Origin of the sequence: Akkermansia sp. GGCC_0220, assembly GCF_017566105.1 — a bacterium.
Lineage (GTDB): Bacteria > Verrucomicrobiota > Verrucomicrobiia > Verrucomicrobiales > Akkermansiaceae > Akkermansia > Akkermansia massiliensis.
This window is the reverse complement of record NZ_JABFCI010000002.1, coordinates 1-57,671: the sequence shown is the minus strand read 5'-3', so window position 1 is coordinate 57,671 and position 57,671 is coordinate 1. Positions and strand designations below refer to the sequence as shown.

The 57,671-nt window shown below is 57.0% G+C and carries 46 protein-coding genes and 2 tRNA genes (1 of these 48 running past the window's edge); 25 read left to right on the top strand and 23 right to left on the bottom strand.

The features are described 5' to 3' along the window. Nucleotides 1–66 carry the end of a DUF417 family protein gene (locus HJW02_RS01830; protein ID WP_102722320.1) on the top strand. 555 nt of this gene lie to the left of the window's left edge, so 66 of the gene's 621 nt are visible here — the last part of the coding sequence; its start codon lies beyond the left edge, outside the window; its stop codon occupies nucleotides 64–66. A 245-nt stretch (nucleotides 67–311) separates the two neighbouring features. On the opposite strand, the gene HJW02_RS01825 is transcribed toward HJW02_RS01830, so the two are convergent. The 3 genes from HJW02_RS01825 to HJW02_RS01815 all read right to left on the bottom strand — a co-directional run bounded on the left by HJW02_RS01825 (nucleotide 312) and on the right by HJW02_RS01815 (nucleotide 3,193). After that, nucleotides 312–914, bottom strand: a complete 603-nt coding sequence (locus HJW02_RS01825; RefSeq protein ID WP_102722321.1) for a transglutaminase family protein — start codon at nucleotides 912–914, stop codon at nucleotides 312–314. A 10-nt stretch (nucleotides 915–924) separates the two neighbouring features. Next, nucleotides 925–1,062, bottom strand: coding sequence for a hypothetical protein (locus HJW02_RS01820; protein WP_022396055.1), 138 nt, complete (start codon nucleotides 1,060–1,062; stop codon nucleotides 925–927). 259 nt (nucleotides 1,063–1,321) lie between these two features. Continuing rightward, nucleotides 1,322–3,193 (bottom strand): M60 family metallopeptidase, encoded by a 1,872-nt coding sequence (locus HJW02_RS01815; RefSeq protein ID WP_180971031.1) that lies wholly within the window; start codon nucleotides 3,191–3,193, stop codon nucleotides 1,322–1,324. A gap of 174 nt (nucleotides 3,194–3,367) precedes the next feature. Between HJW02_RS01815 and htpG the strand changes: the two genes are divergently transcribed. The 8 genes from htpG (at nucleotide 3,368) to thiM (ending at nucleotide 11,836) form a co-directional block, all read left to right on the top strand. Then, entirely contained in the window at nucleotides 3,368–5,209 is a 1,842-nt protein-coding gene (gene htpG, locus HJW02_RS01810) for a molecular chaperone HtpG (protein WP_102722324.1), read from the top strand. Nucleotides 5,210–5,285: 76 nt separating this feature from the next. After that, nucleotides 5,286–6,128 (top strand): potassium channel family protein, encoded by an 843-nt coding sequence (locus HJW02_RS01805; RefSeq protein ID WP_102722325.1) that lies wholly within the window; start codon nucleotides 5,286–5,288, stop codon nucleotides 6,126–6,128. A 168-nt stretch (nucleotides 6,129–6,296) separates the two neighbouring features. Continuing rightward, nucleotides 6,297–7,403, top strand: a complete 1,107-nt coding sequence (gene alr, locus HJW02_RS01800; RefSeq protein WP_102722358.1) for an alanine racemase — start codon at nucleotides 6,297–6,299, stop codon at nucleotides 7,401–7,403. Nucleotides 7,404–7,506: 103 nt separating this feature from the next. Then, nucleotides 7,507–7,947, top strand: a complete 441-nt coding sequence (locus HJW02_RS01795; protein WP_102722359.1) for an RrF2 family transcriptional regulator — start codon at nucleotides 7,507–7,509, stop codon at nucleotides 7,945–7,947. Between the two features lie 136 nt (nucleotides 7,948–8,083). After that, nucleotides 8,084–9,370, top strand: a complete 1,287-nt coding sequence (locus HJW02_RS01790; RefSeq protein WP_102722326.1) for an O-acetylhomoserine aminocarboxypropyltransferase/cysteine synthase family protein — start codon at nucleotides 8,084–8,086, stop codon at nucleotides 9,368–9,370. 36 nt (nucleotides 9,371–9,406) lie between these two features. Continuing rightward, entirely contained in the window at nucleotides 9,407–10,336 is a 930-nt protein-coding gene (gene cysK / locus HJW02_RS01785) for a cysteine synthase A (RefSeq protein ID WP_022396048.1), read from the top strand. A 19-nt stretch (nucleotides 10,337–10,355) separates the two neighbouring features. Further along, nucleotides 10,356–10,970 (top strand): thiamine phosphate synthase, encoded by a 615-nt coding sequence (gene thiE / locus HJW02_RS01780; protein ID WP_102722327.1) that lies wholly within the window; start codon nucleotides 10,356–10,358, stop codon nucleotides 10,968–10,970. A gap of 50 nt (nucleotides 10,971–11,020) precedes the next feature. Further along, nucleotides 11,021–11,836: a hydroxyethylthiazole kinase gene (gene thiM, locus HJW02_RS01775; RefSeq protein ID WP_102722360.1), complete on the top strand. Its 816-nt coding sequence runs from the start codon at nucleotides 11,021–11,023 to the stop codon at nucleotides 11,834–11,836. 86 nt (nucleotides 11,837–11,922) lie between these two features. On the opposite strand, the gene HJW02_RS01770 is transcribed toward thiM, so the two are convergent. Both HJW02_RS01770 and HJW02_RS01765 read right to left on the bottom strand, forming a co-directional pair. After that, on the bottom strand, nucleotides 11,923–15,420 hold the full coding sequence (locus HJW02_RS01770) for a S6 family peptidase (protein ID WP_156340787.1): 3,498 nt from the start codon (nucleotides 15,418–15,420) through the stop codon (nucleotides 11,923–11,925). A 131-nt stretch (nucleotides 15,421–15,551) separates the two neighbouring features. Then, nucleotides 15,552–20,123, bottom strand: a complete 4,572-nt coding sequence (locus HJW02_RS01765; RefSeq protein WP_156340788.1) for a S6 family peptidase — start codon at nucleotides 20,121–20,123, stop codon at nucleotides 15,552–15,554. Nucleotides 20,124–20,506: 383 nt separating this feature from the next. On the opposite strand from HJW02_RS01765, the gene HJW02_RS01760 reads away from it, so the two are divergent. From HJW02_RS01760 to meaB, 5 genes are all read left to right on the top strand, one after another. Beyond that, entirely contained in the window at nucleotides 20,507–20,971 is a 465-nt protein-coding gene (locus HJW02_RS01760) for a type II toxin-antitoxin system antitoxin SocA domain-containing protein (RefSeq protein WP_102722329.1), read from the top strand. 140 nt (nucleotides 20,972–21,111) lie between these two features. Then, nucleotides 21,112–21,186, top strand: a tRNA-Gln gene (locus HJW02_RS01755). Between the two features lie 483 nt (nucleotides 21,187–21,669). Then, a complete protein-coding gene (locus HJW02_RS01750; protein ID WP_102722361.1) occupies nucleotides 21,670–23,151 on the top strand; it encodes a beta-N-acetylhexosaminidase in 1,482 nt (493 codons plus the stop codon). 34 nt (nucleotides 23,152–23,185) lie between these two features. Next, complete coding sequence (locus HJW02_RS01745) at nucleotides 23,186–24,700, top strand: beta-N-acetylhexosaminidase (RefSeq protein WP_102728776.1); 1,515 nt, start codon at nucleotides 23,186–23,188, stop codon at nucleotides 24,698–24,700. A 16-nt stretch (nucleotides 24,701–24,716) separates the two neighbouring features. Continuing rightward, a complete protein-coding gene (gene meaB, locus HJW02_RS01740) occupies nucleotides 24,717–25,736 on the top strand; it encodes a methylmalonyl Co-A mutase-associated GTPase MeaB (protein WP_022397960.1) in 1,020 nt (339 codons plus the stop codon). On the opposite strand, the gene HJW02_RS01735 is transcribed toward meaB, so the two are convergent. Further along, entirely contained in the window at nucleotides 25,711–26,187 is a 477-nt protein-coding gene (locus tag HJW02_RS01735) for an NUDIX domain-containing protein (RefSeq protein ID WP_102728775.1), read from the bottom strand. The two genes, meaB and HJW02_RS01735, sit on opposite strands and share 26 nt — an antisense overlap. Before the next feature lie 315 nt (nucleotides 26,188–26,502). After that, complete coding sequence (locus HJW02_RS01730) at nucleotides 26,503–26,676, bottom strand: hypothetical protein (protein ID WP_205597330.1); 174 nt, start codon at nucleotides 26,674–26,676, stop codon at nucleotides 26,503–26,505. A gap of 51 nt (nucleotides 26,677–26,727) precedes the next feature. Here HJW02_RS01730 and HJW02_RS01725 point away from each other — a divergent pair, with 51 nt between their 5' ends. From HJW02_RS01725 to HJW02_RS01705, 5 genes are all read left to right on the top strand, one after another. Next, nucleotides 26,728–28,524: an alkyl sulfatase dimerization domain-containing protein gene (locus HJW02_RS01725; RefSeq protein WP_205597329.1), complete on the top strand. Its 1,797-nt coding sequence runs from the start codon at nucleotides 26,728–26,730 to the stop codon at nucleotides 28,522–28,524. 788 nt (nucleotides 28,525–29,312) lie between these two features. Then, nucleotides 29,313–30,152 carry a DNA adenine methylase gene (locus tag HJW02_RS01720; protein ID WP_102722333.1) on the top strand — a complete coding sequence of 280 codons (840 nt, stop codon included), beginning with the start codon at nucleotides 29,313–29,315 and terminating at the stop codon, nucleotides 30,150–30,152. Next, a complete protein-coding gene (locus tag HJW02_RS01715; RefSeq protein ID WP_102722334.1) occupies nucleotides 30,145–31,431 on the top strand; it encodes a transcriptional regulator in 1,287 nt (428 codons plus the stop codon). Before HJW02_RS01720 ends, HJW02_RS01715 begins: the two co-directional genes overlap by 8 nt. Nucleotides 31,432–31,450: 19 nt before the next feature. Further along, nucleotides 31,451–31,705 carry a hypothetical protein gene (locus HJW02_RS01710; protein ID WP_102722335.1) on the top strand — a complete coding sequence of 85 codons (255 nt, stop codon included), beginning with the start codon at nucleotides 31,451–31,453 and terminating at the stop codon, nucleotides 31,703–31,705. A gap of 93 nt (nucleotides 31,706–31,798) precedes the next feature. Next, a complete protein-coding gene (locus HJW02_RS01705) occupies nucleotides 31,799–32,320 on the top strand; it encodes a hypothetical protein (RefSeq protein ID WP_102728774.1) in 522 nt (173 codons plus the stop codon). A 103-nt stretch (nucleotides 32,321–32,423) separates the two neighbouring features. Here HJW02_RS01705 and ruvC read toward each other — a convergent pair whose 3' ends face one another. From ruvC to HJW02_RS01680, 5 genes are all read right to left on the bottom strand, one after another. Further along, a complete protein-coding gene (ruvC, locus tag HJW02_RS01700; protein WP_102722337.1) occupies nucleotides 32,424–32,927 on the bottom strand; it encodes a crossover junction endodeoxyribonuclease RuvC in 504 nt (167 codons plus the stop codon). A gap of 44 nt (nucleotides 32,928–32,971) precedes the next feature. Continuing rightward, a complete protein-coding gene (locus tag HJW02_RS01695; protein ID WP_240454389.1) occupies nucleotides 32,972–34,129 on the bottom strand; it encodes a DEAD/DEAH box helicase in 1,158 nt (385 codons plus the stop codon). A gap of 106 nt (nucleotides 34,130–34,235) precedes the next feature. Then, nucleotides 34,236–34,865 carry an MBL fold metallo-hydrolase gene (locus tag HJW02_RS01690; protein ID WP_022397968.1) on the bottom strand — a complete coding sequence of 210 codons (630 nt, stop codon included), beginning with the start codon at nucleotides 34,863–34,865 and terminating at the stop codon, nucleotides 34,236–34,238. Between the two features lie 91 nt (nucleotides 34,866–34,956). Beyond that, entirely contained in the window at nucleotides 34,957–35,958 is a 1,002-nt protein-coding gene (gene pyrC / locus HJW02_RS01685; protein WP_102730377.1) for a dihydroorotase, read from the bottom strand. 275 nt (nucleotides 35,959–36,233) lie between these two features. Beyond that, a tRNA-Asp gene (locus HJW02_RS01680) sits at nucleotides 36,234–36,311 on the bottom strand. A gap of 235 nt (nucleotides 36,312–36,546) precedes the next feature. On the opposite strand from HJW02_RS01680, the gene HJW02_RS01675 reads away from it, so the two are divergent. From HJW02_RS01675 to HJW02_RS01665, 3 genes are read left to right on the top strand one after another with little or no spacing between them, the layout of a single operon-like run. Continuing rightward, nucleotides 36,547–37,017: a MarR family transcriptional regulator gene (locus HJW02_RS01675; RefSeq protein WP_022397970.1), complete on the top strand. Its 471-nt coding sequence runs from the start codon at nucleotides 36,547–36,549 to the stop codon at nucleotides 37,015–37,017. A 6-nt stretch (nucleotides 37,018–37,023) separates the two neighbouring features. Next, complete coding sequence (locus tag HJW02_RS01670; RefSeq protein ID WP_022397971.1) at nucleotides 37,024–38,157, top strand: efflux RND transporter periplasmic adaptor subunit; 1,134 nt, start codon at nucleotides 37,024–37,026, stop codon at nucleotides 38,155–38,157. Nucleotides 38,158–38,164: 7 nt separating this feature from the next. Beyond that, nucleotides 38,165–41,272, top strand: a complete 3,108-nt coding sequence (locus HJW02_RS01665) for an efflux RND transporter permease subunit (RefSeq protein ID WP_102722339.1) — start codon at nucleotides 38,165–38,167, stop codon at nucleotides 41,270–41,272. A 107-nt stretch (nucleotides 41,273–41,379) separates the two neighbouring features. Here the strand turns inward: HJW02_RS01665 and HJW02_RS01660 are convergent, their stop codons facing one another. Together HJW02_RS01660 and HJW02_RS01655 are read right to left on the bottom strand one after the other, a co-directional pair. Then, nucleotides 41,380–41,850: a dihydrofolate reductase gene (locus tag HJW02_RS01660; protein WP_102733242.1), complete on the bottom strand. Its 471-nt coding sequence runs from the start codon at nucleotides 41,848–41,850 to the stop codon at nucleotides 41,380–41,382. Between the two features lie 21 nt (nucleotides 41,851–41,871). After that, nucleotides 41,872–42,687, bottom strand: a complete 816-nt coding sequence (locus HJW02_RS01655; RefSeq protein ID WP_102733241.1) for a thymidylate synthase — start codon at nucleotides 42,685–42,687, stop codon at nucleotides 41,872–41,874. Nucleotides 42,688–42,831: 144 nt separating this feature from the next. Between HJW02_RS01655 and cls the strand changes: the two genes are divergently transcribed. Beyond that, nucleotides 42,832–44,286 carry a cardiolipin synthase gene (gene cls / locus HJW02_RS01650; protein ID WP_102736489.1) on the top strand — a complete coding sequence of 485 codons (1,455 nt, stop codon included), beginning with the start codon at nucleotides 42,832–42,834 and terminating at the stop codon, nucleotides 44,284–44,286. Nucleotides 44,287–44,392: 106 nt separating this feature from the next. Continuing rightward, a complete protein-coding gene (locus HJW02_RS01645) occupies nucleotides 44,393–45,916 on the top strand; it encodes a pyruvate carboxylase subunit B (RefSeq protein ID WP_102733239.1) in 1,524 nt (507 codons plus the stop codon). 110 nt (nucleotides 45,917–46,026) lie between these two features. On the opposite strand, the gene HJW02_RS01640 is transcribed toward HJW02_RS01645, so the two are convergent. The 6 genes from HJW02_RS01640 to HJW02_RS01615 form a co-directional block, all read right to left on the bottom strand. After that, nucleotides 46,027–46,731: a hypothetical protein gene (locus HJW02_RS01640; RefSeq protein ID WP_102722344.1), complete on the bottom strand. Its 705-nt coding sequence runs from the start codon at nucleotides 46,729–46,731 to the stop codon at nucleotides 46,027–46,029. A gap of 149 nt (nucleotides 46,732–46,880) precedes the next feature. Next, the gene (locus HJW02_RS01635) at nucleotides 46,881–48,161 is read right to left on the bottom strand and encodes an MFS transporter (protein ID WP_102722345.1); all 1,281 of its coding nucleotides are present in this window, start codon (nucleotides 48,159–48,161) and stop codon (nucleotides 46,881–46,883) included. 20 nt (nucleotides 48,162–48,181) lie between these two features. Beyond that, nucleotides 48,182–48,826 carry a bifunctional 4-hydroxy-2-oxoglutarate aldolase/2-dehydro-3-deoxy-phosphogluconate aldolase gene (gene eda, locus HJW02_RS01630; RefSeq protein WP_102722346.1) on the bottom strand — a complete coding sequence of 215 codons (645 nt, stop codon included), beginning with the start codon at nucleotides 48,824–48,826 and terminating at the stop codon, nucleotides 48,182–48,184. Nucleotides 48,827–48,829: 3 nt separating this feature from the next. After that, nucleotides 48,830–50,227, bottom strand: a complete 1,398-nt coding sequence (uxaC, locus tag HJW02_RS01625) for a glucuronate isomerase (RefSeq protein ID WP_102722347.1) — start codon at nucleotides 50,225–50,227, stop codon at nucleotides 48,830–48,832. A gap of 18 nt (nucleotides 50,228–50,245) precedes the next feature. Next, a complete protein-coding gene (gene uxuA / locus HJW02_RS01620) occupies nucleotides 50,246–52,246 on the bottom strand; it encodes a mannonate dehydratase (protein WP_102722348.1) in 2,001 nt (666 codons plus the stop codon). Between the two features lie 19 nt (nucleotides 52,247–52,265). Next, on the bottom strand, nucleotides 52,266–53,360 hold the full coding sequence (locus HJW02_RS01615) for a sugar kinase (protein WP_102722349.1): 1,095 nt from the start codon (nucleotides 53,358–53,360) through the stop codon (nucleotides 52,266–52,268). Between the two features lie 337 nt (nucleotides 53,361–53,697). Between HJW02_RS01615 and HJW02_RS01610 the strand changes: the two genes are divergently transcribed. After that, nucleotides 53,698–54,261, top strand: coding sequence for a hypothetical protein (locus HJW02_RS01610; protein WP_102722350.1), 564 nt, complete (start codon nucleotides 53,698–53,700; stop codon nucleotides 54,259–54,261). Between the two features lie 42 nt (nucleotides 54,262–54,303). On the opposite strand, the gene HJW02_RS01605 is transcribed toward HJW02_RS01610, so the two are convergent. From HJW02_RS01605 to HJW02_RS01595, 3 genes are all read right to left on the bottom strand, one after another. Then, nucleotides 54,304–55,680, bottom strand: a complete 1,377-nt coding sequence (locus HJW02_RS01605; protein WP_180971123.1) for an MATE family efflux transporter — start codon at nucleotides 55,678–55,680, stop codon at nucleotides 54,304–54,306. Between the two features lie 141 nt (nucleotides 55,681–55,821). Next, nucleotides 55,822–56,898 (bottom strand): P-loop NTPase, encoded by a 1,077-nt coding sequence (locus tag HJW02_RS01600; RefSeq protein WP_102722351.1) that lies wholly within the window; start codon nucleotides 56,896–56,898, stop codon nucleotides 55,822–55,824. A 246-nt stretch (nucleotides 56,899–57,144) separates the two neighbouring features. Then, the gene (locus HJW02_RS01595; protein ID WP_102722352.1) at nucleotides 57,145–57,435 is read right to left on the bottom strand and encodes an RNA-binding protein; all 291 of its coding nucleotides are present in this window, start codon (nucleotides 57,433–57,435) and stop codon (nucleotides 57,145–57,147) included. Nucleotides 57,436–57,671: the final 236 nt, after the last annotated feature.

Sequence of the window (57,671 nt, the reverse complement as noted above, 5' to 3'; positions counted from 1 at the left end):
TTCAAGCGCATCCTGAAGGCGCGCCTCGGTTGCCCAAGGAGCGGGGAATCCTGCTGCAAGAACTGATTCTTTCTGTCACCGCCTCTGCCGAACGGCAGAGGCTTTTTTATGCGTTAATGTTCCATATGCAGCCGTCTGGAGCGGCTTAACCTCTTGCGTCAATTGAAAGAAAATCAAGCGTCAGCGAAGGAATAATAAAAAAGGGCGCAGTCCCTGGCCGCATTCCGTTCAGAAACCGCAGAGGCCTGCGGCGCCCCGGGAACCGTTCCTCCTGCATTCGGAGCGGGAGCACGGAACAGCCGCCTGTTCCGCTAAATTTCTCCCGGCAGGGAATGGAGGTACATGTACAGGGCGTCCGTGCTGTTTTCCAGCACGTCCATGGTGAGCTGCAAGGGTTCCGCGTAAATTTCAGGATAATCCGCTTCCCCTATTTCCGGCCTCACGCGGAACGCGAGCCGTTCCTTCTCCAAATCCATCTCCGCCCGGATGCCCTCTTTATTGCCCCTGGCGTCAAGTCTGATCCACCTGCCCGGATCTTGCAGAAAAACCGCATTCAGGGCATGGATGCAGTACCCGCTTCCCGGCGTATCTTCCAGCGTCAGCCGCTGGTAGCATATCCCCGCCGGGATGCCGCAGGCTCTGAGCAGGACCGCAAGCAGATTCGCCTTAGCCCAGCAGATGCCCGTTTTCTCCCGCAGCACGTCTGACGCCGAAACCGTCACTCTTTTATCCTGCGCATCCCATGAATGGCTTATTTCATCCTTCACGAAGCGGTAGGCGCCTGCTATCCATTCCAGCTCTCCTTTACCTGCGGCGCGGAGCCGGGCGGCCCTGTCCAGCACCAGCTCATGCTTCCAGTCAATATAAGGACTGGTTTTCAAATATTCACTGAGGTCGTTGACGATGGCGGCCATGCTTGCTTCTTCACCTCTTACTGGAAAACCGGAAGGAAGTACAGGCGGAAAAGGCCACGCAGGTTCCGGGGGCAAGATGGAGCTTCACGATGAAGAAATCAGCCACGGTGTCCTGGGCATGCAGCAGGCCTGATAAGAGCGAAAGCATTCCGGTTTTCGTACCTGAACTTATCCCAAGCGCGGCAAAGGGAAATTTCTGCGTTTGCCGTTCATGGTTTTGCAAGGGGCGGGAGCCCTTGTTCCCGGGACGCGGCCATAAAAATACACCGGAGAAGACGTATGGGGCGATTATTCACCTGGCCGCTTTCCTGTGGCCGGAGGGCCGTCATGGAGCGAGAACACTCCCATGAAAAAGCGCCGCCGTTCCGGAGAACGGCGGCGCCCGAACACGCTAACCTCTTAAGCTTTTATTTGGCGGGACGCTTGCCGTACGCCAGCGTACGCTTGCCATCCCAGGAAACGGCTTCAATCCGGGTGGAGCCCTCCGGATAGGGAACCGTGGTGGAGGAGTTGTCCTTGGAATCCGTCCCCACCATGGTGATGCGGACCATTTCCTTATCCTTGTAGGTTTCAAAGACGGCGGCGTTTTTCCACACGTCATGGGAGATGATGCGCCGGTTGCCCTGTTCCGTGATGCCCTGGTTGCAGGCGCCCCGGACGGGCAGGCGGTTCTTGTACGCCTCCACGCTGTTGACGGAAAGGTAGTAAATGACGGGGCTTTCCGGCTTCTTGTACTTTCTGGCGTACGCAATCAGGTTTTTGCAATCGGACTCCGTGATGGTCATGCGGGCGCAGGTGTAGTCGTCCAGCTCCTGGTCAATGGGCTTGAGCATGCCGGTCTTCTGGAAAAAGTCCGTCAGGTCCTGTTTGGAGACGTCGCAGGCGTTCTTCATGAACGCGAGCTGAAGCTCGCCGTCCCTCTTCCCCTTGGTGTCCATCTTGATGGCCTTGTAGAAGATGTCCGGATAGAAGTCGGGATTGCCCTTCCCGGCCACCTTGAAATACAGCTCCAACTGCCACAGGGGAGCCAGCTTGACAAAGTGGTCGTGCACCATCGGGCGGTTGTCCCCGCCGGAACGCTTGTCCGGGCCAGCCTGGATGAGCCAGTTTTCCCCCTTCAGGATGCCGTTGTTCAGGTAGGCGTTAAAGCGGCCGCCGATCATGTTGCCGTCCCCGCCGTTGATGCGTTCATGCTCCAGGCGCATGCTGGAGGGATTCAGCATGTAATTCACGTAGGCGGAGTAAATGTTGTTGGTCACTTCCCCGGTGGATACCCATTTCATGGCGGGGCGCACCTGGTTGACATGGCCGAATTCATGGGCGATGCCCCAGGCGCTGCCGGGAATCTTGTCCGGATTGCCCACTTCCCCCATCGTGCCGTTGTGGAAGGCGGCGCCCGTGCCGTCCGCGTGCATGAAGCCATTCCAGATCACGCGGCCGAACATCCGGTTTTTAGGCAGCATCTTGTACTTGTACAGGCCCATGATCTGCTGCTCCATGCCGATGATCTTGTCATACAGGGCGATCAGTTCCTCCCCCTTGTCCGGGCAGAATTTCTTGAGTTCCTCCACCGGATACACCAGGTGCACGCGGCTGCCAACGATGTCCACCACCTCCGTGGGGGAATTTTCCAGCATCTTCTTCCAGTCGCTGTTCTTGCTCACGCCACCCACGAACACGCCGTTCACCTTGCCGGACGGGATGGAGAGCCGTACCTTGGGAGCTTTCTTGTAGTTGGGCGTGAAGTATTCAATGTAGCCCAGCCCCTTGTTTTTCGCCTTGATGATGTTGATTCCCGCCTTGAGGGGGTAGGAGCTGCGGCCTCCGTCACGCCCGAAGTTGTGGATGACCAGGTTCAGTTTTTCCCCTTTGGGGTCTTCCATGACCAGCAGCACGTCCTCCCCTTCCTCAAAAAAGATGCCGGTGGGGTTTTCAAACTTGCTGTACTGGCTGGTGCGCAGGCGGTCCGCCAGGTCCTTGACCGGTTCGTACGGTTCCGCCGTGATGGCGCGCGCCTTGCGGTCATATTTTTTCTCCGCCATCTGGCGGGCGAGCCCGCGCACGAAGGGATCCTTGATTTTGGCGATGCGGTCACGCGTGACATTGGGTTTCAGCGCCAGCATAAAGTCATTGGTGAAGACGTTGGAATCCAGCGCCTTCAGGCCCGCTTCCGTAATCGGAACGGACCCGGTCTCCTGGGCGGAAAGCACGCCGCCGCCCAGCATGCCGCAGAGAGCGAGCAAAATGGCTCCCTTTTTCAAGAATGGTAAGAGGATCATGTTTATAAAACTATACTGATCAGTTTCCTGAATTGTTTCAAGGAAAAATCCTCCGGCAGGAACATGGACGGAAAAAGGCCGTTTTTGTGACATGGGGCGTTCCTGCCACCGCTTAAAAACTGTCCATCCCCTTGACGAGGTCCCTATAATGGCACCCGTAACACATTTTTCCATATGAATACAGAAACGCATCAATTCCAGGCGGAAGTCCGGCAGCTGCTGGACATTGTCATCAACGCCCTTTACAGCGACCGGGAAATCTTTGTGCGGGAGCTCGTTTCCAACGCCTCCGACGCCCTGGAGAAGCTGCGCTTGAAACAACTGACGGATTCCAACATCTACCAGCCGGAAAAGCCTCTGGAAATCAGCATCACCACGGACAAGGAGAACAAGACCATCACCATCGCGGACACCGGCATAGGGATGACGGAAGCGGACCTGGTGGAAAACCTGGGGACCATCGCCCATTCCGGCACCAAGAAGTTCATGGAGGCCCTCAAGCAGAAGCAGGAAGGCGGCGCGGACCTGATCGGCCAGTTCGGCGTGGGCTTTTACAGCTCCTTCATGGTGGCGGACCAGGTGGAGGTCTTTACCCATTCCTGGGAGCCGGAGGCGGCCTCCCTGCGCTGGACTTCCAACGGACGGGAGGGCTACAGCATTGAAACCCTTGACGAACCGCTGGACCGCGGCACCCGCATCGTCATCCACCTGAAGGATGAGTATGAGGAGTTTTCCCAGGAATACCGCGTGAAGGAGCTCCTGCGCCGTTATTCCAACTTCGTGGGCTTCCCCATCAACTTCAACGGAGAGCACATCAACACCGTCCAGGCCATCTGGTCCAAGTCCAAATCAGACGTGAAGCCGGAGGAATACGACGAGTTTTACCAGTTTATCTCCCACACGGATGAAAAGCCCCTGTCCTACATGCATTTCAGCGCGGACGCCCCCATCATGCTGAATGCCCTGCTTTTCATCCCCAAGCGTAATCCGGAAATGTTCGGCTTCGGCCGCGTGGACGCCAACGTCTCCCTGTACTGCAAGCGCGTGCTGATTGACGCCAAGCCGGAAGGCCTGCTTCCGGAATGGCTGCGCTTCCTGAACGGCGTGGTGGACAGCGAGGACCTGCCCCTGAACATTTCCCGCGAAATGCTCCAGGACAATTCCCTGGTGCGCAAGATCAGCGACATTATCACCAAGCGCTTCATCAAGCACCTGGACAAACTTGCCAGGGACGAAAAAGAAACCTATAAGGAATTCTACGGACAGTTTTCCCGCTACCTGAAGGAAGGGGTGGTCACCTCCTGGCCGAACAAGGAATCCCTGGGCAAGCTGCTCCGTTTTGAGTCCACCGCCACGGATGCGGGGGAAACAACCTCCTTTGAGGAATACATCACCCGCATGAAGGAAGGGCAGACGGCTATTTACGCGCTCACCGGCCCTTCCCGCTCCCACCTGGAAAACAGCCCGTACCTGGAAGCCTTCAAGGCCCGCGGATACGAAGTCGCCTTCTTCACGGACCACGGGGACGAGTTCGTACTGGACTCCCTGTCCAGCGTGGACGGCAAGCCCGTCACGATGATCGACCGCGCCGACGTGGAGCTTCCCGAGCTGGAAGAGGAACAGAAGGACGCCCTGCCCCAGGAGGAAGCCACCGCCCTGGAAGAATGGCTGAAAGAACTGTACCCGGACAAATTCTCCAAGGTCACCCTGGGCAAGCGCCTGGTCAGCGGAGCCGCCGTGGCCCTGCAAAGCGGCAATGACATGGGCCCGGAAATGAGGGCGTACATGAAAGCCATGGGGCAGGAAATCCCCGAAAGCCATCCCCAGCTGGAGCTGAACCCCTCCAACCCGCTGGTGAAGAAGCTCTCCGCCCTGAGGACGGAAAATCCGGAACTGGCCCAGATGGTGGCGGACCAGATCGCGAACACCGCCCTGCTCCGCGCCGGCATGCTGGACGATCCCGCCGTGCTGGCCCAGTCCTCCCAGGCCCTGATGGAGCAGCTCCTGCTTAAATAAAGCCTCCGGCGGAAACGGCCTCTTTTCACAAGCCGCTCCCTGCCCCGGGGGCGGCTTTTTCCTTTCATTCCCCGTCATGAACGCGTTCCACCACATGCCCCGGCACTTCCTGTTCCTGAAGCTGGCCTATCAAACGGGCATGTGCCTGCTGGCCCTGGTCGCCGTGACGCTGGCGGCCATTGACCTGACTTCCGAGGCGGCGGAATGGGAAGTGACGGCGGACCGGGTCATTTACTGGATTTTCGTGCTGGATTACGTGGTCCGCTTCTCCATCAGCAGGTCCAAATGGCTCTTCGTCAAGGACCATGTCTGGGACCTGCTGGCCATCATTCCCTTTGACGTGCTGTTCCGTCTGTTCAGGTTCGCCTCCCTCGGCGAGATTCTGAGGCTCGCCAGGTACCTGGACCTGTTCTCCTACGCCATGAGGTTCACCACGCGCATCAGGCGTTTTTTCAACACGAACGGATTCAAGTACATCTGCATTGCCGCCCTGGTCATCATCCTGCTGGGGGCCGTGGGCATCCATCTGGCGGAAGGCATGAGCCTTCCCAACGGCATCTGGTGGTCCTTTGTCACCGCCACTACCGTGGGCTACGGGGACACCTACCCGGTCACCACTCCCGGAAAGTTCCTGGCCGTTTTCCTGATGCTCACGGGCATCGGCTTCGTGGGAACGCTGACCAGCACCATCACCTCCTTCTTCCTGCATCCCCATGCGGGAGAACCCATGCCGTACCGGGAGGAGGAAATTGAAGCCATCAAGAAGAAGCTGGACGGCCTCTCCTCCATGACGGACGAGGACATAGACACCATGGCGGCCCTGCTGAAAACCCTGCGGGACGCCCCGCACGCATCTTCCCCTCCAGAGCTGGAAACACCTGCCTCCGGCCCCGGCACTTTACCGCAAAAGCCGGAATGACCCGAATGCCGGATGCGTCTCTGCCCCCCTCCTGCCGTCCTCCCTTCTTTTTGCACCAAGACTGACAAAAATCCGTCTGGCATTGCACGGGCAAAGGCGGACAATCCCTCCGTACCGGGGCAGCGTGCCGCCCCTCTCCTTTTTCCAACCTCTCCGCCTTTCTCCATCATGCCAGTTACCAGCCCCCCCCGCGCCTGGGCCGAAATCGACCTCGGGGCCATCCGCCATAACCTGAACGTCGTCAAGCAGGCGGCCAAGGGTGAATATTACATGCCCGTGGTAAAGGCGGCAGCCTACGGCCACGGGCTGGAACAGGTCTGCCGCACCCTGGATTCGGAAGGCATCGCCTTCTTCGGAGTCGCCAACGTGGGGGAAGCGCGGCGCATCAGCCAGGCGGGATGCCGCACCCGGCCCTATATCCTGGGTCCCACCTTTCCGGAGGAACGGGAGGAAATCGTGCTGAACGGCTGGCGTTCCTTCATCTCCACCATGGAGGAAGCCGTGCACTACAATTCCCTGGCGCGGCTGTACGGGAAGACGCTTCCCATCCATATCTCCGTGGATACGGGCATGGGCCGCGGCGGATTCCTGCCGGACCAGCTTGAAGAATTGCTCTCCCGCCTGGGTGAACTGGACAGCCTGTACATGGAAGGGCTGGGCGCGCACCTGCCCTGCGCGGACGAGGACCGGGAACTCACGCTGAAGCAGATCGCCCGCTTTGAGGGGATGGCCGCCCGCATCCGGGAAAAACTGCCCCTGAAGTACTGCCATCTGGCCAACAGCGCCGCTTCCCTGGATTATGAGATTCCCTCCAACAACATGTGCCGCCCCGGACTGGTGCTGTACGGCTTTTCCCCCATTCCCTCTCCCTGGGCCGCGCAGTTGAAGCCGGCCATGGCCCTTTTCTCCCGCCTGACGGTGGCGCGCACGCTGCCGGAGGGGCACGGCATTTCCTACGGAGGCACCTTTGTAACGGACCATCCCACCAGGGTGGCTACCGTGGGCATAGGCTATGCGGACGGCTATCTGCGCTCCCTGGCCCACAAGGGCGCCCGCGTGATGGTGGACGGAGTCTCCTGCCCGCTGCTGGGGCGCGTGACGATGGACCAGATCATGGTGGACGTCAGCCGGGTGCCGCACCCGGAACCGGGCATGACCGTGGAGATCATGGGGCCGAACATTCCCGTGACGGAACTGGCGGAAAAGGCCGGTACCATTTCCTGGGAAATTTTTACCGGAATAGGCCCCCGGGTGCCGCGCCACTACATCCACTGAACCCTCTGCCGGAGAAGCGGTCCGCCCGTGTTCCCTTATTCCGCGCGGTGCCTTCATTCCCGATTGACGGGCAGCCTGAAATATCGTTTATTGATCCGGTATGATGAAGGTTTCCACCAGAGGACGCTATGCACTGCGCCTGATGATTGATCTTGCCCAGCACAATGACGACGGCTACATCTCCCTGAAGGAGATTTCAGCCAGGCAGGACATCACCGTACGGTATCTGGAACAAATTATCGCCATCCTGCTGAAAGCGGGCTTCGTTCAGAGTTTCCGGGGGAAGTCCGGCGGCTACCGCCTGTCCCGGCATCCCCGGGAATACACCACGGAAGACATCCTGAAACTGACGGAAGGCTCCCTGCTGCCCCTTTCCTGCACGGCTTCCCAGAACAGCCCGTGCCCGCGGGCGTCAAGCTGCGCCACGCTGCCTTTCTGGCGGGGGCTGCAAAAGGTCATTGAGGATTACCTGGGCCGCGTCACGCTGGAGGACCTGTCCGAGCAGCAGAAGGAAATCGGCTGCGACTACGGAGCAGGCATTTAACCGGAGCACCCGGCCTGAACATTTTTTCGCCCCTTTTTTGTTTTGGCCTTATGTCCCACTTTTTTTACCCGGCACTTGACATCCCGTCCCGCTTTAACTATCTATTCCCTACTTTCCCGATAGGAATATAAAAAATATGAATAAGAACCATCGTTTTGAAACGCGCCAGATCCACGTGGGCCAGGAAAATCCGGACCCGGCCACGGATGCCCGCGCCGTGCCGATTTACGCCACCACTTCCTATGTCTTCAAGGACTCCGAACAGGCGGCCGCCCGTTTTGCCCTGGCGGAGCCGGGCAACATCTACAACCGCCTGATGAACCCCACGGCAGACGTTTTCGAAAAGCGCATCGCCGCCCTGGAAGGGGGAGCGGGCGCGCTGGCGGTAGCCACCGGAGCGGCGGCCATCGCCTATGCCGTCCAGAATATTGCGCGCGCCGGGGACCACATCGTTTCCGCCGCCAACGTGTACGGCGGCACTTACAACCTGTTTGCCCATACATTTGCCGAATCCGGCATTGAAACCACCTTCGTGGACGGCAGCAATCCGGACAATTTCGCCAAGGCCATCCGGGAAAATACGAAGGCCCTGTACGTGGAAAGCCTGGACAACCCGAACTGCAACGTTGCGGACATAGACGCGCTGGCGGAGGTGGCGCACGCCCGCGGAATTCCGCTCATTGTGGACAATACCTTCGCCTCCCCCTTTCTGTTCCGCCCTCTGGAGCACGGCGCGGACGTGGTGGTGCATTCCGCCACCAAATTCATCGGCGGCCACGGAACGGCGATGGGCGGCGTGATTGTGGACGGCGGCAAGTTCGACTGGACGCAGAATGATAAATTCCCCGGCATCAGCCAGCCCAACCCGAACTGCCACGGCGCCGTGCTGGCGGAAATCTGCGGCCCTCTGGCCTACATCATGAAGATCCGGACCACCCTGCTGCGGGATACGGGAGCCACCATCAGCCCGTTCAATTCCTTCCTGCTGCTCCAGGGGCTGGAAACCCTTTCCCTGCGGGTGGAGCGCCATGTGCAGAACGCCCTGCGCGTGGTGGATTACCTGGCGGCTCATCCCCAGGTGCAGAAGGTGAACCATCCCTCCCTGCTGGACCATCCGGACCACGAACTTTACCGGAAATATTATCCGAACGGCGGCGGCTCCATCTTCACCTTTGAAATCAAGGGTGGCGCGGAAAAAGCTCGCAAGTTCTGCGAAAGCCTGGAACTATTTTCCCTGCTCGCGAATGTGGCCGACGTCAAGTCCCTAGTGATTCATCCGGCCTCCACCACCCACTCCCAGATGACGGAGGAGGAACTGAAGGCGGCAGGCATCTCGCCCTCCACGGTGCGGCTTTCCATAGGCACGGAACATATCGACGACATTCTCGAAGACCTGGAACAGGGCTTCCGCGCCATTCTCTAACGATTTAACGGCTACAACGCTCTTTTCCTACAAGCCATGAGAATTTACAGAAACATTACAGAACTGATCGGCGGCACTCCTTTGCTGGAGCTGACCAATTACGAACGCAAAAACGGCCTGAACGCCGCCATCCTGGCCAAGCTGGAATACCTCAACCCCGCCGGCAGCGTGAAGGACCGCATCGCCCGGGCCATGATTGACGCCGCGGAAGCCTCCGGAGAGCTGAAGCCGGATTCCGTCATCATTGAACCCACCAGCGGGAACACGGGCATCGGCCTGGCGGCGGTGGCCGCCTCCCGCGGGTACAGGATCATCCTGACCATGCCTGAAACGATGAGCGTGGAACGCCGCAACCTGCTGAAGGCCTACGGCGCGGAACTGGTGCTGACGGACGGCGCGCTGGGCATGAAGGGAGCCATTGCCAAGGCGGAGGAACTGGCCGCAGGACTCCCCAACAGCTTCATTCCCGGCCAGTTCGTCAACCCGGCCAACCCGGAAGTCCATTTCCGGACCACCGGACCGGAAATCTGGAACGACACGGACGGCAAGGTGGACATCTTCGTAGCAGGCATCGGCACCGGAGGCACGATTACGGGCGTAGGCAAGTACCTCAAATCACGCAATCCGGAAATCCGGATCGTGGCCGTGGAGCCGTCCGCTTCCCCTGTGCTGACCCAGGGGACCGCCGGCCCCCACAAGATTCAGGGCATTGGCGCGGGTTTCGTGCCGGAAACGCTGGATACCTCCGTGTATGACGAAGTCATCACCGTCACCAATGAAGACGCCTTCGCCACCGGCAAGGAGCTGGCGCGCACGGACGGCGTGCTGACGGGCATTTCCTCCGGCGCAGCGCTCTGGGCCGCCACGCAGGTGGCACAGCGCCCGGAAAACGCAGGCAAGACCATCGTGGTCCTGCTGCCGGACACGGGGGACCGCTACCTCTCCACCCCCCTGTTCACGGACTAATCCTTCCCATCCTCCAGCCATGAAAGAATTCAGCCTCCATCTCTACCTGGTCACTGATGAAGCGGCCAAATGCCGCCACAGCCTTCTGGAAACCGTCCAGAGGGCGGTGGACGGCGGCGTCACCATCGTGCAGTACCGCTCCACCAATCCGGACGCGGGCACCTGCTACCGGGAAGCGCTGCCCATCCGGGACTTCCTGGCGTCCCGCGGCGTTCCCTTCATCGTCAACAACCGCATTGACCTGGCCCTGGCGCTGGACGCGGACGGCGTCCACATCGGCCAGCGTGACCTGCCGGTTCCTGCCGTCAGGGCCATGATCGGCCCGGACAGGATTCTGGGGCTTTCCGTCTCCAACGCGGACCAGCTCCGCGCCGTAGACGCCGCCCTGGTGGACTACCTTGGGATGGGGCCTGTCTTTCCCACCATCTCCAAGCTGAACGCCCCGCCCGTGCTGGGCGTGGACGGCTTCGCCGCCCTGGCCTCACAATCTCCCCTGCCCGTCGTCGCCATCGGCGGGCTGGACGCGGAGCGCGCCCGGCTGGTGCGCGCTACGGGAGCGGCCAGCGGCATTGCCGTCGTCTCCGCCATTTGCGGAGCGGAGGATCCGGAAGCCGCCGCACGGGCGCTGGCCTGACCGGCTGCATTCCGGAAACAAGCGGGCAGCAAAACATTTTTTCAAACGCCATGCCTTCACCAACTGACCTCGTCCATGCCGTCTCCGCCGATCTGGAAAAAATCCGGGAGACGGCTCCGTTGGTTCTCTCTCTGACCAACTCCGTCGTCCAGCCCCTGACGGCCAACCTGCTGCTGGCCGCAGGAGCCGTTCCCGCCATGCTCAACGATGCGGAGGAAGCCGTGGAAATGCTCCGCGGCGGAACAGGCGCCCTGCTGGTCAACCTGGGCACCGTGACGCGCGAACAGGGCGCCGTCATGCAGACGGCGGTGCAGGAAGCCAACCGGCTGGACATCCCCTGGGTTCTGGACCCGGTAGCCGTTGGAGCTCTCTCCCTGCGTACGCGGCTGGCGGAACAGTTGAAGGAACGGAAGCCCCGCATCATCCGCGGGAACGCCTCTGAAATCATGGCTCTGGCCGGGTACTCCTCCGTCACGAAGGGACCGGAAAGCACCAGCTCCAGCGCAGACGCCCTGCAGGCGGCCAGGGAACTGGCCCTGCATACGGGGGCGGCTGTCCTCGTCACGGGCCGCACGGACTATTCCACGGACGGCCGCCAGGTGATTTCCACGGAAAACGGACATGCCATGATGTCCCGCGTCACGGGCGTGGGCTGTTCCATGGGCGCGCTGGCCGCCGCCTGCGCCGCCGTCTCCTCCTCCCCCTTGCAAGCGGCCGTCTCCACGGCCGTATTGATGGGCATCGCGGGGGAAATGGCCTTTGAACAGAGTCCCGTTCCGGGTTCCTTTGCCGTCTCCCTGCTGGACAGCCTGTACTCCCTTTCTCCGGAAGAAGTAGCGCGGAGAGCGCGCATTCTTCCCTTTTAAACCGTTACTTCTCCTTCCCGTAACCGCGGAAAAGCAGCGCGCCGCACTCCCTCCGGAATGCGGCGCGTTGAATTTACAGGCCTTTTTTATTCGTTCCGCGGAACGGAACGGCGCAGGAACACCGCTCCCAGCGCAGCCATCAGCAGCATGCAGGAGGACGGTTCAGGAACAGGAGCAGGCGCCGTAGCCGTAAACGCCGATGCCATGGCTGAAGAAGCTTCCGGAGCCGCATTCGGCGTCCACACCATGCTCACTTCCTTGGAATCCTCGTTCTTCTGGAGGCTCCACTGGCCGTACGCCGCGTAATCTCCGGCGGAAGACGCATCCAGCGTGAAATTACCCGTCAGAGTCGCGTTCGCTCCCCCCTCAATGAAGTTCAGGATGTGGGAGGTTCCCCAGAAATCGGTGGAATAGTCGAGGCTCAAAGCCGCCAGCTTCAGCTTGGCCCCCGCGTCAATCTGGAAGACGCCGGACTGAAGCATCAGGCTGTTGTACGCCAGTTCATTCCCGGCGGAACCGCCCATGGACAAGGTCAGTTCAAAGACGGAGCCGGACTGGAGCGTCGTATTCCCGGACAGGGTGGCGGAACCGGACAGAATGCCGCCATTCTTCACCAGGATGTCATTCCCTAGGGCAACGGAAGAAATATCCGTGCCAAGGCCGCCCAGCGCCAGATGCGCGCCGGAATTGACCGTCGCCATCCCCGTCCCGAGAGCCTGGTTGGAGGCCGCTGCCAGCGTTCCCCCATTGACGGACATTCCGCCGGAATAGGTATTCTTTCCGGATAAAACCATGATCCCCTCTCCTGTCTTGGCAACGGAGCCCTTTGCTCCGGAGTAATTGACGATGTTGGCTGATACTTTTAAATCCACCTCCGCCGTGCCGCGCTCCACCGCAAAGACAGCAGGACTGCCTCCCCTCAGCTTGACATTAACCGTCCTGATTTCCGAGGCCCTGTCCGCCGCCCTTACCTGGAAAACGGTATCCGTCCAGACCTCCATGCTTCCCTTCGCCACGCCGTCCAGCGTCCCTCCTGCCAGGGTGACGGTCATGTTCCGGAAGGTCTGGTTCCTGGTATCATTCTGGAACAGGGTTCCTCCGTTAATTTCCACATGGCTGACGCAGGCCTCATTTCCCGAATTGCCGAAACAGTCCACCCCGCGCAGGGAAACCGTTGCGCCCCGGTTGATAACCAGCCCTCCGCGGATAATACCTTCCTCACCTCCTGAAATAAGCATCAGCGTTCCTTCATTGACCGTAGTTCCTCCGGTATAAGCCTGGCGTTTCTGCACGGCGAGCATTCCGGAACCGTTTTTCACGAGGCGGCCCGTCCCGGATATTTGCAAATTAACGGAGCTGGCGTGGAGCGAATTGAAAGCGAGGGTTCCATTGTTGACAATCGTTCCCGTACCCAGGGAACCGTCTTTTTCCCCGTCACCCACGGCGAGCGTCCCCGCATCAATGACGGTACCGCCGGAATAGGAATTGGCCCCGGTCAGCACCAGCGTTCCTTCTCCGGTTTTCACAAGAGAGCCGGTTCCTGAAATAACGCCGGATTCCGTCGCGGAACCGGAGTCTACTTCCGCCCTCATGACGGCCCCGGAACCGGATAGAGCCACGTTCCCGCTGTGACTGCCGCCGGAAAGAATGGCATATGTCCCTCCGTCCGCCACGTTCACGGAAGAGCCAACTTCCGCATGGCCTCCCGCCGTGAACCGCGCACCGCTCTCCACATTCACCGTTCCGGTGGCAAAGAGGGCCGTCTCCCAGTCGTTCTCATCCACATAGCCGCCCGCGTGCAGGGCATGCACCCCGGCTACCTTCACCTCACCTCCCTGCACCGTCCACGTCCCGGTATTGAAAATATGCCCGGACAGGTTCCAGACGGAACCTTCTCCCGTGCCGGGCGCGTACACCACATGAAGCTGGCCGTCCTTCAAGGCCCCTCCGTCCATGAAGCCTCCAAGATAGTCCTGCGCCCCGTGCCCCGTAAACGTGAATGTCACGGCGGTATTCGCACGGAAATTGCCGAAGCAGGCTCCGGAATCCAGATGCGTGATGGCATTCAGCGTCAAATTATGCCCGTACATGTCCACCACGCCCCCGCGGTGGCCGAAGATGAACTCCCCGGACACTTGGTTTTCCCCGGCAAGGCGCACCATTACTCCGCCCCCGTTCAGCTTCACGTTACGGGCCGCGTAGCCGTCCCTGTCCAGAATCAGATTTCCGCCGCCACCCACGTTGATATCCGCCGCATTGTTCCCGTGGCCGCTGACGATCAAATCGCCTTCCCCAATCTTCCTCCACTCGTCTCCGGAGGCTCCGGTCAGCAAGGTGGTGACCGGAGCTCCCTTGTTCACCACAAAGCCCGCCGTATTCAGGCGGCGGGAAGAATCGCCCCCGTCGCTCAGCACGTAATCGCGGTTGAAGGTGAGGGAGCCCGCTCCGGTATCCACGGACCCCTGGAGCACGATTGTGCCGCCGGAGCCGTCAAAAATCAGATTATTGCAGGCGTTCAACTGCTCATTTGTAGCTTGTGTACCTTTCGTGGAGGTGTCCCCGCGTAATCCGGCCGCCAATCCGGTGTAATCCGTAGTCACGCCTCCCTGCACAAAGGTCCCGTTGCCGTCCGCATCCGTCACGTTCCACAGTACGTCACCGCTCGCCGCAACGCTTATGGTACGGTTGAAGCTGTCCACGTAATCGCTGGCCCACTGGTTGCCGGAACGCATCTGGGTAAACTGTCCATACCCGCTTCCACTGGCAGACTGTGCCGCACCTACCCACTCCCACTTGCCGGAATTCTCATTGTACACATAGCACGGGCTTCCACTATCCCCTGACAATCCACCGGAAGGCAATGGATTGGACTCCGAAGGCTTCTTGAAATTGTACCAGAACCGGTAAGCCGGATAGGTCTTGGCATTTTCCGGGTCCGGCTCTCCTGTTCCCGGAGCGCTGGCCTGCCCCTCAAAAACAAGGGTTCCTCCGGTCAAATAGCCATAAGAGGCATCAATCTTTTCCTGTTTGCCGTTTCCTGTGGCGACAGCCTGAACTCCGGAACCAGCTCTCATGACCAGCCTCCCTTTCATGTTGTCCAGGTATTCCGGGTCAGTCAGGTAAGGTGCGTATTCCGCCTCCGTCACGATCTTGCTCAATCGCTGCACACGGTAGTCGTATGTCAAATCGGACTTATCACCCCATGCATCCTTTCTCGTAACGCTACGGTAGGAATCGTAAAAAGGAGTTCCTTGCTTGGCACCGAAACGAACCGTAAAGGAAACGAAATGGTTATAATAATCATGTGATACGGTGGCGATGAAGCCGGGACCGCCCACCAGCGCGGCCTCCCCGATATGGGCATCCGCCACGCCGTCAAAATTCATCATTTTGGGGATAGTCCCCACGTAATTGCCATTCTTGTCGTAGATGGCGACGTCTTTGGCATTCACATCAAAAATGCCCCGGTTTTCCGCGAAATCACGGTAGGTCTGAACATCAAACGAGTCAGACATCAACCCGCCATAGGCGGGAGTGAGGAGGCAGGCCGCCCCCAGCAGCCCGGAATAATGATGAACATTCATAAGAAATTGAAATTAAGTTATGATTAAACAAGGAACAGGCAAGTCTGCCGCACTTCCCATCTTCCAGTCCAGACCGTTTTCACGAACATCCGGCAGGGCTTCGGGAAGTGCGGCGGGGTTCTTCATCAGGCTCACCGCACACGGCGGCGGAAAATACACGTCCCCAGGCCTGCCAGCACCAGCAGCGCGGAGGAAGGTTCCGGAACCGGCGCAGGAGACGGAGCCGCGAGCAACGCCGCAGTTTCCGAATGGTCCAAAACGGCCTCGGCATTGGGAGTCCAGACCATGTTCACGGTTTTGGAATCCTCATCGCCCTGGAGGGACCAGGACCCATAGGAGCCATAATTTCCGGCTCCGGACAGGTCCAGCGTAAACGCCCCCTTCAAACTGGCGTTCGCGCCGCCTTCTATCAGGTTCAGGATATGGGAGGTCCCCCAGAAGTCGGAGGAATAATCCAGAGACACCGCCGCCAGCTTCAGCTTGGCTCCCGCGTCAATCTGGAAAACACCGGACTGGAGCATCAGGCTGTTGTACGCCAGTTCATTCCCGGCGGAACCGCCCATGGACAAGGTCAGTTCAAAGACGGAGCCGGACTGGAGCGTCGTATTCCCGGACAGGGTGGCGGAACCGGACAGAATGCCGCCATTCTTCACCAGGATGTCATTCCCTAGGGCAACGGAAGAAATATCCGTGCCAAGGCCGCCCAGCGCCAAACGCGCGCCGGAATTGACGGAGGCCGCTCCGGTTCCAAGAGCCTGGCTGGAGGCCGCCACCAGCGTCCCCCAGTTGACCGTAGTGCCACCGGAATAGGTATTCTTTCCGGAAAGCACCATGATCCCGGCGCCTTTCTTGATGAAGGACCCCTTAACTCCGGAAGAGTTCACGATGTTCGCGGATATTTTCAAATCCACGTCTGCGGTTCCACGGTCCACCATGAATACCGTAGGATTGGCATCCCTGAGCTGCACGTTGACGCGCTTGATTTCAGATGCCCTGTTTGCGGATTTCACATTAACGACGGCATTCGTCCAGATATCCATGCGACCGCCCGTTATGCCGTCCACAACGCCTCCGGTCAGGTTGAACACCGTATTCTGGAACGTCTGGTTCTTGTTGTCTCCAAAATACAGAGTTCCTCCATTGATGTTCACGTTCTTGACGGAGGCGTTCCCTCCGGAATAACCGAAGCTGTCACCGCCCTTCAATGTCACCTGCGCTCCCTCCCGGATGGCCAGGTTCCCGCGAATCATGCCGTTGGCGCCTCCGTAGCCCACCACAAGGACGCCCTTATTCACGGTGGTTCCTCCGGTATAGGAAAGCATCTTCTGGATGGTGAGCGTGCCGGAACCGTTCTTCACGAGCGAGCCTGTTCCGGACACATTCGTGTTCAGGGCAACCGAATCAGACCTGTTGAAGGCGAGCACGCCGTTGTTGACGACTGCACCGGCGCCCAGGGAACCGCTTGTACCGCCATTCCCTATGGTGAGCGTTCCCGCCGCAATGGTGGTGGTTCCGCTGTAGGAATTGTTCCCCGTCAGCGCCAGCTCACCACTCCCTTTCTGGATCAGGCTGCCCGTACCGGAAATGGCATTCGCCGCCGTCACGCTGTCCGTCCTGTTGAATGCCAGGGTTCCTTCATTGGCAACGGCTCCCGTTCCCAGGCTGCCGGAGGTTCCTCCGTTCCCTACCATCAGGGAGGCTCCGGAGAGGATGCGCGTTTCACCGGAATACGTATTGTCAGCCGCCAGAATAACTCCTCCGCCAGTGCCCATGCCCTGGGTATCCACCGTCAGGGAATAATTGCCGCCAAGCGAACTGGCTACGGTCAGCATCCCGTTTCCGCCGAACAAATATCCCTGCGTTCCGGCTGTCACGGCCCCGGACAAAACAGCCTGTCCGTCAGCCCCGATGCACACGGAATTCAGTCCCATGCCGCCCAGATTCAAATCCGCCGTACGGGTTCCCGACAGGAGCAGAACGCCTTCGGAAGCATTGGAAACATGCGCCAGGGCGGCATCCGCTTCCGACCCAAGGGCAAAGGATGTTCCGTACTTGACGAGCACATTCTTGTTCTGCACCCCGAGGGAGCGCACGTCCGCGTAGGTGAGGTTCACTCCCCCATTCAGTTCAATAACTCCGGAGAAAGCAGCTCCACCCTCCGAATCACTATTGTGCGCGTTGGCAAGCACTACGGTTCCGGTATTGGAACCGTTGCCGATAGACAGGGTGCCGGAGCCGCTGAGCTTCAAGTTCACCGTCAGCGTTCCGCCGCCTCCGCCCAGGGACCAGCCCCCATCCGCGGTCCAGCCGGAAAGCAGGCCGGTCGTTCCCCGTGTTCCCAAATTCACCTCTCCCAATGCGCCGACGGACAAGTTTCTGAAGCCGTTCAGGCCGGAAATCGCCGCCTGGTCTTCCAGCAGCACGAACGTTCCGGAAGACGCCTGGTCCAGCTTTCCGGCAATAGCGGAAAAACCAGCGCCTTCCACAGCCAGGGCTCCGGCGGCATCCAGCGACCAGACAGCCTGCCCGAGAGCCCCGGCGGAAGAGGCGCGCACCATCCCCCCTTCTACCCTGGCTGTCCCGGAAAAACTGTTATTTCCGTTCTTTAAAAGCAGGGTTCCTTCCCCGGTTTTCACCAGAGAACCGGCTCCGGAAATCACGCCGGACTCCGTCGCGGACCCGGAATCCACCTCCGCACGGAACATGGATGCGGTTCCGGACAACACAACGTTTCCGCTGTGATTTCCCCCGGCCAGCACGCCATACGTGCCTCCGTCATCCACCTGTACGGCAGACACCACCAGGGAATGGCCGCCGGTGGTAAACCGGGCGCCGCTGTTCACCTGCACTGTTCCGGTGGAAAAGGAGGCCATCTGCCAGTCGTTCTCATCCACATAGCCGCCCGCGTGCAGGGTGTGCACTCCGGCCACCTTCACCTCTCCTCCCTGCACCGTCCACGTTCCGGTATTGAGAATCTGGCCGGCCAGATTCCAGACGGACCCTTCCGCCGTGCCGGGTGCGTACACCACATTCATCAGTCCACGGGAAGCGGCCTCCCCGTCCCGCAAAGACCCCAGGAACGTCTGTTCCCCGGAGCCCGTGAATGTAAGCGTTACGGTGGAATTGCCAAGGTAATTGGCAAAAACGGCTCCGGAATCCAGGTGAGTGATGGCGTTCAGCGTCAAATTGTGCCCGTACATGTCCACCACGCCCCCGCGGTGGCCGAAGATGAACTCCCCGGATACTTGGTTTTCCCCCGCCAGGCGCACCATTACTCCGCCGCCGTTCAGCTTCACGTTGTGCGCCGCGTAGCCGTCCCGGTCCAGAATCAGCATCCCGCTTCCTCCCACGTTGATGTCCGCCGCATTGTTCCCGTGGCCGCTGACGATCAAATCACCTTCCCCGATCTTCCGCCACTCGTCCCCGGAGGTTCCGGTCAGCAGCGTCGTCACGGTTGCCCCCTTGTTCACAACGAAACCCGCCGTATTCAGACGGTAGGAGGCATTTCCTCCGTCGCTCAATACGTAATCCCGGTTGAACGTGAGGGAACCCGCCCCCGTATCCACCGAGCCCTGGAGAACAATGGTGCCGCCGGAGCCGTCAAAAATAAGATTGCTGCACACGCCTATCTGCGTGTCCGAGGCCCGCGTTCCCTGTGTGGAGGTATCTCCTCGCAGGCCGGAGGCCAGCCCGGTGTAATCCGTACTGATATCTCCCTGAACGAAGGTTCCGTTTCCGTCGCCATCCGTCACATTCCACAGAAGATCCCCACCCCCTTCCGACACGCTGACGGTGCGGTTGAAACTGTCCACGTAATCGCTGGCCCACTGGTTGCCAGAGCGCATCTGGCTGAACTCGCCGTAGCCGCTACCGCCCTGGGATTGACCGGCCCCCACCCATTCCCATCTGCCGGACTTCTCATTAAATACATAGCTGGGACTTCCGCTGTCCCCTGCCAATATGCCGGAAGGCAGGGGATTGGATTCCGAAGGTTTCTTGAAATTGTACCAGAAACGGTAGGCCGGATAGGTCTTGGCATTCTCAGGGTCCGGCTCTCCTGTTCCCGGAACGCTGGCCTGTCCCTCAAAAACCAGGGTTCCCCCGGTCAAATAGGAATAACCTCCGCTGACCGTGTCCTGTTTACCGTTCCCCGTGGCAATAGCCTGGGTTCCGGACCCGGCACGCAGAACCAGCCGTCCCTTCATGTTGTCCAGGTATTCCGGATCCGTCAGGTAGGGGGCGTATTCCGCTTCCGTCACGATCTTGCTCAACCGCTGCACGCGGTAGTCATACGTGTAATTCGTCTGGTCGCCCCAGGCATTCTTGATTACCACGCTCCGGTAGGCGTCATAAAACGGCGTTCCTTCCGTGGCTCCAAAACGCTTGGTAAACGTAATGGTCTGGTTATTGTAATCATGGGACACGGTGGCGATGAAACCCGGGCCGCCTACCAAAGCGGCTTCCCCGGCATGGGCGTCCGCCAATCCGTCAAAATTCATCATTTTGGGGATGGAGCCCACGTAATTGCCTTCCTTGTCGTAAATGGCGACGTCTTTGGCATTGATTCCAAAGATGCCCCGGTTTTCCGCAAAATCACGGTAAGTCTGAACGTCGAAGGAATCAGACATCAATCCCCCATAAACGGGAGAGAGGAGACAGGCCGCCCCCAACAAGCCGGAATGATAGAAATAATGTAAATTCATGGCAGAACGAGCTTTAGGTTAAAATAATTCAAATCATAAAAAGTACTGCTATTCAAAATGTTTTTTAAAGGACGCTCCAGGAATCTGGAACTTTATTTCATTCCCAATAATTTTAATTATTCTTCATTTTGTTAGAGTTTGAAAACACCATTTGTTTTCAACAAACGACTTTACATTCCCCCCACAACAAGAACTGGCGCGAATACCAAGCTTTGCATGACACAAATTATTTCTTCTTTTTCCTTGCTTCAAATAAATTTACCTGAAAGTTCGCCTTTTCCGGCACTCCGCCTCATCTCTTCTCCATACCGCGCAAGAATGAAACCTGTTTAGTATTGTGAAATATCCCCGGCCTTTTATAATGAAGGGCAACCCATTTCAGCATGGCAAACCATACTACCACGCAAAAGCTCTGCAACTGGTTCATTCAGCAGGCGAATGCAAAAAACCTTCCTCTCACGCCCGTCAAACTGAACCACCTGGTCATTCTGGCGGACTGGTGGCACCTGCACCATCACGGCGATTTCCTGATCAACGAACGGGCGGAAGCATGGACCTGCGGGCCGGTGCTCCCCTCCATTCATCACGAATACAAGGACCAGCCGCCCTGCTCCATCATTGAACACCCCAGCCGCCGCCAGCCCCCCCTGGAAGAGGAAACGGACATCATCCCTTTTCTGGAACACATCTGGAACGTCTATGGCAAATACACGGCCCAGCAGCTTGGCCGCATCAACACAGCGCCGGCCTCCCCCTGGCAGCAGGCGCAGGGCAGGCACGGAGAAGCGGAATACCAGCAAATTGCCCGGGAACACGTGAAAGCCTACTTCCAAACCCTGGCTGAATGACCCCGGGAGAAAAGCTGGACCGCCCTTTTTTCTCCGCATTCATTTTTTCTATTCAAAACACACATTTGAGTGAAAAAAAACTTGCAAAGAACAACCGGTTCCGCTTTAATTCGCCCGCACCGCAAAGGTGCCCGTTACATAGCCCTATAGTGTAATCGGTAACACAGCGGATTCTGGTTCCGTATTTTGGGGTTCGAGTCCTCATAGGGCTACCACCTTTAAGAAAAAGGCCGTCTCTCCGGAGGCGGTCTTTTTTACTTTTAACGTTCCTCTGGACCAGGAAAAAGTCCGGAACTTTCCAGCAACTGCGGAGCCCTTCAAAGCGTGGACGGCACCTTTCCAAATAATCCTTCTGTTGATCTGAGGACACGGACAGTAAGAACGCAAATGCACATTTTCTCCATCCTCAACCGTAAGGGAATATTCCCGGACCTGGAAAAACGGTCAAATAGCCGCTAACAGCGCCAGACGGACCATGGGAAAAAGACAAAAGGCCTTCCCTCTTTCCGGCCCTTCCTCTTTCCCTGAAAGGAACTTGTGTCCGGACCGCCGGGATGCCAGCCCCGGTAATTCCTGAGAAACATTTTGTCAAAGGGTCCACCATATCCTTTCAGCGGGCATGAAGCATATTCCGCCGCGTGCTCATGAAGGAGCAAATTTTTGAAAGATTCTCTCCCGGCACGGCTTATACTGAAAACATGACAAGGCTTTTTCCACTCCTGGCCGGATTGCTGCTGTTCCCGGTATTTCAAACTGAAGCAGCAGAAAAATACAGCATTATTCCGGAGCCGGAGAAAACGGAGCTGAAGCGGAACGCCACCAGGACCTTGAAGCTCCTCTCCGACAAAACCTCTCCTGCCCTGGGCAAGGACGCCTACCGCCTCGCCGTCACCCCGCAGGGCGTCCACCTTGCCTCCGGCGGCAGGGAGGGCAGGATGTACGGCCTGGTCACCCTCCAGCAGCTCCAGGACCAGCTGGCGGCACAGCCGGAGGGCATCCCCTGCGGCGTCATCACGGACAAGCCGCGCTACCCGTGGCGCGGCATGATGGTGGACCCCGCCCGCCACTTCATCCCCATCAAGGACCTGAAGAAATTCGTGGACCTGATGGCCTACTACAAATTCAACAAGCTCCATGTGCACCTGACGGACAACCAGGGCTGGCGCCTGCCCGTGCCGGGCTATCCCAGACTGAAAAGCGTCGCCTCCAAGCGGGAGGAAAGCTTCGGAGACGGCATTCCCCATGAAGGAATGTACACCAGACAGGAGCTGAAAGACCTGGTGGCCTACTGTGCGGCGCGCGGCATTGAAGTCATCCCGGAGATAGACGTGCCGGGCCACAACCAGGCGTTGGCCGCCGCCTACCCCGAATTCTTCTGCTTCCCCAAACCGGACATGAAGGTACGGACAGTGGCCGGCAACAGCAAGGAACTGGTATGTCCCCAGAAGCCGGAGGTCTGGAAATTCTACGCCGCCGTCTTCAAGGAACTCAAGGACATCTTCCCGTCCAATACCGTTCACCTGGGCGGCGACGAAGCCCCCACGGAACTCTGGAAAAAATGCCCCCTGTGCCGGGAAGCCCGGACCAAGGCAGGCATGAAAGACGAACAGGAACAAATGAGGGCTTTCTTCGCCAAAATGACAGCCCTGCTCGACAAAAACGGGCAAACGCCGCAATTCTGGTATGAAGGGAACGCCGACATCTACCACCCGGGCGAAACAGTTTACGCGTGGCGGCAGGACCAGGCGCGCCAAGCCATTGAGAAAACAAAAAAGGCCGGGCTGAACCTGATTATGGCATCCAATGAATATTGTTATCTGGATTTCCCTCAATTCCCGGGACAATACAACTGGGGATGGATGCAAACCACGACCTTGCAGAAATGTTATGAACTGGATCCGGCCTTCGGCAAATCCACCGCGGAAGCAGGCCACATCCGGGGCGTGCACGCTCCCGTGTGGGCGGAACACCTTCCGGACCTGAACCACCTGCTTTACCGCGTCTATCCCCGCGCCATGGCCCTGGCGGAAGCGGGATGGTCTCCCATGGAGGTGCGTTCCTGGGAAAACTTCCAGAGGAAAGTGGCCGACCACCGCCCCTTTGTCCTCAAGCGCTTTAATTACGACTTGAAACGCACGAAGGACAATGAGCCACCCTTCCGGTGGGAAAACAAAAAGTAATTCCGCCGTTTTTCCTTATCACTCCTGATTCTCCATGATAGAATCTCTTCTGAAAAAGCCCTCCGTCATGTTTAAACTGATCTACCTCCTGGCCTGCACAGCCTTCTCTGCATCCATGGCGTGTGCCGCACCAGCAGAAAAATACAGTATTATTCCGGAGCCGGAGAAAACGGAGCTGAAGCGGAACGCCACCAGGACCTTGAAGCTTCTTTCCGACAAAACCTCTCCTGCCCTGGGCAAGGACGCCTATCAGCTCACCGTCACCCCGCAGGGAGTGCACCTCTCTTCCGGCGGGAAAGAGGGCCGTATCTACGGACTGGTCACTCTCCAGCAGCTCCAGGACCAGCTGGCGGCGCATCCGGAAGGCATTCCCTGCGGAGTCATCAAGGACAAGCCGCGCTACCCGTGGCGCGGCATGATGGTGGACCCTGCGCGCCACTTCATCCCCATCAAGGACCTGAAGAAATTCGTGGACCTGATGGCCTACTATAAATTCAACAAGCTCCAGCTCCACCTGACGGACGACCAGGGCTGGCGCCTGCCTGTGCCGGGCTATCCCAAACTGAAAAGCATCTCTTCCAAACGGGCGGAAAGCTTCGGCAACGGCACTCCCCACGAAGGAATGTACACCAGGCAGGAACTGAAAGACCTGGTGGCGTACTGCGCCGCGCGCGGCATTGAGGTCATCCCGGAAATAGACATGCCGGGCCACAACCAGGCGTTGGCCGCCGCCTATCCGGAATTCTTCTGCTTTCCAGACCACAACACGAAAGTCAGCACGACCGGCGGTGTGGGCTTGTACCTGGTATGCCCCCACAAGCCGGAAATATGGAAATTCTATGCCGCCGTCTTTGACGAGCTCAGGGACATCTTTCCGTCCACCATGGTTCACCTGGGCGGCGACGAAGCCCCGCTGGAAAAAACCTGGGAAAAATGCCCTCTCAGCGTCAAATACCGCCAGCAGAAGGGAATGAAGGACGTCCACGAGGAACTGAAGGAATTTGAAGCGAAAATGGCCTCCATGCTCGCCGCGCGCGGCAAAAAGCCCATCTTCTGGTATGAAAAGCCGTGGGCCCAGGCCAGCGTTTACCGCAAGGGAGACACCGTCTTCACCTGGCGCATGGGCTTGACGCCCTCCACCATCACGGAAACGAAAAAGCAGGGCCTTCCCCTCATCATCGCCGCCGGGGAACACTGCTATCTGGACTACCCCCAGATTCCCGGCCAGGACAACCGGGGCTGGATGCCCACCACTACGCTGGAGCAAAGCTACAAGCTGAACCCCGCCTACGGCAGGCCGGAGCAGGAAACAGACCATATCATCGGCGTTCAGGCTACCATGTGGGCGGAACAGCTCCCCACCCTGAACCACCTGCTTTACCGCACCTACCCCCGCGCCTGCGCCATTGCGGAAGCGGGCTGGTCACCAATGAACGTGCGTTCCTGGGAAAACTTCCAGCGCAAGCTGGCCGATCAGCGCCAATTTGTCCTCAAACGTTTCAACTACGATATGGAGCGCACCAAGGAAAACGAACCCCCTTTCAAATAATCCGCATTCTCTATCCATGAGCAGCACTAAATTTGCACGTCCGCACCGCCCCTCCGTAGAAGAACTGGCCCAGGGAGTCCTGGCCGGGAACCGCGCCCTGCTGGGGAGGGCCATCACCCTGGTAGAAAGCAACGCCGCTAAAGACCAGGAAGCCTCACGGGCGCTCATCTCCAAGCTCCTGCCCCATTCGGGCAATGCCGTCCGCATCGGCATCACGGGCGTTCCCGGCGCGGGCAAATCCTCCTTCATTGAAGCCTTCGGCACCTACCTGTGCAAAAAAGGCTTCAAGGTGGCCGTGCTGGCCATTGACCCGTCCTCTTCCGTTTCCCGCGGTTCCATCATGGGGGACAAAACCCGCATGGAAGAACTCTCCGGGGAGGAAAACGCCTTCATCCGCCCTTCCCCCTCCGGCGGCTCCCTGGGCGGCGTAGCCAGAAAAACGCGTGAAACCATGATCGCGTGCGAAGCCGCGGGCTTTGACATTATCCTCATTGAAACCGTCGGCGTCGGCCAGTCGGAAACCACCGTCCGTTCCATGGTGGACATCTTCATGCTCCTGCTCATCACCGGAGCCGGAGACGACCTCCAGGGCATCAAGCGCGGCATCATGGAGCTGGCGGACATCCTGGTAGTCACCAAGGACGACGGCGACAACCGCCAGCGGGCGGCGGCCCACTGCCAGGAACTGAAAATGGTGCTCCACTACCTGCAAAGCCCCACCCCCGGCTGGACGCCCTCCGTCCTCACCTGTTCCTCCCTGGAAGGGCGCGGACTGGACACTATTGAAGAAACGCTCTTCCGCTTCCGGGACAGCATGAAGGAATCCGGCTTCTGGTACAACCGCCGCCGGAACCAGTCCCTCTCATGGGTTCAGGCCCTGGTGCATGAAGCCCTGCTCACCGCCTTTGAACAGCATCCCGCCGTGGCGTCCCGCATGCCCGTTCTGGAAAACATGGTGGCCGGGGACAAGATGGACCCCGTCTCCGCCGCGCACGACCTGCTGAGCCACTTCACTTATCCCGTGCCCGGACATTGAAGAAATCCGCCAGCACCCTGGCGTACACCTCCTTCTTGAACTCCGGCAGCCACTCCAGCCTGAACCGGGCCGGGGCTATCCACCTGTAGGCGCAGAACTCCCGGTGGTCCAGGCTGGGCTCCGGAGCGTCCGCACGCAGCCGGCACAGGAAATACTCCTGCTCCTGCCCCACAAAAGGCTGCTGCCGCTTTTCGCGGACATACTCCAGCACCTCCGGCGGATAATCGTAACGATAGCCGCCCCGGGATTCCACAACATCATACTGGGACGGCAGGAACCCCACTTCCTCCCGGACTTCCCGCTTCACTGCCTCCGTGGCAGTTTCTCCCGGATCAATCCCCCCCTGAGGGAACTGCCAGGCCCCTTTCTGCCTGGAACGTTCGCAAACCAGCAGCTTTCCGTCCTCCCGGACCAACAGCCCCGCCACATTGGGACGATACAATCTTTCCATGCCTTCTTACCTAGCACAACATTCCCTGCATTTCCAGCCATGTTCTTCCACAAATTTGCTACAGGCATGTAAAAATGACTCGGATACAGACACTTTATTCTCCCCGCCAAACAACTCCGGATATAAATCACAACCCATCAGCAGGATAAGTAATATAAAAAAACAAAAGACACCCTCCCTGGTTGTGGAATTTCCTGTTAAATATCCAGAAAACTCTGGTAGTCAAACATTAACATACTGCCATTTTCCGAACATTGTTCTTTAACGGCAAGTCTATTTTCCTGCAAGGTGAAAACTGGCTGACTGGCCGCTCTTTTACTTTTCACGTCCCGTTAATAAAAACTGATCATGAAAATAAAAATCAATTATTTCGCTGCCATGTTGCTGGCAATGTTCGCAGGGGGAGGCATAGGCGCCCAGGGCGCAGAGCAGCCTAAAAAGGCGACAAGCCATACTATTGAATACAACCAAAAATTTCTCGGTGCTCATGGCCTGGACGAGAACGACAAGCAAGACTTTCAGGATGCTGAAAAGGGATTCATGGCAACCCTCAAGGACCCGAACATTAAAAACAAGGAGGGGAGGACGGTCTTTGACATCTCTGCCTTTGACTTTACCAAGGACAAACCGGCCCCTGATACGGTGAACCCGAGTTTATGGCGCGTTTCCCAGCTCAATGCCAAAAGCGGGCTGTTCAAGGTCATGGACGGCATCTACCAGATTCGCGGGTTTGATCTTTCTAACATGACCATCATCGAAGGAAAGGAAGGCCTCATCATCATTGACCCCCTCATCTCGGAAGAAACCGCAAAAGCGGGGCTTGACCTCTACTATCGGGAAGTGGAACAGCCGGAGACTGGGAAACGTCCGGTCAAGGCAGTTGTATACACGCACTCCCATGTCGACCACTTTGGCGGAGTCAAGGGAGTAACATCGGAGCAAGACGTCAAATCCGGTAAAACGCAGATACTGGCGCCGGAGGGATTCCTGAAAGAAGCCGTTTCCGAAAACGTCTATGCCGGCAATGCCATGGGGAGGCGCTCCACGTACATGTATGCGGCGCCCTTTAACAAGGGGCCGGAGGGTACCGTAGGCTCCGGCCTGGGCACCGCCAGCTCCAGCGGAACCATTACAGTCATTCCGCCTACCGATACAATCACCAAAACGGGTGAAACAAGAACGATAGACGGAGTGGAGATGGAATTCATGATGGCCCCTGGAACAGAAGCCCCTTCTGAAATGCTGATGTATCTCCCTCAATTCAAGGCGCTTTGCAGTGCGGAGGACGCGACCCACACCATGCATAACCTTTATACCCTGAGAGGAGCCAAGGTTCGGGACGCAAGCAACTGGTGGAAGGCTCTTGATGAAGCCATCCAGCGTTATGGAGACAAAACGGAAGTCTTATTCGCACAGCACCACTGGCCGAGATGGGGGAAAGAACGCATCAGCCAGTTCCTGGCCAAGGAACGCAACGGCTACAAATACATGCACGACCGGACGTTGAACCTGATTAACAAGGGATATACGCCTGTAGAAATTGCGGAAATGATCAAGCTGCCGCCGGAAATCGACAAGGAATGGTACTTCCGGGGTTATTACGGCACGCTGAACCACAACGCCAAAGCCATTTATCAACGGTACATGGGCTGGTATGACGGCAACCCGGCAAACCTGTATGCCCTGCCGCCCGTGGAAGCGGCCAAGCGCTATGTTGAACTGGCAGGAGGGGCCGACAAGATGATAGACAACGCCCAAAAAGCCTTTGACAAAGGAGACTACCGCTGGACCGCCGAAGTATTAAAGCACGTGGTTTTTGCCGATCCGCAAAACAGCAAGGCAAGAAATCTGGCGGCGGACGCGCTTGAACAGCTCGGCTACCAGGCGGAATCCGGCCCCTGGCGCAATGAATTTCTCGTCGGTGCCTACGAACTGAGAAACGGCCTGCTTCAGAACCCTCTGGATCTTGTATCCAAGGATATTCTGTCCAACCTCACGCCGGAAATGCTGTTTGACTACATGGGCATCAGTCTCAATGCCGAGAAATCCAAAGGGAAAAAGCTCGCTTTCAACTGGATAGACCAAAACGGAAAACCATACGGCTTCTGGGTTGAGGACGAAGTACTGATGTACCGAGAAGGAAAACCGGTCGATCATCCTGATGCAGTAATTACCGGAGACAAGCTCAACTTCACCCTTATTGCCATGCAGGCCATGCCCTTGAAGGAAGCCCTGGACAAAGGCATGATCAAGATCGAAGGCAATGCAGACAAGTTCCAGGAGCTGATCGGATGCATGGACAAGTTCAATGGAAACTTCAACATCATAGAACCCTGACCTTTCATTGTTATTTTTAACGAAACCGCTTTTCCCGGCACTTGGGGAAAGCGGTTTTTTCATATGTTCCCACGCAGAGTGAGGCTCTCCCCCTCTATGTTAGCATCATTTCGCCATAGCCTGCAATTTTAGTGAATATACCAAAATCCTTATCTCTTTGTATCGTTATTATTAAAATTTAGTATATCAATCGACCCATTACCGTATCCTTATCCAAATAATTCATCAAGAGTTACTATCTTTTTTCAACTGCGACATTAAGAAACGGTACCATATCTTTGTATACATTTTCTTCCTAGGTTTCGGCATGAACTCGTTCAAAGTTCTCCATAATAAATCTTCCTGTCGTCCAGCCCACCAAGCCATTTCTCTCGTATTAATTTCTTTCTACGAAAACACTAATATTATTTCTTTCTAAAAATTTGAAAATCAACAATTTTTGTTAGATGATATCATCTCTACATATCTTTTTCTATAAAGCAACTTCCTAGAAATCACCATCAATGTTTCATATTAAATAATAAAAATCATTTTATTTTTTAACAAATTTTTAAAATGGCATAATAATATCTTAATAATTTATTAAAAATAAAAAATATAATTATAAATATAAATTTATAATAAATTTCCCTTATACAAAAGACATCCATAAAAATCATTCAAATTATGATTGACAATCGACTAAGAAAACTGTAAGGAAAATCTAGTCGGGGCAGAAAAATAACTAATAAAAATAGGATCATAGTTTTTCCTATAAAAATAAAAATAATATAAAAATAGATTTTATAATGATAAAAAACAAATTAGTTACCCCGTTTGTAAAGTGGGTTGGCGGCAAGAGGCAACTTATAAATTCTATAATAGAATTCATACCGAAAAATATAAAAAATCATACTTATGTAGAACCATTTATTGGAGGAGGAGCTGTATTTTTTCATCTCCAACCTAAAAAAGCAATTATTAATGACTTCAACTCTGAATTAATAAATGTCTATAATGTAATTAAAAATAATTTAAATGAACTTATTATAGATTTAAAAACTCATAAAAACGAATCCAAATATTTTTATGAAATACGAAGTCTAGATCGATCATCTGATTTTAAAAAAATAGGAGAGGTACGGCGAGCTTCCAGGCTGATATATTTAAATAAGACTTGTTATAATGGATTATATCGTGTAAACAATTCTGGAGAATTTAATTCTCCATTTGGCAAATATAAAAATCCAAATATCGTCAACGAACCAGTTTTAAGAGCAGTTTCTCTATATCTAAATTCCAACAATATAAAAATTTATAATAGAGATTATAATGATATTTTGAAAAATTTGGAAAAGAACTCATTTGTATATCTGGATCCTCCCTATCATCCTATTTCAGATAGTTCTAATTTCACTGGTTACGTTCAGGGTGGATGGAATATTCTTGATCAAATAAAATTGCGTGAGGCTTGTGACGACTTGACAAAAAGAGGCATAAAATTTTTATTATCTAATTCCTCGTCTAATTTCATTAAAGAACAGTATAAGGAATATCACATTAGCACTGTCAGGGCGATCCGTTCAATTAACGCGAATGCGGAAAAACGGGGAGAAGTAGATGAAGTTTTAATACGCAATTATGAATAGATATAAAAACGATATAGCGTGGGAACAAATTTTTGAAAAACACCGTATCTTAGATGCAATAAAATCGAAAGGACGGGTAACAATATCCTCCACAGATATTAATGAGTTCAGAGAAGCACGCTTGATGACAAAATTTGATCATCGTTCCCAGCTCCCCCATTTATTCTCTGAAAATAACTTATCAATTCTACCTACATCCAGAGGCACTTATGAAATCAGTACTTTTGAAACTTTTTGTACTTTTAAAAAAGAAGAAATAGATATAACATTCATTGATTTTCCTACTTTTCTAGAAAGTATGGATTATAAAGATATAACAAGCGAAGCAACTTCAATTAATTGTATTTTTGTTTCAAAAATATTGCATGACTTTACAGGTGAAGACAATTTGTTTCCGACAATAAGCGGACGAATGAGTTCCTCTTTATTTGATTTCAAAATTAATTCTTCCGAAGACCAAAAACAATTTGAAGTAAAAGTAAATAATTCTCAAATAGAAATAGATGGAGGTTATGAAGGAAATGATTCATTAATATTGATAGAAGCCAAAAATTATATTTCTGATGACTTTTTAATCCGTCAGCTATATTATCCTTACCGTTTATGGAAAGAGAAGGTGAATAAACAAATACGTCCGATATTTTTAACATATTCAAATGGTATTTTTCATATTCGTGAATATGAATTTACAGATGCTAAATTTTATAACTCTATTCGTTTGATTAAGCATAAAAAATATGCAATTCAAGAAGGATCTATTAATATTGAAGCTATACAAAATATTTTAGAAAACACAAAAACTGTATCAGAACCATCGATTCCCTTTCCTCAAGCTGACAGCTTTGAACGCATAATCAATCTGTGTGAATTATTAAAACAAAAATTATTCCTTAGCAAGGAAGAAATTACGCAGAATTATGATTTTGATGCCCGACAAACAGAATATTATTTTAATGCTGCAAAATATTTAGGTTTGGTCGATAAAAAATATGATAATAATAATATAAAATATGTTCTCACTGAAACAGGCTTGGGCATGTTTAATAAATCTATTACAGACAGACAACTTGAATTTGTAAAGCTCATATTATCGCATAAAATTTTTAAAGAATCATTAAAATTATATTTAAAAAAAGGGAATACTCCATCAAAAAACGAAATTGTCGAAATCATGAAAAAATCTAATTTATATAATATTAGTTCAAATGAAACTTACAAACGCAGAGCATCCACTATTATTTCATGGTCAAATTGGATACTTGGTTTAATTGAAGAATAATTTAGATACTATTAATTTTATGACTTGTAAAAAAGAACATCGTTACGATCTTCAATTTAACAATTTACCAGACGATCAAGGAGGAGCTGGGAGGCACCGTTGCGCTGGATGTGCTTATGACAGAGGCTACAAAGATGGATTACGCCGTAAAGAAAAATTAAATATAGATTTGAATTCGTTACCTGAAAGCCAAGCAGGTGCAGTAAGGCATAAAAGTCCTCATGCTGCCTATGCACTTGGTTATCAAAAAGGAGTGGAGGATTCTTACCATTAATTTTATTTCTCCTGTTTGATTGCAGTACTTAATAATAAGTGTTTTTAATAATTTCTCTTCATCTCACCTAAATGCGAATGTTTGTATAAGAATATGAAAAATCTCTTCTTTTTTACTTTAGCGGTTTGTATTTTCACAGCTGTACCCCTTTCCGCCCAGTCCAAAACGGGGGCTCCTACCCAGTCTACGGATGATTACAACCAGAGCCAGTTCTGGATCGGCAATTTTCCGGAGGGGCAGTATGTGGTGCATCTCAGCCGGATTGTAGCTGTGGCGCAGCACAAGTATATTCTGGACAACGCGTGCATGGTGTATGAAGTGACGTTGGTCACCATGGGGAATACGCCCACCAAGTTTTATTATCTGGAGACGCTGGGGCAGAATTCCGGCATCAATGCCATCAAGAATGTGACCGACCGGGCGAAGGAACTCGGTTCCGGCGCCGTCAACCGGGCGACGGGAGGAAGCATTGATCCGGATACCACCGTCGCCAAGGCTTACCCGAATACAAATACCGTCGAGTTCCGCGTAGCCACTCTGGAACAGCTCAACAAGATGTACGCCTCCCTGCTCAAGGCGTGGCAGGACGGGAAAGGAAGGACCTTCAAGCCTTGAAGGTAGTGATGAGAGTTTAGAGAGTAGTGATTAGATTTTAAATTCGCGGACTGCAAGTCCGGATTTTTTACACTAAACTCTCATCTCTAAACTCTCATCACTGTTAAATGTATTTCCTCTCCATCATGTGGGCCTTCAAGGGGTCCGCGGAGAAGAGGTGCGTGAGGCCGATCGCCAGGGCGTCCGCGGCATCGGATTCCGGCGTTTCCCGGAGTTCCAGCAGGGCGCGCACCATGAAGGCGACCTGCGCTTTTTGAGCGGCCCCCCGCCCTACAACGGAGAGTTTCACGCTTTTGGGAGAGTATTCCATGATCCGCAGTCCGGCTTCCGCCGCGGCAATGACCACGGCCGCCTTGGCCGCGCCCATCGTGATGGCCGTCTGATGGGACTGGACGTAGATGATGCGTTCCACCGCCATTTCATCCGGTTCCCATTTGTCAATGAGGTTGCCCAGGTGCTGCTTGATGGCAAGCAGGCAGCCGGACTGGGACACACTCCGGGGAATGGAGAGCGTTCCGTAGTCCAGCGCGCACGCCCGGCGATGGTCGCCCTCCACCACGGCATAGCCCGTGTTGCGGATGGCCGGGTCTATGGCAAGGATGCGCATGGGATGATATTCATTCCCGCAGAGAGAACCTTGTCAGCTCCCCCTTAGCGTCTGCGGCGCTTGGGTCCGGCGGGTTTGGACTTGCGGACGGATTTAACGGGCTTGTCTTCCAGCAGGGCGGTGTACGTGTAGTCAAAGCCGTCCAGCTTTTTGCGTTCAATGGGCTTTCCGATGAAGTTTTCCACAGCCGTGGCAAAGTCCACTTCATCCGCCGTCATGATCGTGAAGGCGTCTCCGGAGGCTTCGGCACGGCCGGTACGGCCGATGCGGTGCACGTAGTCTTCCGCATTTTCCGGCACCCGGTAGTTGATGACGTGGGTCACGCCGCTGATGTCAATGCCGCGCGCCGCCACGTCCGTAGCCACCAGAATATCATATTTGCCGCTTTTGAAGCCCTTGAGCGCTTCCATGCGTTCCTTCTGGGGAATGTCGGAGTGCATGACGGCCACTTCCCCGCGGTAGCCATGCTGCTTGAGCATGCCGCACACGGCGTCCGCCTCCTTGCGGGTACGGGTGAAGATCATGACGGAATGGAAGTCCGTCCCCTTGAGCAAGGCCAGCAGCAGTTCGTCCCGCTGGTCCAGCGCCACCGGGTAAAAGGCATGGCTGATGGTGGCGGCCACTTCGCGCCGGGCGATGGTGACTTCCGCCGGGTCCGTCAGGCACCATTTGGCAAATCCGGCGATGACCGGGGGCATGGTGGCGGAGAAGAAGAGGGTCTGCCTGCCTTCCCACGGGCAGAGGTTGACGATTTTACGGACGATGGGGAGAAAGCCCATGTCCAGCATGCGGTCCACCTCATCCAGCACCAGGGCCTTGACTTCTCCGAAGCGCATGGTGCCGCGGTAGAAGTGGTCCACCAGGCGGCCGGGCGTTGCCACCACGATGTCCGCTCCGTTTTTCAGGTCTTCCGTCTGCTTCCCGTAGCCCACGCCGCCGTACAGCAGGGCCACTTTCAGCCCGGTGAATTCGCCGTATTCGGCAAAGGCTTCCGCCACCTGGTCCGCCAGTTCGCGGGTGGGTTCCAGCACCAGTATCTGGGGCTTGCCGATGGGCTGAAGCTTTGTCAGCAGGGGGAGGGCAAAAGCGGCGGTTTTTCCCGTTCCCGTCTGGGAGGCCCCAATGAGGTCCCGGCCCTCCAGAATGATGGGAATGGCCTGCTCCTGAATGGGGGTGGGATGTTCATAACCGCATTTTTCCACCGCCTTCAAGACGGGTTCCGATAAACCTAATTCTGAAAATAACATTGATCTTGTATGCTTGCTAAAGAGTGGAGCACGTCCCCGCGCAGCGGCGCGGGAAGCGTGGTCAGGAGATGAACGGATTGGTCAGCAGTTCATTCTTCACGGTGGTGTACGGTCCGTGTCCCGGGAAAATCATGGTCGTGGCGGGCTGGTTGAGCACTTTCTTTTCTATGCCCTGTTTCAGCAGGCGCAGGTTCCCTCCCGGAAGGTCCGTCCGTCCGATGGAACCGGCAAAGATAACGTCTCCCGTGAACATGATTCCCTCGTCCGGCAGGTCGTAAACGATGCTGTCCGGAGAGTGTCCCGGCACCTGGTGCAGATGCCACAGCAGGCCGCCCCAGTTTGCCGTGTGGATGTCCGGCGTGAGTATTTCATCCACCACAAACGGCTGTACGTTGAGGGGAAGCCCCCAGGCGTCGCGCGCCATTTTTTCCAGCGTCAAGTCTTCAGTGTAAGGCTGTCCGGCGTGAATGCGGCAGCCGAAGATCTGGCGCATGCGGCAGGCGTCCTCCACGTGGTCAAAGTGCTGGTGCGTGATGAGAAGGTCCGTGATGATGATATCGGGCTTTTTGGAGTATATCCAGTCCGCGAAGCCGGACGGAGCGTCCACCGCCACGTAAGAGTTATCCTTCGTCTTGAAGAGATAACCATTACAGGAAGCTACTCCACCCGTATAAACGCGAATCCGATCCATGAGCAGGGATTGTAGTGAGATCGTCCGGAATATCCAGTATAAAGACGGTTTCCTTCAATTGCTTTCTGTCATCTTCCCGCGGGGGTGGCCGTCACACCAAGCTCCAGGGAATGACGCTTCCGGCCTCCATCGGCACCACTTTCTGTCCATGCCCCTCGTAGGCGTCCGGCACCAGCATTTCCCGCCGCTGCAGGCGCACCGTCCTGGCAGGAGGCTTCAGTCCGTACAGGGAACAGGCATGGCCGGAAACGAAGCCCTGCAACCGGTCCAGGGCGCCGTGTCCGTCAAACAGGGCCGCCAGGCGCGGCAGGGCGATGGGAGCGGTGAATACGCCGGCGGCGCAACCGCACGCTTCCTTGGCGTGGACGGGATGGGGGGCGGAGTCACTGCCGAACATGAGACGCGGATGTCCGGATAGGGCAGCTTTCAACAGCGCTTCCCGGTCTTCCGGCCTTTTGGCGATCGGCTTGCAGAAGAGGTGGGGGCGCAGCATGCCCCCGGCCACGTCGTCCAGCGTGATAAGAAGGTGCTGGAGGGTTACGGTAGCCGCCAGGTTTTCAAATTCATCCAGCAGCCGTACGGCGGAGGCCGTGGTGATGTGTTCCATGCAGATGGTCAGCCGGGGGAAGCGGGTGGCCAGATCACGGTAAACGTCCAGGAATTCGGCTTCCCGGTCCATCACGAATCCGTGGCTTTCACCGTGCACCAGCAGCGGAATGCCCATTTCCTGCATGAGGGACATGGTGCCCTCCGCATCCTTCATGGCCCTTACGCCTCCTTCGCTGTTCGTGGTTGCTCCCGCCGGGTACAGCTTGATGCCGAATACCAGTTCCTTGAGCGTAGCCAGTTCCTTTTCGGAATAGGAGCGGAAGAACGCCGTCATGTACGGCTGGAAGACGTCTCCCCCGCAAGCGTCCAGCACCCGCTGCCGGTAGGCCTGCACCGCCTCCGCATCCGCCACAGGGGGCACCAGGTTGGGCATGATGACCGCCCCGGCAAAGGAGGCGGAGCTCAGGGGTGCGACCAGTTTCAGCATGTCGCCGTCCCTCAGGTGAAGATGCATGTCCAGCGGGGAGTGCAGTTCCAGAATCATGCGGGTATCATGGGGGAAGATTGTGGCGAAATCAAGCATGGTCCCCTGCTCCGCGGAAAGGAGGGGTTTGGCGGAGAGAAGGAGAAGGGGGAATAAGAGCCTCCGCTCCCGGTTGGATGCCTTTCATTCAAACCGTGGGGATTTATGCAAAGGCACCACCCCTGCCGGGATGCGTCTTGGGAAAAAACAGGCAAACGAACAGGTGCCGGAGAACCGGACAATCCCAGGGCACAAAAAAGCCGCCCGGAGGCGGCCGTTTCTTCTTTGAAACAAGGTGGCGAAGCGGACGGGGCTCGAACCCGCGACCTCCAGCGTGACAGGCTGGCGCTCTAACCGAACTGAGCTACCGCTCCCTGACCTTGAATGTTGTTCCTGCCTTGCGGCGAGGACGTGGAGGCTTATACACGCCTTTATACCCCAGTGACAAGAAAAAAAGACTTTTTTTGAAACTTCCGCAACCTCCGGCGGTTTGTATGGTGAAGGAGCCATGATTTTTCATTTTTCCGATTTATTTCGACACGGCAACAAATTCTCAACTTTATTTGTTTTAGTTTGACAACAATTAACCGGTTTTGACATAACAGCCCCATGCTTCAACCTGCCGTGGATATCACTACCTCCGTTCACAAGTTCGAGACCATCCTTTACCAGTTTAAAAGAGATAACTTGAATGAAGTGGACCAGAGCCACTATCAGAAGATCATGGGGCTCTCCGTCCGGCAGATGAATGCCCTGGGCGCCCTGAACCGGTTGATGACCAACCGCCATGAAGGCATTCCCCTGAAGACGCTCGCCCACCATCTCCGCATGAGCATTCCCTCCACGTCCCTGCTGGTGGACAGCATGGTGAAGAAGGGCCTGTTTGACCGCAAGGAGAACCCGCGCGACAGGCGTTCCCTGTGCATCCGCCTTTCCGAGGAAGGGGAGTCCAGGTTCCAGCTGCTTTACAACGGCATGAAGCAACGGCTGGACACCCTGTTCAGCACCCTGGCGGAGGAGGACAAGGAGAATTTCTGCCGCATTGTGGATACCCTTTACAACCACGTTTACAGTAAATAATACCATATGAAAAAACATACGCACCAACGGAAGGTTCCCCTCCGCCTGCTGGCCGGATCCGGCCTGCTTTTCTCTCTGCTTGTTCCGGGTTATTCCCAGGGAGCGCCGGGAGGGGCCGCCAAGCCCAGCACCGTACTCGTCGAGAAAGCGACCGCCATCGACAGCGCGGTGAACAAGAAATACATCGGCCAGGTGGAAGCCATTGACCGGGTAACCGTACAGCCCCGCGTTTCCGGCAACATCGTGGCCACCCGCTTCCGGGAAGGCAAGGTGGTGAAGAAGGGAGACCTCCTTTTCGAGATAGAAGACACGCGCTACAAGGCGGCCGTGGAGGAAGCGGTGGCCAAGAAGGCCCAGCTTGAAGCCAAGCTGCTGTACGCCAAGAACAGCTTTGAACGCTATAACAGGCTGCTGGCCTCCAAGTCCGTCTCCATGGATACGGTGGAAAACGCCAAGAGCACCATGCACGCCCTGGAAGCGGAGATCCAGTCCGCAGACGCCGCCATCACGGTAGCGAAGGATGACCTCAATTACACCAAACTGACGGCCCCCATCACGGGACGCACGGGCCGCGTCACTTTTTCCACGGGCAATTACATCACGCCCACCTCCGGTTCCCTGGTGACCATCACGGGCATTGACGAGGTGTACGTGAAGTTCCCCATCAGCGAACGCGATTTCCTTTCCCTGTTCGGCACCCAGGAGAAGATGAAGAAGGATGCCCTCGTGTCCGTCAACCTCGCCAACGGCAAGGCATACGACCAGCCGGGCAAAATTTTCATGACGGACAATACCGTCCAGCCGACTACGGACACCCTGAACGTCTGGGCCAGGTTCCCCAATCCGGAAGACGTGCTGACGCCCGGCGGCGTGGTGACGGTGAATCTTTCCAAGAAGAACGTGGACCGCTTCCCGGCTGCCAACATTTCTTCCGTGATGCACGACGCCTACAAGAGCTACGTTTACGTGGTGAATGACCAGGGCGTGGTGGAGCGCCGCGACGTCACGCTGGGCAACACGGTCAATAATGAACAGTGCTTCAGCTCCGGCGTGAAGGAAGGGGAAGTCATCATCATCGACGGCATGCACAAGGTGCGTCCCGGCGCCAAGGTGAATCCGGTGTATTCCGCTCAAAACTGATCATCCCATGATTGCGGACCTGTTTATCAAACGCCCCAAATTCGCCATCGTCATCGCCATCCTGATGATTCTGGCGGGCGGCATCTGCCTGAAGCAGCTGCCCATTGCGGAGTATCCGGAAATCGCCCCCACCAGCATCAACGTGCAGGCCACTTACACGGGCGCGAGCGCCCAGGTGGTGATGGAGACGCTGGCCTCCCCCATTGAGGAGGAATTGAACGGGCTGGAAAACCTGCTTTATTTCTCCTCCAAGTCTGACAACACCGGCGGTTATTCCCTTTCCCTGACGTTCAAGAGCGGCACGGACTCGGACATCAACATGGTGAACGTCCAGAACGCCTTGAAGCGCGTGGAGTACAAGCTGCCCAAGGAAGTGACGGACCAGGGCATCAAGATACGTAAGCGCTCCTCGGACATCCTGGGGTTCTTCGCCTTCCGGTCCACCAGCATGAGTTCCCTGGAGCTGAACAACTTCGTCAAGTCCAGGGTGAAGGATGAGATCGCCCGCGTGCCGGGCATCTCCGCCGTCAACCTGATGCCGGAAAAGAATTACAGCATGCGCATTTGGCTGGACGCCCTGCGCATGTCCGCCCTGAATATCACTCCGGATGACGTTTCCAACGCCATCAAGGCGCAGAACGTGCAGGCCGCCGCCGGGTCCATCGGTTCGGAAGGGGAAAACAATTTCATCCAGTACAAGGTGAACGTCACCGGGCGGCTTCAAACCGTGGAGGAGTTCAGCAAGATTATCGTCCGCACCGGACAGGACGGCCACGTCACCCGTCTGGACGACATCGCCCGCATTGAGCTGGGCGCGGAAACCTACACGGGCAGCAGCCGCAACAACGGGGAGGATTCCGTGAACATGGCCGTGTACCGCCTGGACGACGCCAATGCCCTGGAAGCCATGAACGGCGTGAAGGATACGCTGGTCAAATTGCAGGAACGCTTTCCGGACGGCGTAAGCTATGTCGTCAGTTACGACCCCACGCAATATATTTCCGCCACCATGGCGGAAATCGTGGAAACGCTGATTATCGCCCTGATTCTGGTGGTGGGCATCACGTACGTGTTCCTTCAGGACTGGCGCGCCACCCTCATTCCGGCGCTCGCCATTCCCGTTTCCCTGATTGGCACCTTCGCCATCCTGCTGCCGCTGGGCTTTTCCATCAACGTGCTGACCATGTTCGGCCTGATTCTGGTGATCGGCTCCCTGGTGGACGACGGCATCATCGTGGTGGAGAATACCATGCGCATTCTGGAAACGGAAGACCTGACCCCGGAAGAAGCCACCAAGAAGAGCATGCACCAGATTACGGGGGCCATCATCGCCACCACGCTGGTGACGGTGGCCATTTACGTGCCCATCGCCTTTTTCGGCGGCATGGTGGGGAACATTTACATGCAGTTCTCCGTGACCATGTGCGTGGCCCTCTGCCTTTCCGCCATCAATTCCTTGACGCTCAGCCCCGCCCTGTGCGTGCTGCTGCTGAAGAAGAAGAAAAGGAAGCAGAGCAGGTTCAGCCCCTTCCGCCCCTTCAACGCCACGCTGGAATGGGCGCGCAAGAGCTATATCAAGTGCGCCGGCATCATGGTGCGCCGCGCCTGGCTCACGCTGATTCTGCTGGCCGCCGTGCTGCTCGGCAACTGGAAGCTGTTTGAAACCGTTCCCAAGTCCTTCCTTCCCCCGGAAGACAAGGGCACCGTCTTCTGCGACATCCAGCTGGCTCCGGGCGCTACGCTGGGCCGTACGGAACAGGCCATGCGCAGCGCGGAGCAGAAGCTCATGAGCATTCCCGGCGTGCGCCAGGTTTCCTCCACCTCCGGGTTCAGCTTCATGGGCGGCAACGGGGAAAACCTGGGCATGTGCATCGCCCAGCTTGACTCCTGGGACAAGCGCAAGACTCCGGAGCTTTCCCTGGATTCCATCATGCAGAAGGCTTCCATCCTGTGCGACGAGATTCCGGCGGCCAAGGCCACCGTGTTCAGCCCACCCGCCATCATGGGCCTGGGCCTGACGGGCGGCGTCTCCTTCATGCTCCAGGCCAGTGGCGAGGAAACTCCCAAGGACCTGGAACGCGTGACGAACGAACTGCTGGACAAGATCAACAAGCTGCCGGGGGCCATGTACGCCCGCAGCGCGTATGAGGCGAACACGCCCCAGCTTTTCCTGAACATCGACCGTGAAAAGGCGCAGAGCATGCACGTGCCCGTAAACCGCATTTTCACGACGCTCCAGAGCAAGCTGGCCTCCATGTACATCAATGATTTCAACCTGATCGGCTACACGTTCAAGGTGAAGATGCAGTCCGCGGCGGAAGACCGCACCAGCATCAACGACATCATGAACACCTACATCCAGAACGACCAGGGCCAGATGGTGCCGCTCAGCTCCGTAGCCACTCTGTCCTACATGGTCGGACCGCGGCAGATATCCCGCTTCAACCAGCTCATGTCCGCGGAAGTGACCGCCCAGGCCAAGCCAGGCGTCAGCAGCGGCGAGCTGATGAACCAGATTGAGGCCCTGCCGCTGCCGGAAAATTATTCCATCACCTGGACGGACATGAGCTACCAGGAACGGCAGAATGACGGCAAGATCGTGCTGCTGATGGGCATGGCCCTGCTCTTCGGCTACCTGTTCCTGGTGGCGCAGTATGAGAGCTGGACGGTCCCCATTTCCGTCATCGTCTCCGTCTCCGTGGCCCTGCTGGGCGCCCTGCTGGGCCTGATCATCTGCAACACTCCCCTGAGCATTTACGCCCAGCTCGGGCTGGTGATGCTGGTGGGCCTGGCCGGGAAGAACGCCATCCTGATGGTGGAGTTCTCCAAGATGGAGCGGGAACGCGGCGTGCCTATCCAGGAGGCGGCTCTGGAAGGAGCCCGGCAGCGTTTCCGCGCCGTGATGATGACGGCCATTTCCTTCATCATCGGGGTGTTCCCCATGGTGATCGCCTCCGGCGCGGGCGCGGCAAGCCGCAAGGCCATCGGCATCTCCACCTTCTACGGCATGATTCTTGCCACCGTGGTGGGCATCCTGTTCATTCCGGCGCTGTACGCCATGTTCCAGCGCTACCGTGAATGGGTGAAGGCCCTGTTCACCGGAAAGGCGCAATAACGGGAGAAAAAATCCCTATTTGGAAGACGGGGCGGCTTTGCCGCTCCGTCTTTTTTGCGCTTCATCCCATATCCGGGGAGAATGCGGAAAAGAAGCCGTCCCTTCCCCTACTCGTACAAGTACAGGTCAAAGCCTTCAAACCGTTCCTTCAGGGATGCATGGCCAAGCTTGTCCTCAAACGGCGGGAGGAACGTATCCGCCGGATATTCCCCCTTTACTTTGGAGACCCACATGCGGGACATGAACGGCATCATGAGTGAAAAAATTTCCGCCCCGCCGATGACCATGACTTCCGGGTTGATCAGCTCCAGCCGTTCCAGTTCCTCCACGGAATGGATCACCTGCACCCCTTCCGCCGTCCAGGCCGGGTCGCGGGTCAGCACGATGTTCTGCCTGCCGGGGAGCGGCCTGCCGATGCTCTCATATGTTTTCCGGCCCATCAGCACGGGATGTCCCGTCGTGATGCGCTTGAAGGTCTTGAGGTCGTCCGGCAGTCGCCAGGGCAACACTCCCCGGTAGCCAATGCCGCGGCCGGGGGCCATGGCGACTACTCCTGTGTAAGTAACGGGCTGTGACATGATGGATTAAGGGGTGGAATTCTAGACGGAAATGGGCGCCTTGATGTGCGGCAGGGGATCGTACCCCACGAGTTCAAAATCTTCATACCGGAACCCGTCAATGGTTTTCACCTCCGGGTTGAGCTTCATGACCGGCAGAGGGCGCGGCGTGCGGGAGAGCTGTTCCCGCGCCTGGTCCAGATGATTCCGGTACAGGTGCAGGTCTCCGAAGGTGTGGATGAATTCCCGCGCCTCATACCCGCATACCTGCGCCGCCATGAGCAAAAGCAAAGCGTAGGAGGCTATGTTGAAGGGAACTCCCAGGAACAGGTCCGCGCTGCGTTGGTAAAGCTGGAGGGAAAGCCCGTGCTTCTCCTCTCCCGGCTGGGCCGGAATCACGCAGAACTGGAACAGGGAATGACACGGAGGGAGCGCCATGTCATCCACCAGGGCCACGTTCCATGCGCTGACGATGTGGCGCCGGGACCATGGATTGTTCTTAAGGCCGTCAATCAGTCTGGCAATCTGGTCAATGGGCTTGCCGTCGTTCCCAGGCCAGCAGCGCCATTGCGCGCCGTACACGGGGCCCAGTTCCCCGTTCCCGTCAGCCCATTCATCCCAGATGGTAACGCCGTTGTCTTTCAGAAACTTGATGTTGGTCTCCCCTTTCAGGAACCAGAGCAGTTCGTAAATGATGGAGCGCAGATGGAGCTTCTTGGTGGTCAGGCACGGAAAACCGTCGCGCAGGTCATACCTGCTCTGCCGCCCGAACACGCCGATGGTGCCCGTTCCGGTACGGTCTTCCCTCCCCACCCCGTTGGTCAGGACATCCTCCAAAAGTGCCAAATACTGTTTCATTCCCTTAATTTACGCTTTTCTAATCCCTGGACCCGTGATAATACGAGCATGCGCCACTTTAGTACCATCTCCAGCCTCAAAAGCCAGCCTTTTCACCGCTTCCCGCCGTTTTCCCCCCTCCGCATCTTTTCCGGTTTCCGTTCCATGATCATCCCTGAAGAGCCATACTTGGGATTTGCCGCCCTCTGCCACATTGCAGGCGCCTTCTGCCTCATTCCGGCCCTGCTACACACGCGCACGCCGCAGGGAACCATCGCGTGGCTGATTTCCCTGCTGGCCTTTCCGTATATAGCGGTTCCCTTTTACCTGATTCTGGGGCGGCGCAGGTTCAGCGGATATGTGGAAACGCGCCGCCGCCAGACGGATCCGGAATCCTCCTGGGGGGAACTGACGGATAAAATCACGAACTGCATGGCCCCGTATGCCGTCCAGTCCTCCGATACGGTGGGAAAGATCATGCACACGCTTTCCAACATCGTGCGCCTGCCCGTCTGCCGCGGCAATTCCTGCCGCCTGCTCATTGACGCGGACCACGCCTTCCCGCGCATTTACGACGCCATCAAGAACGCGGAGCACTATATTCTGATCGAATTCTTCATCATTAAGAACGATTCCGTGGGGCAGAACCTGAAAGACCTGCTGATTGAACGCGCCAGGGCCGGCATCCGCATCTACATGCTGTATGATGAAATCGGCTCCCACAAGCTTCCCCCCGGCTACATCTCCGCCCTGCGGAAGGAGGGCGTGAACATTGAGCCTTTCAACGGAAAACGCCACTTCCTGAGCAACATCCTGCGGTTGAACTTCCGCAACCACCGGAAACTGGTGGTTGTGGACGGGGCCACCGCCTTCATCGGCGGCATGAACATCGGGCGGGAGTACCTGGGCAAGGGAGCCCTGGGCTACTGGCGGGACACGTTTGTGCAGCTGGAAGGCCCTTCCGTCCAGCAGACGCAAATCAGCTTCCTGGAAGACTGGAACTGGGCCATGCTGAAATCCGGTCCCTCCTCCCTGCCCTGCCTGTGCTGGGAAATCACGCCCCAGCGGGAGGATGAAACCGTGCTGATGCTTCCTTCCGGCCCGGCGGACGTCATCCCCGCCTGGAAAACCGCGATCATTGCCCTGGCGAACAGAGCCCGGGAAAGGCTCTGGATAGCCACCCCCTACTTCGTCCCGGACGAAGGGGTCATGGCCGCCCTCCAGGCCGCGGCCCTGCGTAATGTGGACGTGCGCATCCTGCGTCCGGAACGGGCGGACCACATTCTGGTGAAGCTGTCCTCCTTCACCTTCCTCCGTGACCTGGACACGTACGGCATCCAGGTCTGGGCCTATCAGAAAGGGTTCCTGCACCAGAAGGTGATCCTGATGGATGACGACATCGCCACCGTGGGCACCGCCAACCTGGACAACCGTTCCCTGGCCCTGAATTTTGAAATCACCGCCGTCATCCACTCCCCCGCCGTCTGCGCGGAGGTGAAAGCCATGCTGGAGAAGGATTTTGCTTCCTCCAAAAAGGAATCCCTGGAGGATTACAACAACAAATCCCTGGGGTTCAAGATGCTCTGCAACCTGGCCCGGCTGATGGCTCCCGTGCAGTAGTTCTTACGGTGAATCCGTTGTTGTACGCTTGACCTGAAAGAGAGGCTGTGAGAAAATCATCCTCAAGAAGCCACCTCTTCAATTTTTAACAATAGTTAATTAAATAATGAATCCTGTTACATTCAATTGTACCGTTTTGCGCGACGGGCACCAGTCCCTGGCAGCTACCCGCATGAAGACGGAAGACATGCTGCCCATCGCCCCCATTCTGGACTCCATGGGCTTCAGCGCCCTGGAAACCTGGGGCGGCGCCACCATCGACGCCGGACTGCGCTTTTTGAAGGAGTGGCCCTTTGACCGCCTGGACGCCCTGAAGAAGGCCGCCCCCAAGACGCCGCACATGATGCTCCTGCGCGGCCAGAACATCGTGGGCTACACCAACTACGCGGACGACGTGGTGGAAGCCTTCGTCGCCATGAGCGCCAAGCACGGCATGAACATCTTCCGCATTTTCGACTGCGTGAACGATCCGCGCAACATGGAAACCTCCATCCGCGCCGCCAAGAAGGCCGGAGCCCAGGCCCACGGCACCATCTGCTACACCACCTCCCCCGTGCACACCACGCAGAGCTTCGTGGACATGGGCCGAGAGCTGGCGGACATGGGGGCGGACGCCATCGTCATCAAGGACATGGCCGGCCTCATCCCCCCTTATGTGACCCATGAACTGGTCAGCGCCCTGAAGAAGGACCTGAATATCCCCGTCTGGATCCACACGCATGACACCGCGGGCCTCGGCGCCTCCACCTACCTCAGCGCCATTGACGCCGGGGTGGACGCGTGCGACGTCTCCATCTCCCCCTTCGCCAACGGCACGGGCCAGCCGGACTGCCTGCGCATGCTCGCCCTGCTGAACGGCAATCCCCGCAAGCCGGATTACGATGCAGACAAGCTCATTGAGGTCTCCGAAATGCTCAAGCCCGTTTATGAAAGCCTGGGCAAGTTCACCTCTCACCGCAACGAAGTGGTGGACTCCGACACGCTCCGCTACCAGGTGCCCGGCGGCATGCTCTCCAACTTCCGCACCCAGCTCAAGGAACAGGGCATGGAAGACAAGTTTGAAGAAGTGTTCGCGGAAATCCCCGTGGTCCGCAAGGCCCTGGGCTGGATTCCGCTGGTGACCCCCACCTCCCAGATTGTGGGCGTGCAGTCCATGCTGAACGTGAAGTTCGGCCGCTGGAAGAACATTACTCCCCAGGCGGCGGACATCGCCCTCGGCTACTACGGCCGCACCCCGGCCCCCGTGGACCCGGAAGTGCAGAAGCTCTGCGCGGAAAAGATGGGCAAGGAACCGATCACCTGCCGTCCGGCAGACCTGATCAAGCCCGGCATGGAAGACCTGCGCAAGAAGCTTGCGGAAAAGGGACTCCCCACAGACGACGAACACTGTGTGATTTACGCCATGTTCCCGCAGCAGGTGGAAGACTTCTACAAGAAGCCGGAACCGAAGGAAGAAGCTCCCGTGCAGGTGAACACCGCTCCTGCCGCAGCTCCCGCGGCTGCTGCGCCGTCCATGACCGTCATCGACAACGGCATCACCGCCCAGGTGAGCGGCCCCTCCGGTTCCCGTGACCTGACCATCGTCATCAACGGGCAGTCCCACTCCGTGAAGGTGGAACGCGTCGGCTAAAAATCTCCGGCATACCGGATAAAACCACTTGCGGGCGGTCCCCTCCATGAAAGGGACCGCCCGCTTTGCCATTTACGGATTCCTGAAAATCCATCCGCCGCGGCGCTAACCTACTTGGTAAAAACCAGCATCTTTCCAGCCAATTTCTGGCTGAGGGCAGTTGCCGGAATTTTCTTGACGGAACCGGGCTTGAGCTGATGGGTTGCCCCCAGGGAATCAACTGCCGTCGTGCTCTGTTCCGAGTCACAGGAATAATACTCCAGGGCAGTACTGTCCTTGTCTTTACCCCACCAGGATTCCGGCACGTCCTGAATGGCGTTATTGCTGGTCCGTAAAACATCCAGATCAAATAGGAATTTTGCGCCCCAATGGTAGGTGTCCGCCAATTTCCTGGACGCATGGGCTACATTCTTCTGCACAACGCACCAATGAGCGCGAATTCCTGAATTATCGGGTTTGCCAGAGGCGTCCACGCAGAAAGGAACCATGCAGAGGCCTCCGCCATTCAGCGTTTCAATGATGGCAGTGACGTCACAGGCAACAGACTGACACTTGATTTTGGTGGACTCCAGACCCTTGATATAATCGGCCATGGAGGGAGTAGCGTCATATAATTCTCCAATAACGGTTTTCCCGTCCTTTTTGAATTTGTTCCTCAGGGATTCCCTGGTTTTGTCCCCGTCTGCCGTGGCGGGGATTTTAATATCATAAAGATATTCCAAGACAAAGAAGAGGGCATAAAGACCACAGGTCGGTCCCCTCTGAGACTTGAATTCAACGTTCCGGCCTTCCGGATTGGTAACTGTAATAGACATAATTCAATAATGATGGCGTGGGGGATTCATTTCCCTCACGCCGCCATCACATCACCGGAACGCGTCTGGTGCACGCTCCGCCATGCCTCCGGGCATCTTTACTTTCCGGGACGCCGTATCAACCCGTGGAAAGGAAATGCTCTGGAAGATCACCTTTCCCGGGGAGCCACCATGTTGATGTTGGGAATGATCAGGCTGAAGATGACGAATGCCGCCAGATAGGCGCTTCCGCAGACCATGAAGATGATGTCGTACCCATGGGAGGCATTTCCCTGGGCGGCGAACCAGGACAGGGTAAAGCCCACTGCCGTCTGGAACAGCACGCTGCCGATCTGCCCCGCCATGCCGGAAAGGCCGGTGATGGATGCCACGTCCGACTTCGGGAACATGTCGGAACCCAGCGTGTACACGCTGGCGGACCACGCCTGGTGCGCGCCTCCCGCCAGCCCCAGCACCGCCACGATGGTCCACATGTCAAAGTACTGGACGAAGATCACCGGAACCACGCAGCAGGCAAAGACGAGCATGGAGATTTTCCTGACCTTGTTCAGGCTCCATCCACGGTTTGCCAGGAATTTGGTCAGGGTGCCCCCCAAAATGCTCAGTACGGTCACCAGGGCGTAAATGACGATCAGCGGCAGGGCGGATTCCTTGATGTTATAGCCAAAGTGCTTGCTGAAGAAATCCGGCAGCCAGAAGAGGAAGAACCACCAGATGGGGTCCGTCAGGAAGCGCACGAGGATGAGGCTCCAGGACTGCCTGTAAGCCAGCAATTTCCTCCACGGAATAGAAGCCCTGGCTTCCTCCTTTTCCGCCTGCGCCAGGGCGGCGGATTCCTCCGCCAGCTTCACGCGCGAGTTCTTCGGCATCCGGAGCCAGAATATCACCCAGATAAAGCCGAGAACGCCGGCTGCAATGAAGGCGGACTGCCAGCCCCACGCGGCGGCAATGAACGGGATGGTGGCCGGAGCCACCAGCGCCCCCACGTTCGCGCCGGAATTGAACAGGGTGGTGGCGAACACGCGTTCCCCGGAGGAGAACCAGTTGGTCACCGTCTTGATGCTCGCCGGGAAGTTGCCGCCTTCCCCCAGGCCCAGGATAACGCGGCTGAGGCCCATGGATTTGACGCCTACGGCAAAAGCATGGGAAAGCGCGCCCACGCTCCACCAGATGATGGAAATGGCAAAGCCCATCCGCGCGCCGTATTTGTCGATAATCCACCCGAACATGGTCAGGCCCACCGCGTAGGAAGCCTGGAAGATGGACATGATCATGCCGTACTGGGCGTCCGTCCAGCCCAGTTCTTGGTCCAGAATGGGTTTCAGGATGGAGAGAATCTGGCGGTCCAGGTAGTTGATCGTCGTCGCCGCAAAGAGCATGAAGAGAATCATCCACCGGAAGGAGTCCTGCCTTGGTTGTTCCTGGAGCATGGGTAAAGCGCAGTTGGTTGTTAAAGGGCGTCTGCCTTCAAGGCTTTCAGGGCTTCCCGCGTGCGCCTGCCTATTTCCTCCCAGTCTCCGGCCTCAATGAGGGGAGATTCGCAAATCCAGGAACCGCCGCAGGCGGCCACTTCCGGGATTTCCAGCCAGGAGCCGATGTTGCCCGCGTTAATGCCGCCCGTGGGCATGATGCGCACGCCCGTATGGCGGAACGCGGCCAACAGGGATTTAAGCATCCTGACGCCTCCCGCGGCCTCCGCCGGGAAAAACTTCTGGAACAGGCAGCCCAGGGAAAGTGCCTGGCTCATTTCCGAGGCGGTGGAGACGCCCGGCACAAACAGGAAATCCATCCCCGCGGCGGCTTTCACCACCTGCGGGTCAAAGCCGGGAGCCACGCCGAACGAGGCTCCGGCCCGGCAGGCGGCCTGCGCCTGTTCCGGCGTCAGCAGGGTTCCCGCGCCCACCAGCATTCCGGAGACTTCCCGGGAAATGCGGGCAATGGCTTCCGCGGCGGCTGGCGTTCTGAACGTGATTTCCATGCAGGCGCAGCCGTTGTCCAGCAGCGCTTTGGCAAGGGGTACGGCCTTGTCCGCGTCATGGATGACGACGACGGGGACAAGCCTGATGGCGGATAATTTTTCCAGCAGCGTCTTCATGGTTTAAAAGTTGAAATATTGTTTGGCGTTCCTGTAGGAGATGTCCGCCGCCATGGAGCCTACCATCTCCATGTCGTCCGGAACCAGGCCCTGCGCCATGTCACGCCCCAGGACGCGGCACAGGATGCGGCGGAAGTATTCATGCCGCGTATAACTCAGCAGGCTGCGGCTGTCCGTCAGCATGCCCACGAAGCGGGAGAGCATGCCGAGCTGGCTGAGGGTTTCCAGATGGCGGGTCATGCCGTCCATCTGGTCCAGGAACCACCAGGCGGCCCCGTACTGCATTTTTCCGGCCGTGACGCCGTCTTGGAAACTGCCGCAGAGCACGGCCAGGGCGGCGTTGTCCCGCGGATTAAGGTTGTACAGGATGGTGCGCGGCAACGTTCCCTGTTGAGCAGAACGGTCCAGCAGACGGCCCAGCGGGGCCATGTACGTGAAATCCGCTATGGCGTCAAAGCCCGTATCCGGCCCCAGGTCCCGCAGGGCGGCTCCGTTCGGATTCCTGAGCGCGCCCACATGAAGCTGGCGCACCCAGTTTTTCGCGGAATCCAGCTCCGCGAAGTAGTCCATCAGGTAGTTGGAGAAACGGACCGCATCCCCGGAGGCGATGTCACCGCCCCGGAGAGCGGTGGCGAACAGGGCGGCGGCTTCCTCTCCGGACAGGCTTTCCTCGTCAAACGCTTCAAGTGAGTGGTCCGAGAGCTTGCAGCCGTGACGGGCAAAAAAGTCATGCCGGGAGGCGAGCGCTTCCCTGAAAGCGGCCAAATCACGGATTTCCATGCCGGATGCCTGTTCCAGGCGCGCCACCCACTCCCGCCACGCTCTGCCCTGATGGACGGCGCGCGCCTTGTCCGGACGGAAGGTGGGGAGCAGTTTGACGGAATCCCCGGAAGAGGCGTGCCTCCGGTGGGCGGACAGGTCATCGCAGGGGTCATCCGTGGTGCAGACGGTCTCCACGTTCATCCTTTTCAGGATATCCAGCGCGCCCATTCCTCCGGACTGAAGCATGGAGGAGGTTTTTTCCCAGACCTCGTCCGCCGTTTCCGGACTGAACAGAATGCCGGAAATGCCGAAGGGGCGGCGCAGTTCCAAATGCGTCCAGTGGTACAGCGGATTGCGCAGCAGGCGCGGCACCGTAGCCGCCCAGGCGTCATACTTTTCCCGGTCCGGAGCGTCTCCGGAACAGAGGCGTTCCGGAATGCCGTTCGTCCTCATGGCGCGCCATTTGTAATGGTCCCCGTCCAGCCAGAGCTGGGCGATGTTGGAGAACTGGCGGTTGTCCGCAATGGCGGCCGGGTCCAGGTGGGAATGGTAGTCGATGATCGGCTGTTCTTCCGCGTACTCATGAAAAAGAGTCTTCGCCTGGGGAGTGTCCAGCAGGAAATCGTCGTTGATAAACATGGCGGCAAACGTTGGCGGTTATACTCCGGAATAGGCCAGAAAGCCCCCGTCCACGGGAATGATGACGCCCGTCACGAAGGAGGCGGAGGGAGAGGCCAGGAAGCGGAGCGCCCCGCAAAGGTCCTCCGGCTCACCGAAACGGTGCATGGGAGTCTTGGCAAGCACTTTGCGGCCGCGCGGCGTGGGGGTTGCCCCGTCCTTTTCCATCATCAGGAAGCGGTTCTGCTCCGTGATGAAGAACCCGGGGGCTATCGCGTTCACGCGGACGCCCAGCGGGGCCAGATGCGTGGCGAGCCACTTGGTAAAATTGTCCACCGCAGCCTTGGCGGCTCCGTACGCGCCCACCTTGGTCAGGGGCTGGAAGGCCGCCATGGAGGAGATGTTGACGATGCACCCGCTGGAGGCGGCCAGCAGCTCCCCGAACACCTGGGAAGGCAGGATGGTGCCGATCATGTTGAGGCGGTTCACGTACTCAAAGCCCTCCATGTCCATGCCGAAGAAGCCTTGATCCGCCGGAGTGTCCGGCATGCATTGCTCCGCCGGGCTGGTTCCGCGCGGGTCATTGCCGCCCGCGCCGTTCACCAGGATGTCCAGCCTTCCCCATTCTTCCTTCACGCGGGAACAGGCCTGTTCCAGAGCGGCCTTGTCCAGCACGTCCGCAGCCAGCACCAGCGTCCGGTCCAGACCTTCCTCCGCCAGCTTCCGCTGGAGGTCTTCCAGCTTGGAGCGGGTACGGCCCAGGAGGGCCACACTGGCCCCGGCCTTCAGCAGGTCACGGGCCATCACGGAACAGAGCACGCCCGCGGCCCCGGTCACGACAGCGGTTTTTCCCGCCAGCGGACGGAAGGACTGGAGCCCCAGCGCCAAGCCGCGCAGTTCCGCCAGGCCGATCACGCGGCCGCCGTAGGAATACCCTGCATAGCAGTGCTTCTCCAGGTCAATGTCCATCAGCTTCCCGTGGTCCGGGCGCACCGGAATGCGCCAGTCCGGCCATCCCGCGGCCTTGCGGCGGGCTTCCTCGTCCAGCAGGCACTGCATGGCATAGGCCATGTCCGTATGGCCGCAAAGGTGGGAACCGGATTCCCGGAAGCTTTCATGGTCCGCGTCAAACACTGTATTGCGGAAATGGGCGAAATACACCCTGTCCGCAAACTCCTCCATCAGCAGGTGCGGCACATTGGAATAAAGGCCGCCCAGGGAGCCGGTGCAGAGCGTGAAGCCGGAATGCATGGAGGGAACCTCCCGCACCAGCCGGCGCATGTCCTCTTCATCACTCATGATGCGGGGAAGGCCGAAGATGGGGCGCGGCGGGTCATCCGGATGAATGGCCATGCGGATGCCCGTTTCCTCGCACACGGGCATGATTTCATTCAGAAAGTCATACAGGTTCCGGCGCAATTGCGCATCGTCAATGCCCTCGTAGCGTTTGAGCATCTCCCTGAACTGCTCCGGCGTCAGGTCATCCACCGTGCCGGGCAGGCCCAGCAGGATGGAATCCGCCAGCGCCTTGCGGGCGTCTCCGTCCATGGACTGGAAAAGTTCACGGGCGCGCGCAACCGTTTCCGGCGCGTAATTGTCCGCTGCCCCCGCCCTCTCCAGAATAAACAGGTCAAACGCGGCCACGCGGACGGCGTCATACTTCAAAACGCTGCTGCCGTCCTCCAGCGGAAAAGCCAGGTCGGAACGCGTCCAGTCCAGCACGGGCATGAAATTGTAGCACACCACTTTCACGCCTCCTGCGGCCAGGTTGCGGAGGCTCTGCTTGTAAACCTCCAGATAATGCTTCCAGTTTCCCGAACGCGTCTTGATGTCTTCATGGACGGCAATGCTTTCCGCCACCACCCATTTCATCCCTGCTTCTTCAACCATCCGCGCGCGTTCGGCCACGGCCTCCCGCGTCCAGAGTTCCCCGCACTTCACTTCATGCAGGGCCGTCACAATGCCCGCGGCTCCGGCCTGGCGGATGCCTCTCAACGTCACAGGATCACTTGGACCGTACCATCTCCAGCTTTCAATCATGTCAGGAAGAATTAAAGGGTTAACGGTCCACGCGGGCGGTTCCGCCTTTCATCACTTTTTCCACTTCCGCCAGCGTGGCCGTGGAGGTATCCCCCGGAGTGGTCATAGCCAGCGCGCCATGGGCGCAGCCGCAGTTCACGGCGTACTGGGGTCCCTTGCCGGACAGCAGACCGTAAATCAGGCCGGAGGCAAAGGAATCCCCGCCGCCCACGCGGTCCAGGATTTCCAGGTTCGGGAAGGAAATGGAATCATAAAATTCACCTTCGTAATACAGCATGGCCGCCCAGTCGTTCAGCGTGGCCGTTCGGGCCACGCGCAGCGTAGTAGCCGCGGCCTTGAAGCCGAACTCCTTGACGGCACGGCGGATCATCCGGCGGTAGGACTCATGGTCAATGCGGGAAAAATCCTCCGTGCTCCCTTCAATGGAAAGTCCCAGGGACGCCTGGAAATCCTCTTCATTGCCGATCATCACGTCCACAAAGGGGGCGATGGCCCGGTTCACCTCTTGCGCACGGGCCTGCCCCCCGATGCTCTTCCAGAGGGAGGGGCGGTAATTCAAGTCATAGGAAACGATGCTCCCGTGCCTGCGGGCGGCCTGCACGGCTTCCAGCACCACGGCGCTGGTCGTTTCCGAAAGGCCCGCGTAAATGCCGCCTGTATGGAACCAGCGCACGCCGTCCCTGCCGAACAGGGCGTCCCAGTCCACCTCGCCGGGCTTCATCTGGCAGGCGGCGCTCAGGCCGCGGTCGGAACAGCCCACGGCGGCGCGCACTCCATAGCCGCGCTCCGTAAAGTTCAGGCCCACGCGGCAATCGCGGCCAATGCCGTCAAACGGCTTCCAGGCCACGTAATCCATGTCCAGGCCGCCCTGGAGCATGCAGTCTTCCAGCAAGCGCCCCACCGGGTTGTCGCAAATGGCGGTAACGATAACGCCGCGCATCCTGAAGCAGCGCCTTAGCCCGCGGGCCACGTTGTATTCCCCGCCGCCCTCGCACACGCGGAAGGAACGGGTGGTATGGATGCGCCCTTCTCTGGGGTCCAGCCTCAGCATCACTTCACCCAGGGAGGCAATGTCCCAGCGGCATTCCTGTTCTGATTTAATAGTTAAAGACATATAAAAGCATCAAATGGTACGGTTCTGCTTAGTATAAAAGAACTGTTTTTCTCCACAAGGGAAAACGGCAGAAAAAGACCAGACATGCGGCAGAATATTGCTATTGAAAATGTTCCACCCTGCGGAAAATGTCTTTGCCGAATACCTTGGGGAATATTCTTCATCCCGTCCAACGCCTGGCAACCTTCTACGGCCTTCACGTTTCCAGGCCTTCGGCCCTCAAAAAATGGGAATCATTTTTTCTCTTCCATCCTCCGGCAATTCCTTCCACCCATGAATCAATGCCTTAATTAACAGTCCGTTTGACGGTTTATCTTCTTTCCTATACCATCCTGCCGTGAGCCGCCATCCCCGCCCCATCCGTTCCCCGGAAGAAATTCTGTTCGCAAAGCTTCAGGCGGGAGAGGAAATCCTGTGGACGGCACATCCGGAAGAACGCCTCTGGACCTGGACCGTCGTAAAACGGCTGCTGCAAGGCTGCATGCTGCTGGCCGTGTTCATGACGGGAACAAGATGGGTATGGTCACACTCAGGCCTGGCGTTCCTGCTTCTGCTCCTGGCCTCACTTCCCGTTTCCTATATTCTCCTGATTTTCTTAATTGACTTTCTGGCGGCCCCGTGGCTGGAACGCCCGCGCAGACGGAACAGCCTTTATGCCGTGACGAACCGGCGCCTGATCACCATCATCAAGCCCAACACGCTGTTCATCACGGAGACAGTCCGGACCTATCCTATCCGCAAATTGAAATACGTGCACCAGAAATTGCACAAAAACGGCACGGGCCATCTCATTCTGGGATACGGCAGGCGCAGGCAATTCATTATTGAGGACGTACCGCAACCCGGAAAGGTTGCGGACCTGCTGAAAAACAGAATCAGGATGGGAAATCCTCCCTCCTGATTGAACACTGTTTTTTCCTCCCCTGCCTATTCTCCTTCCTGCCTATTCTCCTTCCTGCCTCATCAGGGCGAACTCCCGCCTGGTGGTCCGCCTTACCCGCCAGAGCAGGAGCACGGCAGCCACGGACAAGCCGATGATGAACCCTATCCAGATGCCGCGCGCGCCCATGGCCGGAACAATCCAGTTGGTACGGGCCAGGATGTAGCACACCGGGAACCCGACGATCCAGTAGGAAAAGAAGGTGATGACGGTGATGGAAGCGGTGTCCCGGAAGCCTCTCAGCACCCCGACGGAGAGCACCTGCAGGCAGTCCGGAAGCTGGTAGGCCGCCGCCAGAATCAGCAGGACGGAAGCCGTGCTGACAATCATCTCCGAGTCATTGTACAAGTGCACGATCTGCTCCCGGAACAGAGTGATGCCGCCAAAAGTGCACAGGCAGATAGTGAGCACCAGCACATAGGAAGACAGGACGGCGGATTTGGTGCCCGCCAAGTCCTTCCTGCCGTGGTGGTACGCCACGCGGATGGAGGCCGCCAGACCTACGGAGAGCGGAAGCATGAAGACCAGGCCGCCCACGTTCCCGGCAATCTGGTGGCTGGCCACCTGCGTTTCTCCCAGCGGGGCCAGCACCAGCGCGGCTGCGCAGAAAAGCATCACCTCGCACAACTGGGAAACGCCGATCGGCACGCCGAGCCGCATGAGGTGAGTGATGACGGAAGGCGTGGGACGCCGCCAGGAAACGATGTGCCTGCGGTACGGCCTGTGCTTGGGATTGAGGTAGACCAGCAGGAACATCAGCAGGAATTCAATGTAGAAAATGACCGCCGTGGCTGCGCCGCACCCCGCTCCGCCCATGCGGGGAAAACCGTACAGGCCGAAGACGAAGATGTAATTCAGCGGGATATTGAGCAGCAGGCCGCACAGCCCCACGTACATGGCGGGCCGGGTCATGTTGGACCCCTCGTTCAGGCTCTTGAGGGCCACGAATCCCAGGTTGGCGGGCAGTCCCCACATGATGGCGAACATGTAGGCGGAAGCCATCTGGCACATGGCGACGTCATCGGAAATCCAGCCGAATACGTTTCTCAACACATAAATGACCGGCATGGAAACCAGGCTGAGCATCAGTGCCAGCCACAGGCCGTGGTTGGTCATGTAACCCACGCGGCTTTCATGGCTTTTCCCCCGCATGTTGGCAATCACGGGGCCGATGATCATCAGCACGCCGCAGGCGAACAGCGCTACAGGCAGATACACGGAAGACCCCAGCGCCACGGCGGCCATGTCCGTCACTCCGGCGCGCCCGGCCACAATGGCGTCCACCGCTCCCATGCCCACAATGGAGAGGTTGACCACCAGCACCGGGAGGGCCAGCGGTATCAGTTTTTTCATCTCCTTCAAATTCCACGTCTTATTCATTTCTTTCTTTCCTTCCATGCATTCCTCCTTCAGGGAGCCGGAACATGCCGGCAAACAAGCCGGACCGGAGCGGCAGGCTCCAACCCGGCTTCAAGGTTAAGGGTATCAACCGGACCGGGGCCTTCTGCCCCGTCCGGACATTCAGCGGTCAAGCACCACACGGGCGCATTGTTCAGCCACCTGACGGAACGCGGCGGAAACCGGATTCTGCTCAGGGTCTTCCAGAGCTACAGGACGGCCTTCGTCCCCGCCGGAGCGGGTGGCGATGTCCAGCGGAATCTTGCCGAGGAGGGGCACGCCCAGCTTGGCAGCTTCCCGCTCGCCGCCGCCTTCGCCAAAGATGTGGTAAATCTTGCCGTCGGAAGGGCATTGGAAATAGCTCATGTTTTCAATCACGCCCAGAATGGGGGTTTCCACCCGTTCAAAGAGGCCGATTGCCTTGCGGGCGTCAATCAACGCGACCTCCTGCGGGGTGGTGACCACCACTACGCCATCCAGTTCAGCCGTCTGGACAATCGTGAGCTGAATGTCTCCGGTGCCGGGCGGCAGGTCCAGAATCAGGAAATCCACGTCCCCCCACGCCACGTTGCGCAGGAACTGCTGGACGTAGCGCGTCGCCAGGGGGCCGCGCACCGCCACAGGATCGGATTCGTTAATCAGCAGCCCCATGGAAAGAAGCTTCACGCCATGGGCCGTTACCGGAAGAAATTCGTCATTCTCATTGGCGCCGGGACGTTCCTTGGTGCCGAACATCAGGGACATGGAGGGGCCGTAAATGTCCAGGTCCACCAGACCCACGGAATAGCCCAGCTTGCTCAAAGCCACTGCCAGGTTGGCGGAAACGGTGGATTTGCCCACCCCGCCCTTGCCGGAGGCCACGGCAATCACATGCTTGGCGCCGGGAACGGAAGATTTCCAGGTGGAGGGGTCATCGTTGATTCCCTTCTTGGCTTCCGGGGCCTTGTGCTCAATGTTGACGTCGCAATGCTTCACGCCGGGCAAATGCTTCATCACGCCGTGGACGCCTTCAAAAATGTAACGGGGAATATCCGCATTCTTGCTCTCGATCACCAAATCAATCGTAACGTTGTTTTCAGCGTCAATGTCGATCTTCTTCACCAGCCCGAAGGATACGATGTCGCGGCTGAAACCCGGGAATTTAACCGTGGTCAGCGCGGCCCGTATCAGCTCCGGAGTCAATTCCTGTTGTGTCGTCATATATCTGAAATACTAATGGTTGCATAAACATTCCGCCCCTTTGCCTCCGGAGCGCAGCATGCGCCGGAATACAGAGATAGGGGACGGCAAAACCGGGAAGCAAAAATACTCCCTTTTTTATTTTTGACAACGCCTAATTCAGACAAAACGACTTTTTGCCGACCGGATATTCACCTATCCGGATACCTGAAAATGCGGGACAGCCACAGCCCCGCTATCGTTAAAAAGAAGAAAAAACAGGGGGATTTATTCCCCCTGCTGCTTCAGTGTTTCCCGGATATCCTGGAGAGCGGCGATGAAATCATCCAGAATTTCCGCGGGAACCATGATCCGGTCCCGGTTGGAACTCACCTTTTCCGTAATACGCACCACTTTGCCGCGCGCATTCTGTTTGAGATCAAGAAAGAACGTCTTGCGTTCCGCAATGATTTTTTCTGTACAAATAATATCGTCCTCCACGGCTGTAATCTTCCTCCGGTTGAATGAGGCTTTCAGGATAGAGTTTCCCTCCCGGTGGGTCAATGTTTTATTTGCCATGGAATCCCCGGGTTCTCTCTTTCAACAAATTTTTATATCCCTCTTTCATTCGCCATGTTTCCTCATTTATACCTCTTTTCAGATATCCAAATTTCGATCGAAAGTGATTGAAAAGGAGTCAAATTTTCCCCCATAAACTTTAATATTTAGAGGTAACGTTCCCGGCGTGTTTACACTGGTAGTTTTTGATTCATGGTAGTCGCAACCATTGAACAAACATCATTTCATTACCATGA

Excerpts from the sequence above, each read along its gene's own strand:
- HJW02_RS01725 (WP_205597329.1), top strand. The coding sequence starts at position 26,728 with ATGGCAACCCTCAAGGACCCGAACATTAAAAACAAGGAGGGGAGGACG.
- HJW02_RS01710 (WP_102722335.1), top strand. The coding sequence starts at position 31,451 with ATGACTTGTAAAAAAGAACATCGTTACGATCTTCAATTTAACAATTTA.
- alr (WP_102722358.1), top strand. The coding sequence starts at position 6,297 with ATGCCAGTTACCAGCCCCCCCCGCGCCTGGGCCGAAATCGACCTCGGG.
- HJW02_RS01815 (WP_180971031.1), bottom strand. The coding sequence starts at position 3,193 with ATGATCCTCTTACCATTCTTGAAAAAGGGAGCCATTTTGCTCGCTCTC.
- thiM (WP_102722360.1), top strand. The coding sequence starts at position 11,021 with ATGCCTTCACCAACTGACCTCGTCCATGCCGTCTCCGCCGATCTGGAA.
- HJW02_RS01750 (WP_102722361.1), top strand. The coding sequence starts at position 21,670 with ATGACAAGGCTTTTTCCACTCCTGGCCGGATTGCTGCTGTTCCCGGTA.
- HJW02_RS01720 (WP_102722333.1), top strand. The coding sequence starts at position 29,313 with ATGATAAAAAACAAATTAGTTACCCCGTTTGTAAAGTGGGTTGGCGGC.
- HJW02_RS01805 (WP_102722325.1), top strand. The coding sequence starts at position 5,286 with ATGAACGCGTTCCACCACATGCCCCGGCACTTCCTGTTCCTGAAGCTG.
- cls (WP_102736489.1), top strand. The coding sequence starts at position 42,832 with ATGATCATCCCTGAAGAGCCATACTTGGGATTTGCCGCCCTCTGCCAC.
- ruvC (WP_102722337.1), bottom strand. The coding sequence starts at position 32,927 with ATGCGCATCCTTGCCATAGACCCGGCCATCCGCAACACGGGCTATGCC.
- HJW02_RS01795 (WP_102722359.1), top strand. The coding sequence starts at position 7,507 with ATGAAGGTTTCCACCAGAGGACGCTATGCACTGCGCCTGATGATTGAT.
- HJW02_RS01705 (WP_102728774.1), top strand. The coding sequence starts at position 31,799 with ATGAAAAATCTCTTCTTTTTTACTTTAGCGGTTTGTATTTTCACAGCT.
- HJW02_RS01790 (WP_102722326.1), top strand. The coding sequence starts at position 8,084 with ATGAATAAGAACCATCGTTTTGAAACGCGCCAGATCCACGTGGGCCAG.
- HJW02_RS01765 (WP_156340788.1), bottom strand. The coding sequence starts at position 20,123 with ATGAATTTACATTATTTCTATCATTCCGGCTTGTTGGGGGCGGCCTGT.
- HJW02_RS01605 (WP_180971123.1), bottom strand. The coding sequence starts at position 55,680 with ATGAATAAGACGTGGAATTTGAAGGAGATGAAAAAACTGATACCGCTG.
- thiE (WP_102722327.1), top strand. The coding sequence starts at position 10,356 with ATGAAAGAATTCAGCCTCCATCTCTACCTGGTCACTGATGAAGCGGCC.
- HJW02_RS01770 (WP_156340787.1), bottom strand. The coding sequence starts at position 15,420 with ATGAATGTTCATCATTATTCCGGGCTGCTGGGGGCGGCCTGCCTCCTC.
- uxaC (WP_102722347.1), bottom strand. The coding sequence starts at position 50,227 with ATGTTTATCAACGACGATTTCCTGCTGGACACTCCCCAGGCGAAGACT.
- HJW02_RS01670 (WP_022397971.1), top strand. The coding sequence starts at position 37,024 with ATGAAAAAACATACGCACCAACGGAAGGTTCCCCTCCGCCTGCTGGCC.
- eda (WP_102722346.1), bottom strand. The coding sequence starts at position 48,826 with ATGAAGACGCTGCTGGAAAAATTATCCGCCATCAGGCTTGTCCCCGTC.
- HJW02_RS01635 (WP_102722345.1), bottom strand. The coding sequence starts at position 48,161 with ATGCTCCAGGAACAACCAAGGCAGGACTCCTTCCGGTGGATGATTCTC.
- HJW02_RS01745 (WP_102728776.1), top strand. The coding sequence starts at position 23,186 with ATGATAGAATCTCTTCTGAAAAAGCCCTCCGTCATGTTTAAACTGATC.
- HJW02_RS01615 (WP_102722349.1), bottom strand. The coding sequence starts at position 53,360 with ATGTCTTTAACTATTAAATCAGAACAGGAATGCCGCTGGGACATTGCC.
- HJW02_RS01640 (WP_102722344.1), bottom strand. The coding sequence starts at position 46,731 with ATGTCTATTACAGTTACCAATCCGGAAGGCCGGAACGTTGAATTCAAG.
- HJW02_RS01735 (WP_102728775.1), bottom strand. The coding sequence starts at position 26,187 with ATGGAAAGATTGTATCGTCCCAATGTGGCGGGGCTGTTGGTCCGGGAG.
- HJW02_RS01690 (WP_022397968.1), bottom strand. The coding sequence starts at position 34,865 with ATGGATCGGATTCGCGTTTATACGGGTGGAGTAGCTTCCTGTAATGGT.
- HJW02_RS01655 (WP_102733241.1), bottom strand. The coding sequence starts at position 42,687 with ATGAAACAGTATTTGGCACTTTTGGAGGATGTCCTGACCAACGGGGTG.
- HJW02_RS01715 (WP_102722334.1), top strand. The coding sequence starts at position 30,145 with ATGAATAGATATAAAAACGATATAGCGTGGGAACAAATTTTTGAAAAA.
- pyrC (WP_102730377.1), bottom strand. The coding sequence starts at position 35,958 with ATGATTCTGGAACTGCACTCCCCGCTGGACATGCATCTTCACCTGAGG.
- HJW02_RS01675 (WP_022397970.1), top strand. The coding sequence starts at position 36,547 with ATGCTTCAACCTGCCGTGGATATCACTACCTCCGTTCACAAGTTCGAG.
- HJW02_RS01665 (WP_102722339.1), top strand. The coding sequence starts at position 38,165 with ATGATTGCGGACCTGTTTATCAAACGCCCCAAATTCGCCATCGTCATC.
- HJW02_RS01645 (WP_102733239.1), top strand. The coding sequence starts at position 44,393 with ATGAATCCTGTTACATTCAATTGTACCGTTTTGCGCGACGGGCACCAG.
- HJW02_RS01660 (WP_102733242.1), bottom strand. The coding sequence starts at position 41,850 with ATGTCACAGCCCGTTACTTACACAGGAGTAGTCGCCATGGCCCCCGGC.
- htpG (WP_102722324.1), top strand. The coding sequence starts at position 3,368 with ATGAATACAGAAACGCATCAATTCCAGGCGGAAGTCCGGCAGCTGCTG.
- HJW02_RS01825 (WP_102722321.1), bottom strand. The coding sequence starts at position 914 with ATGGCCGCCATCGTCAACGACCTCAGTGAATATTTGAAAACCAGTCCT.
- HJW02_RS01820 (WP_022396055.1), bottom strand. The coding sequence starts at position 1,062 with ATGCTTTCGCTCTTATCAGGCCTGCTGCATGCCCAGGACACCGTGGCT.
- HJW02_RS01600 (WP_102722351.1), bottom strand. The coding sequence starts at position 56,898 with ATGACGACACAACAGGAATTGACTCCGGAGCTGATACGGGCCGCGCTG.
- HJW02_RS01730 (WP_205597330.1), bottom strand. The coding sequence starts at position 26,676 with ATGAGCACCGAGAAATTTTTGGTTGTATTCAATAGTATGGCTTGTCGC.
- uxuA (WP_102722348.1), bottom strand. The coding sequence starts at position 52,246 with ATGATTGAAAGCTGGAGATGGTACGGTCCAAGTGATCCTGTGACGTTG.
- HJW02_RS01595 (WP_102722352.1), bottom strand. The coding sequence starts at position 57,435 with ATGGCAAATAAAACATTGACCCACCGGGAGGGAAACTCTATCCTGAAA.
- cysK (WP_022396048.1), top strand. The coding sequence starts at position 9,407 with ATGAGAATTTACAGAAACATTACAGAACTGATCGGCGGCACTCCTTTG.
- HJW02_RS01760 (WP_102722329.1), top strand. The coding sequence starts at position 20,507 with ATGGCAAACCATACTACCACGCAAAAGCTCTGCAACTGGTTCATTCAG.
- meaB (WP_022397960.1), top strand. The coding sequence starts at position 24,717 with ATGAGCAGCACTAAATTTGCACGTCCGCACCGCCCCTCCGTAGAAGAA.